The 56,908-nt window shown below is 58.7% G+C and carries 57 protein-coding genes and 2 pseudogenes (1 of these 59 cut by a window edge); 10 read left to right on the top strand and 49 right to left on the bottom strand.

The genetic code is table 11. The features are described 5' to 3' along the window. Positions 1–2,319 carry the 5' portion of a heavy metal translocating P-type ATPase gene (locus ACR0JI_RS16325; protein WP_480495333.1) on the bottom strand. It extends 48 nt beyond the left edge of the window, so 2,319 of the gene's 2,367 nt are visible here — the first part of the coding sequence; it begins with the start codon at positions 2,317–2,319; the stop codon falls past the left edge of the window. Between the two features lie 183 nt (positions 2,320–2,502). Between ACR0JI_RS16325 and ACR0JI_RS16330 the strand changes: the two genes are divergently transcribed. Continuing rightward, positions 2,503–2,769 (top strand): hypothetical protein, encoded by a 267-nt coding sequence (locus ACR0JI_RS16330; protein WP_480495331.1) that lies wholly within the window; start codon positions 2,503–2,505, stop codon positions 2,767–2,769. Between the two features lie 19 nt (positions 2,770–2,788). Here ACR0JI_RS16330 and ACR0JI_RS16335 read toward each other — a convergent pair whose 3' ends face one another. The 5 genes from ACR0JI_RS16335 to ACR0JI_RS16355 all read right to left on the bottom strand — a co-directional run bounded on the left by ACR0JI_RS16335 (position 2,789) and on the right by ACR0JI_RS16355 (position 10,232). After that, positions 2,789–3,430 carry a L,D-transpeptidase gene (locus ACR0JI_RS16335; RefSeq protein ID WP_375231076.1) on the bottom strand — a complete coding sequence of 214 codons (642 nt, stop codon included), beginning with the start codon at positions 3,428–3,430 and terminating at the stop codon, positions 2,789–2,791. Positions 3,431–3,637: 207 nt separating this feature from the next. Next, a complete protein-coding gene (locus ACR0JI_RS16340) occupies positions 3,638–4,153 on the bottom strand; it encodes a disulfide bond formation protein B (protein ID WP_013959880.1) in 516 nt (171 codons plus the stop codon). Between the two features lie 101 nt (positions 4,154–4,254). Further along, on the bottom strand, positions 4,255–4,596 hold the full coding sequence (locus tag ACR0JI_RS16345; protein WP_227364362.1) for a copper-binding protein: 342 nt from the start codon (positions 4,594–4,596) through the stop codon (positions 4,255–4,257). A 33-nt stretch (positions 4,597–4,629) separates the two neighbouring features. Continuing rightward, positions 4,630–7,812 (bottom strand): efflux RND transporter permease subunit, encoded by a 3,183-nt coding sequence (locus tag ACR0JI_RS16350; protein WP_480495328.1) that lies wholly within the window; start codon positions 7,810–7,812, stop codon positions 4,630–4,632. Then, positions 7,809–10,232: an efflux RND transporter periplasmic adaptor subunit gene (locus ACR0JI_RS16355; protein ID WP_480495326.1), complete on the bottom strand. Its 2,424-nt coding sequence runs from the start codon at positions 10,230–10,232 to the stop codon at positions 7,809–7,811. Before ACR0JI_RS16355 ends, ACR0JI_RS16350 begins: the two co-directional genes overlap by 4 nt. Positions 10,233–10,836: 604 nt before the next feature. Between ACR0JI_RS16355 and ACR0JI_RS16360 the strand changes: the two genes are divergently transcribed. From ACR0JI_RS16360 to ACR0JI_RS16370, 3 genes are read left to right on the top strand one after another with little or no spacing between them, the layout of a single operon-like run. Then, entirely contained in the window at positions 10,837–11,619 is a 783-nt protein-coding gene (locus ACR0JI_RS16360) for a DsbA family protein (protein WP_480495324.1), read from the top strand. Between the two features lie 59 nt (positions 11,620–11,678). After that, a complete protein-coding gene (locus ACR0JI_RS16365) occupies positions 11,679–12,134 on the top strand; it encodes a rhodanese-like domain-containing protein (RefSeq protein ID WP_436399564.1) in 456 nt (151 codons plus the stop codon). A 16-nt stretch (positions 12,135–12,150) separates the two neighbouring features. Further along, positions 12,151–14,265 (top strand): protein-disulfide reductase DsbD family protein, encoded by a 2,115-nt coding sequence (locus ACR0JI_RS16370; protein ID WP_480495321.1) that lies wholly within the window; start codon positions 12,151–12,153, stop codon positions 14,263–14,265. A gap of 5 nt (positions 14,266–14,270) precedes the next feature. Here the strand turns inward: ACR0JI_RS16370 and ACR0JI_RS16375 are convergent, their stop codons facing one another. The 5 genes from ACR0JI_RS16375 to ACR0JI_RS16395 all read right to left on the bottom strand — a co-directional run bounded on the left by ACR0JI_RS16375 (position 14,271) and on the right by ACR0JI_RS16395 (position 19,648). After that, positions 14,271–14,924, bottom strand: a complete 654-nt coding sequence (locus ACR0JI_RS16375) for a DUF3047 domain-containing protein (RefSeq protein ID WP_480495318.1) — start codon at positions 14,922–14,924, stop codon at positions 14,271–14,273. An 8-nt stretch (positions 14,925–14,932) separates the two neighbouring features. Next, a complete protein-coding gene (locus ACR0JI_RS16380; protein WP_480495316.1) occupies positions 14,933–15,700 on the bottom strand; it encodes a MauE/DoxX family redox-associated membrane protein in 768 nt (255 codons plus the stop codon). Between the two features lie 16 nt (positions 15,701–15,716). Beyond that, a complete protein-coding gene (locus ACR0JI_RS16385) occupies positions 15,717–16,655 on the bottom strand; it encodes a DUF305 domain-containing protein (protein ID WP_299784441.1) in 939 nt (312 codons plus the stop codon). Between the two features lie 68 nt (positions 16,656–16,723). Beyond that, a complete protein-coding gene (cueR, locus tag ACR0JI_RS16390; RefSeq protein WP_299784439.1) occupies positions 16,724–17,125 on the bottom strand; it encodes a Cu(I)-responsive transcriptional regulator in 402 nt (133 codons plus the stop codon). Positions 17,126–17,137: 12 nt separating this feature from the next. After that, positions 17,138–19,648: a heavy metal translocating P-type ATPase gene (locus tag ACR0JI_RS16395; protein WP_480495314.1), complete on the bottom strand. Its 2,511-nt coding sequence runs from the start codon at positions 19,646–19,648 to the stop codon at positions 17,138–17,140. A 207-nt stretch (positions 19,649–19,855) separates the two neighbouring features. On the opposite strand from ACR0JI_RS16395, the gene ACR0JI_RS16400 reads away from it, so the two are divergent. Together ACR0JI_RS16400 and ACR0JI_RS16405 are read left to right on the top strand one after the other, a co-directional pair. Then, positions 19,856–20,149, top strand: a complete 294-nt coding sequence (locus ACR0JI_RS16400; protein WP_480495312.1) for a DUF2933 domain-containing protein — start codon at positions 19,856–19,858, stop codon at positions 20,147–20,149. 74 nt (positions 20,150–20,223) lie between these two features. Next, positions 20,224–20,403, top strand: a complete 180-nt coding sequence (locus ACR0JI_RS16405; protein WP_480880060.1) for a cation transporter — start codon at positions 20,224–20,226, stop codon at positions 20,401–20,403. On the opposite strand, the gene ACR0JI_RS16410 is transcribed toward ACR0JI_RS16405, so the two are convergent. From ACR0JI_RS16410 to ACR0JI_RS16445, 8 genes are all read right to left on the bottom strand, one after another. Then, a complete protein-coding gene (locus ACR0JI_RS16410; RefSeq protein WP_480495308.1) occupies positions 20,390–21,118 on the bottom strand; it encodes a DsbA family protein in 729 nt (242 codons plus the stop codon). The genes ACR0JI_RS16405 and ACR0JI_RS16410 overlap by 14 nt on opposite strands. A gap of 10 nt (positions 21,119–21,128) precedes the next feature. Beyond that, the gene (locus ACR0JI_RS16415; RefSeq protein ID WP_480495306.1) at positions 21,129–21,605 is read right to left on the bottom strand and encodes a c-type cytochrome; all 477 of its coding nucleotides are present in this window, start codon (positions 21,603–21,605) and stop codon (positions 21,129–21,131) included. Further along, positions 21,602–22,987 carry a multicopper oxidase family protein gene (locus ACR0JI_RS16420; RefSeq protein WP_480495304.1) on the bottom strand — a complete coding sequence of 462 codons (1,386 nt, stop codon included), beginning with the start codon at positions 22,985–22,987 and terminating at the stop codon, positions 21,602–21,604. The genes ACR0JI_RS16415 and ACR0JI_RS16420 overlap by 4 nt, the downstream gene beginning before the upstream one ends. Next, positions 22,984–23,640 (bottom strand): copper resistance D family protein, encoded by a 657-nt coding sequence (locus ACR0JI_RS16425; RefSeq protein WP_480495302.1) that lies wholly within the window; start codon positions 23,638–23,640, stop codon positions 22,984–22,986. Before ACR0JI_RS16425 ends, ACR0JI_RS16420 begins: the two co-directional genes overlap by 4 nt. 213 nt (positions 23,641–23,853) lie before the next feature. Next, positions 23,854–24,198: a copper resistance CopC family protein gene (locus tag ACR0JI_RS16430; protein WP_480495300.1), complete on the bottom strand. Its 345-nt coding sequence runs from the start codon at positions 24,196–24,198 to the stop codon at positions 23,854–23,856. Positions 24,199–24,282: 84 nt separating this feature from the next. After that, positions 24,283–24,795 carry a L,D-transpeptidase gene (locus ACR0JI_RS16435; protein WP_480495456.1) on the bottom strand — a complete coding sequence of 171 codons (513 nt, stop codon included), beginning with the start codon at positions 24,793–24,795 and terminating at the stop codon, positions 24,283–24,285. Between the two features lie 181 nt (positions 24,796–24,976). Next, positions 24,977–26,422 carry an ATP-binding protein gene (locus tag ACR0JI_RS16440; RefSeq protein ID WP_480495298.1) on the bottom strand — a complete coding sequence of 482 codons (1,446 nt, stop codon included), beginning with the start codon at positions 26,420–26,422 and terminating at the stop codon, positions 24,977–24,979. Positions 26,423–26,427: 5 nt separating this feature from the next. Continuing rightward, a complete protein-coding gene (locus ACR0JI_RS16445; RefSeq protein WP_480495296.1) occupies positions 26,428–27,177 on the bottom strand; it encodes a response regulator in 750 nt (249 codons plus the stop codon). 224 nt (positions 27,178–27,401) lie between these two features. Here ACR0JI_RS16445 and ACR0JI_RS16450 point away from each other — a divergent pair, with 224 nt between their 5' ends. Genes ACR0JI_RS16450 through ACR0JI_RS16465 form a run of 4 tightly spaced genes read left to right on the top strand, consistent with a single transcriptional unit; the run spans position 27,402 to position 29,912 of the window. Next, positions 27,402–27,788 (top strand): DUF6010 family protein, encoded by a 387-nt coding sequence (locus ACR0JI_RS16450; RefSeq protein WP_244525680.1) that lies wholly within the window; start codon positions 27,402–27,404, stop codon positions 27,786–27,788. 3 nt (positions 27,789–27,791) lie between these two features. Next, positions 27,792–28,451 carry a TVP38/TMEM64 family protein gene (locus ACR0JI_RS16455; RefSeq protein WP_480495294.1) on the top strand — a complete coding sequence of 220 codons (660 nt, stop codon included), beginning with the start codon at positions 27,792–27,794 and terminating at the stop codon, positions 28,449–28,451. Between the two features lies 1 nt (position 28,452). Beyond that, on the top strand, positions 28,453–29,466 hold the full coding sequence (locus ACR0JI_RS16460) for a cation diffusion facilitator family transporter (RefSeq protein ID WP_480495292.1): 1,014 nt from the start codon (positions 28,453–28,455) through the stop codon (positions 29,464–29,466). Continuing rightward, positions 29,463–29,912 (top strand): DUF411 domain-containing protein, encoded by a 450-nt coding sequence (locus ACR0JI_RS16465; RefSeq protein ID WP_480495290.1) that lies wholly within the window; start codon positions 29,463–29,465, stop codon positions 29,910–29,912. Before ACR0JI_RS16460 ends, ACR0JI_RS16465 begins: the two co-directional genes overlap by 4 nt. Here the strand turns inward: ACR0JI_RS16465 and ACR0JI_RS16470 are convergent. The 30 genes and pseudogenes from ACR0JI_RS16470 to ACR0JI_RS16615 all read right to left on the bottom strand — a co-directional run bounded on the left by ACR0JI_RS16470 (position 29,909) and on the right by ACR0JI_RS16615 (position 56,719). Then, entirely contained in the window at positions 29,909–30,346 is a 438-nt protein-coding gene (locus ACR0JI_RS16470; RefSeq protein WP_480495288.1) for a Crp/Fnr family transcriptional regulator, read from the bottom strand. The two genes, ACR0JI_RS16465 and ACR0JI_RS16470, sit on opposite strands and share 4 nt — an antisense overlap. A 62-nt stretch (positions 30,347–30,408) precedes the next feature. Next, positions 30,409–31,260, bottom strand: a complete 852-nt coding sequence (locus tag ACR0JI_RS16475; RefSeq protein WP_480496652.1) for a TniQ family protein — start codon at positions 31,258–31,260, stop codon at positions 30,409–30,411. Beyond that, on the bottom strand, positions 31,197–32,078 hold the full coding sequence (locus ACR0JI_RS16480) for a TniB family NTP-binding protein (protein WP_037239955.1): 882 nt from the start codon (positions 32,076–32,078) through the stop codon (positions 31,197–31,199). Before ACR0JI_RS16480 ends, ACR0JI_RS16475 begins: the two co-directional genes overlap by 64 nt. Position 32,079: 1 nt before the next feature. Then, positions 32,080–33,714: a Mu transposase C-terminal domain-containing protein gene (locus ACR0JI_RS16485; RefSeq protein ID WP_081896184.1), complete on the bottom strand. Its 1,635-nt coding sequence runs from the start codon at positions 33,712–33,714 to the stop codon at positions 32,080–32,082. A gap of 146 nt (positions 33,715–33,860) precedes the next feature. Beyond that, positions 33,861–34,880 (bottom strand): annotated as a pseudogene (gene tnpC / locus ACR0JI_RS16490) (IS66 family transposase); the annotation flags it as partial. A 60-nt stretch (positions 34,881–34,940) separates the two neighbouring features. Then, positions 34,941–35,291, bottom strand: a complete 351-nt coding sequence (gene tnpB / locus ACR0JI_RS16495; protein ID WP_480495454.1) for an IS66 family insertion sequence element accessory protein TnpB — start codon at positions 35,289–35,291, stop codon at positions 34,941–34,943. Continuing rightward, positions 35,288–35,698 carry an IS66-like element accessory protein TnpA gene (gene tnpA, locus ACR0JI_RS16500; RefSeq protein WP_480495452.1) on the bottom strand — a complete coding sequence of 137 codons (411 nt, stop codon included), beginning with the start codon at positions 35,696–35,698 and terminating at the stop codon, positions 35,288–35,290. Before tnpA ends, tnpB begins: the two co-directional genes overlap by 4 nt. 55 nt (positions 35,699–35,753) lie before the next feature. Continuing rightward, positions 35,754–36,101 (bottom strand): aldehyde dehydrogenase family protein, encoded by a 348-nt coding sequence (locus ACR0JI_RS16505; RefSeq protein WP_480495450.1) that lies wholly within the window; start codon positions 36,099–36,101, stop codon positions 35,754–35,756. 7 nt (positions 36,102–36,108) lie between these two features. Then, positions 36,109–36,321 (bottom strand): annotated as a pseudogene (locus tag ACR0JI_RS16510) (hypothetical protein); the annotation flags it as partial. A gap of 74 nt (positions 36,322–36,395) precedes the next feature. Continuing rightward, complete coding sequence (gene hypE, locus ACR0JI_RS16515; RefSeq protein WP_480495449.1) at positions 36,396–37,412, bottom strand: hydrogenase expression/formation protein HypE; 1,017 nt, start codon at positions 37,410–37,412, stop codon at positions 36,396–36,398. Continuing rightward, entirely contained in the window at positions 37,409–38,551 is a 1,143-nt protein-coding gene (gene hypD, locus ACR0JI_RS16520; RefSeq protein ID WP_480495447.1) for a hydrogenase formation protein HypD, read from the bottom strand. The genes hypE and hypD overlap by 4 nt, the downstream gene beginning before the upstream one ends. Continuing rightward, a complete protein-coding gene (gene hypC, locus ACR0JI_RS16525) occupies positions 38,548–38,838 on the bottom strand; it encodes a HypC/HybG/HupF family hydrogenase formation chaperone (RefSeq protein ID WP_480495445.1) in 291 nt (96 codons plus the stop codon). The genes hypD and hypC overlap by 4 nt, the downstream gene beginning before the upstream one ends. Before the next feature lie 2 nt (positions 38,839–38,840). Then, positions 38,841–40,319 carry a sigma-54-dependent transcriptional regulator gene (locus tag ACR0JI_RS16530; protein WP_480495443.1) on the bottom strand — a complete coding sequence of 493 codons (1,479 nt, stop codon included), beginning with the start codon at positions 40,317–40,319 and terminating at the stop codon, positions 38,841–38,843. A 3-nt stretch (positions 40,320–40,322) separates the two neighbouring features. Then, entirely contained in the window at positions 40,323–41,174 is an 852-nt protein-coding gene (hypB, locus tag ACR0JI_RS16535) for a hydrogenase nickel incorporation protein HypB (RefSeq protein WP_480495442.1), read from the bottom strand. After that, positions 41,174–41,515 (bottom strand): hydrogenase maturation nickel metallochaperone HypA, encoded by a 342-nt coding sequence (gene hypA / locus ACR0JI_RS16540; RefSeq protein WP_480495440.1) that lies wholly within the window; start codon positions 41,513–41,515, stop codon positions 41,174–41,176. The genes hypB and hypA overlap by 1 nt, the downstream gene beginning before the upstream one ends. After that, positions 41,508–42,278, bottom strand: a complete 771-nt coding sequence (locus tag ACR0JI_RS16545) for a hydrogenase expression/formation protein HupK (protein WP_480495438.1) — start codon at positions 42,276–42,278, stop codon at positions 41,508–41,510. Before ACR0JI_RS16545 ends, hypA begins: the two co-directional genes overlap by 8 nt. A gap of 4 nt (positions 42,279–42,282) precedes the next feature. Next, on the bottom strand, positions 42,283–43,101 hold the full coding sequence (gene hybE, locus ACR0JI_RS16550) for a [NiFe]-hydrogenase assembly chaperone HybE (protein ID WP_480495436.1): 819 nt from the start codon (positions 43,099–43,101) through the stop codon (positions 42,283–42,285). Further along, positions 43,098–43,937 carry a hydrogenase expression/formation protein gene (locus tag ACR0JI_RS16555; RefSeq protein ID WP_480495434.1) on the bottom strand — a complete coding sequence of 280 codons (840 nt, stop codon included), beginning with the start codon at positions 43,935–43,937 and terminating at the stop codon, positions 43,098–43,100. The genes hybE and ACR0JI_RS16555 overlap by 4 nt, the downstream gene beginning before the upstream one ends. Before the next feature lie 10 nt (positions 43,938–43,947). After that, the gene (locus tag ACR0JI_RS16560) at positions 43,948–44,337 is read right to left on the bottom strand and encodes a thioredoxin domain-containing protein (RefSeq protein WP_480495432.1); all 390 of its coding nucleotides are present in this window, start codon (positions 44,335–44,337) and stop codon (positions 43,948–43,950) included. Between the two features lie 8 nt (positions 44,338–44,345). Continuing rightward, a complete protein-coding gene (locus tag ACR0JI_RS16565) occupies positions 44,346–44,666 on the bottom strand; it encodes a HypC/HybG/HupF family hydrogenase formation chaperone (RefSeq protein ID WP_480495430.1) in 321 nt (106 codons plus the stop codon). Between the two features lie 3 nt (positions 44,667–44,669). Next, on the bottom strand, positions 44,670–45,278 hold the full coding sequence (locus ACR0JI_RS16570) for a HyaD/HybD family hydrogenase maturation endopeptidase (protein WP_480495428.1): 609 nt from the start codon (positions 45,276–45,278) through the stop codon (positions 44,670–44,672). A 256-nt stretch (positions 45,279–45,534) separates the two neighbouring features. Further along, positions 45,535–46,245: a Ni/Fe-hydrogenase, b-type cytochrome subunit gene (cybH, locus tag ACR0JI_RS16575; RefSeq protein ID WP_480495426.1), complete on the bottom strand. Its 711-nt coding sequence runs from the start codon at positions 46,243–46,245 to the stop codon at positions 45,535–45,537. A gap of 12 nt (positions 46,246–46,257) precedes the next feature. Further along, positions 46,258–46,428: a hypothetical protein gene (locus ACR0JI_RS16580; RefSeq protein ID WP_480495424.1), complete on the bottom strand. Its 171-nt coding sequence runs from the start codon at positions 46,426–46,428 to the stop codon at positions 46,258–46,260. A gap of 11 nt (positions 46,429–46,439) precedes the next feature. Continuing rightward, positions 46,440–48,233 (bottom strand): nickel-dependent hydrogenase large subunit, encoded by a 1,794-nt coding sequence (locus ACR0JI_RS16585; RefSeq protein ID WP_480495422.1) that lies wholly within the window; start codon positions 48,231–48,233, stop codon positions 46,440–46,442. 3 nt (positions 48,234–48,236) lie between these two features. Beyond that, on the bottom strand, positions 48,237–49,319 hold the full coding sequence (locus tag ACR0JI_RS16590) for a hydrogenase small subunit (RefSeq protein WP_480495420.1): 1,083 nt from the start codon (positions 49,317–49,319) through the stop codon (positions 48,237–48,239). 195 nt (positions 49,320–49,514) lie between these two features. After that, positions 49,515–51,788, bottom strand: coding sequence for a carbamoyltransferase HypF (gene hypF / locus ACR0JI_RS16595; protein WP_480495464.1), 2,274 nt, complete (start codon positions 51,786–51,788; stop codon positions 49,515–49,517). After that, positions 51,785–53,215: a nickel-dependent hydrogenase large subunit gene (locus ACR0JI_RS16600; protein WP_480495418.1), complete on the bottom strand. Its 1,431-nt coding sequence runs from the start codon at positions 53,213–53,215 to the stop codon at positions 51,785–51,787. Before ACR0JI_RS16600 ends, hypF begins: the two co-directional genes overlap by 4 nt. After that, positions 53,212–54,204: an NADH-quinone oxidoreductase subunit B family protein gene (locus ACR0JI_RS16605; protein WP_480495416.1), complete on the bottom strand. Its 993-nt coding sequence runs from the start codon at positions 54,202–54,204 to the stop codon at positions 53,212–53,214. The genes ACR0JI_RS16600 and ACR0JI_RS16605 overlap by 4 nt, the downstream gene beginning before the upstream one ends. Then, complete coding sequence (locus ACR0JI_RS16610; RefSeq protein WP_480495413.1) at positions 54,201–55,451, bottom strand: ATP-binding protein; 1,251 nt, start codon at positions 55,449–55,451, stop codon at positions 54,201–54,203. Before ACR0JI_RS16610 ends, ACR0JI_RS16605 begins: the two co-directional genes overlap by 4 nt. A 200-nt stretch (positions 55,452–55,651) precedes the next feature. Next, positions 55,652–56,719: a hypothetical protein gene (locus ACR0JI_RS16615; RefSeq protein WP_480495411.1), complete on the bottom strand. Its 1,068-nt coding sequence runs from the start codon at positions 56,717–56,719 to the stop codon at positions 55,652–55,654. Positions 56,720–56,908 lie beyond the last annotated feature (189 nt).

A 56,908-nucleotide genomic window follows, 5' to 3' on the forward strand; every position in this document is an offset into this window, starting at 1 on the left:
TTCACCGCCGGACGGAGGCGCCTTGGCCTCTTGGCTGTTCAGCAGGCGCAGGGCGTTGGCCACCACCAGCAATGACACTCCTACGTCGGCTGCAATAGCGCCCCACATCGATGCCACTCCAAACGCGGTAGCGACAACGAAAACGCCCTTGGTCGCCAAGGAAATACCGATGTTCTGATGGATAATCGACATTGTCCGGCGCGAATGACCGATCAGCCAAGGCACCTTGCCGAGGTCGTCGGTCATCAGGGCAATATCCGCAGTCTCGATTGCCGCGTCCGAACCAACAGCACCCATCGCGATGGCGTAATGCGCCCGCGCCATGGCGGGGGCGTCGTTCACCCCGTCGCCGATCATGGCCACCATGTCATGCGTTTCGACCAGTTCTTCGATGGCTGTCACTTTGTCTTCGGGCAGAAGCTCGGCGCGGACCTCGTCGATGCCGACCTCGGCTGCAACGGCGCGCGCCGTCCGCTCGTTATCGCCCGTCAGCATGACGATGGTCTTCACGCCTTGCGCGTGGAGCTGTGCCACGATGCCCTTGGCGTCGGGGCGGATACGGTCGCGCAATTCCAGGATGCCGGTCACGCCGGTGTCGTCGCCCACGGCAACAAGGGTGCTGCCAGCCCCTTCGATGCGGTCGCGCAAATCCTTCGGAATGGCGTCGCCGAAACCCTTCTCCTCGGCAAACCGATCCGACCCCAACCAGATCGACCGGCCGTCTGTGCGTCCTTCAAGTCCCCTGCCGGGAACGGTTCGGGTATCTTCCGCGGCGGACACCTTGATGCCGTCGGCTTCTGCCCGCGCGAGAATGGCGCGCGCCAAGGGATGCGAGGAACGTGCCTCGAGCCCCGCGGCGAGGGTCATCAGATCCTGCGCCGATGCTCTACCCAGCGGATGCACCGCCGCCACCTCGGGCTCGCCCATGGTGATCGTGCCGGTCTTGTCCATGGCCAGTGCAGTGGTCTTGCCCGGTGCCTCAACATATGCACCGCCCTTGATCAGCACTCCGGCCCGCGCTGAGGCGGTGAGTGCGGCGACGATGGAGACCGGTGTCGAGATGACCAGAGCACACGGGCAGGCGATCACCAGCAGCACGAGTGCATTGTAGAACCAATAATCCCAGGCCCCACCGAAAATGAGCGGCGGCAGCAGGGCAATTGCAATGGCGAGAGCCATGACGATAGGCGTGTAGATTCGGGCGAACTTCGCCACCCACTGCTCCACCGGCGCGCGGCGGGCATGGGCATCACCGACCATGCGGATGATCTTGGCCAACACGGTATCCGAGGCGGCCTTCGTGGCGCGCACCGTCAATGTGCCTTCGCCGTTGATCGTGCCGGCATAGACTTCGTCGCCTCGTTCCTTTGGGACCAGCGCACTCTCTCCGGTGATTGGCGCCTGATCGACCGCGCCCGCGCCGTCCGTCACCTCACCATCGAGCGGGATACGGTCGCCACCGCGTACTATGAAGCTTGAGCCTACGGCGACTTGAGCCGCCGGAACGTCGGCCTCGCTTCCGTCTTCGCGGATCATGCGCGCCGTCGGTGGTGCAAGATCCAAGAGCGCCGAGACCGCATTCCTCGCACGCCCGACGCTCCAGCTTTCGAGGTAGAGCGAGAGCGAGAAGAAGAACGCGACCGTCGCCGCCTCGAAGAATTCACCAAGCCCGATGGCACCGGCCACGGCGACAACCATGAGCAGGTTCATGTCCGGCGACAGCCGCCGAGCGGACGACCATGCCTTGGGTGCCACGAGCCAGACACCGAACAGGATCGCAACCGCGAACAGCCCTGCCTCGACCAGCGGCATCGGCGCTTCGCCGTGCCCCGCGAAAAGGCCGAACGCCCCACCCATGCCCGTCTCGATGATGTGCCAAAGGAATCCCGCGGCCCAAAAACCGCCACTCAGAAGCGTGAACCATTTCTGTTTGGCAAGATGCGCCGCCTGATCGGCGCTGGCATTGTCCGCGTCCCACGGACGGGCCTTCATCCCTGTGCTGGCAACCAAGTCGACGATCTGGCCGTCCGAAATTTGTTCGGCGCTTTCCAGCACGGTCATCCGCCCGTTGATCACATCAAAAGCCAAATGCTGTGCCCCGCCGAGTTTCGGGCCGACGACTTTGGAAAGGATGGAGACTTCTTCGACGCAGTCGAGGCCGCTCACCTGAAAGCTTCGGCCATGCTCGGGCGGCGTCGAAGGGATTGCGCCCGCAGGTCCCGTGCCGCCACCGCAGCAGGATGCCTCACCAGACCCATGCGTTGAATGGTCATGTGCGTGAGAGACGTCGTGTTGCTCGGTCTCGGAATTTGCCGCCATTTGATCTCTCCAGAATCATATGTTGAAGCGACTCTAATGTCTCCAGTGGCTTTAGGTTCAAGGCCTAACTCCAATATTGTTGTAGATTTCCAAACGGTGCATCTGAGGTCGTTGCAACGTCGCGCAGAGAATGCGATTGGTATCTGTAGAAGTGCAAATTGCGTGAACTGGCAGGGGGTTGTCATGCGAACAGGAACTGGAACACTATTGGTAGGCGCTATTTTGTTGAGCGCGTGTTCAGCCACGACGCCTCCAAACGGGTCATCCAATATTGGCAACGCTCCGGAGGCCGTTGTGGAATTGGCCGGGCCCGGTCAGAATCTGGCTACAGCCCGCCTTCGCCCAGAAGACGGTTGCTACTGGTACGAACACAACGGGCCAGTCGAAACCACACTATTACCTTTGCGCACAGCGAATGGTAACCCGATCTGCCTGGCCAAAGAAGCCTGACTGTTCCTTGCGGAAGAGGTCATTCGGCAGCGTAAAGGTATGCCGTCGAGCCGATCTGAACATTCGGATAGAGATCGTTTATATGCGCCATCACCATACGGACGCAGCCTGAACTGGCCCGACCACCGATAGATCGCGCCTGAGGCGATCCATGTATTCTCAGATAGGTGTCTCGATTGCCAACAAAGAGGTAAAGCGCACGGGATCCAAGCGGATTGCTCGGCCCAGGTTCCTGCCCATCTGCCCATTGAGCGTATTCGGGGTTCCGCTCGATCATGGAGGCCGTTGGCGTCCAATGCGGCCATTCAACCTTGCGCCTTATTGTGTAGGTCCCCGGCTCGTAAAGGTTACCCCTCGCAATCGCCACACCATAGCGCATCGCTGTGCCGCCATCCTCGATGTGATAGAGATAGCGCGCAACCGCATCGACGTGGATGTCCCCGGGTATCAGCCCATCGTTCGCAGCCACCCGCTGCGGGAGAAACCGAGACTGCAGCCCCCATGGGTTTGACGTCGCCGGATCGTACCCTACTGGAGTGACTTGCGCATCCCAGGCGGCCTTCTCGCTATTTGTCGGCCAGCTTTTTGCCAACACGGGGCTTGCCAACGGTGCCGAGAACAATGCAGCGCTCGTTGAAATGAAATGACGTCGTGTCAGCATTAATCGTACTCCGGCTTCTAATTCCAACAGTCTTGTGGCGTTTGTCATCGGGTTTTATCGTGGTGATACAACCTTAAGCAACTATAGGTTCAAGTGTCCATCTCAGTTTTCTGGTCAAGTTTTCTTGAGTAATGGGGCTGATGAAACAGCCGAATTTGGCCATTCACATGTCATATCCCACCGAATTCCCTGAATGCGAGTAACGCGTCACAACGGTTCCTGTTGCGCGATTTTGGGTTGCGTGAATGAATGCTTGTAAGCGGCGTAGGCCCAAACCACTGCAAGCATAAGACTAAGCACGGCGTTCCAACTCGCCATAGACAGGCTGAGGAACTCCCAGGCGACTTCGTCGCACATGACCAAGGCCGATGCTGTGGATGATGCAGAGGGCAGAAGGTCCGCAGCTGACAAGTTTGACATATCAAGACCAGAGCCTGTGCAAGATGTCGGACCTTCCCACCAACCTCGTTCGACGCCGGTATGAAACATCCCGATGCCTGCTGTCACGGACGCAGCGACAGCGCCTGCCATCAGTAGCAGTAAGATGGGCAAACCAACCATGAGGAGCGCGCCAATAGCGATGGCGATCGCGTGAGGGTATCGCTGCCAAATGCACATCGCGCATGGTGCGTAGCCCGCTGCCTGAAACAAGAAGGCAGCCAGCAAAAGAACGGCCGATCCGCCGGCAGCGATCAAACCAAGTTGTTTCGAAGACAGCGGCATTCACTTTCCTTTCGCCTACACGCAGCTCGGCGGTCGAATTCGGTGTACCTCTCCAAGCACGCGCCGCAGTTGCCGATTTCTCGGCAACTGCGCATTCGTGATCAGTTCGGCATTATGGCCCCGATTGCGTACATGCCATCCTCGCCCTTGACGAGCATCAGGGTCACCTCGTCACCATCGGTCACCTCTCCCATCATCTGCGCGTTTTCCAGAACCGTCATATCCATCGTCATTGCAGGCCAGCCGATCTCGGGAATCGGGTCATGGCTCACATTTGCGGTGCCGTCGCCGATGGAATTGATCACGGCCTTCGCGTGAACTGCGCCCTCCATTTGTTCGGCGGACATCGGCATGTTCGAATGATCCATATTGTGGTTCATTTGTGCGATAGCCCCTGTCGCGGACAGGGTCAGAAGTGCGAGACTTGCAGTCAGTATCTTCATGAGAAGCTCCATTCTTGAGGTTTGTGCGTTCGATTATTCGGCAGGCAGTGCTGCATCGACGGGCTGCCGAATTGGGGACGTGATTTCGCGGTTTACGCGTTTCAGTGCGAGCCGTTTCCAAATCACGAATATGGCAGGAATGACAAAAAGCGTCAGCAGGGTCGCTGTCACCATACCGCCGATCATCGGTGCAGCGATGCGTTGCATGATCTCCGAGCCAGTGCCGGTGCCATACATGATCGGTATCAGCGCCGCGAAGATGGTGGCCACGGTCATGACTTTGGGTCTCACCCGAAGAACAGCTCCCTCAAAGACGGCCTCCTCGATATCGTCTTGTGTCAGCTTGCGGCCTTCGGATTGACCGAGTTTGCGTCGCTTTTCCCAGGCGAGATTGAGATAAAGCAGCATGACGATGGCTGTTTCGACGGCCACGCCGGCCAGGGCAATGAAGCCGACGAGGACGGCGATCGAAATGTCGAAGCTGAGATACCACAGAAACCAGACACCGCCTGCCAACGCGACAGGAAGCGCGGCGAGAATGATGCCAACTTCGATCACCCTATTGAACGCCATGAACAACATCAGCGTGATGATCATAAGCGTGGCGGGGGCGACGATCGCCAGCCGGTCCTGCATCCGCTCGATGTACTCATACTGCCCGGACCATGTCAGAGAATATCCGGGCGGCAGGCGCACCTGATCGGCCACGACCCTCTGCGCCTCGGCGACATATCCGCCGAGGTCTCGTCCTGCGATATCGATAAACACGAACCCCGTGCGCCGAGCGTTCTCTGATCGGATCATGCCCGGACCATCTACAATTCGGACATCGGCCAAGGCGGTCAGCGGCACATGAGCCCCCGATGGGGTGACAACGGGCAAGTTTTCGAGGCGTTCGGGGCTGTCGCGCCACGCCTGCGGATAGCGCAGGTTAATCGGAAAGCGCTCCAGCCCTTCAACGGATTCCGATACCTGCATCCCACCGATGGCGGTTTGCACCACATCCTGAACATCCCGCACGCTCATCATGTATCGCGCTGCGGCGTCGCGCTTGACGTCGATTTCTATGAAGCGCCCGCCTACCGGGCGCTCCGCATAGGCGGAGGCAGTGCCCTCGATATCCGACACGGCTCGTTCCACTTCGATCCCGATGTCTGTGATCACGTTCAGATCAGCACCCGAGATCTTGACACCAACCGGCGTTCGTATCCCGGTGGCAAGCATGTCGATCCGGTTCTTGATCGGCTGGATCCAGACATTGGTCACGCCCGGGATCTGCACTGTCCGATCAAGCTCGTCGCGAATTTTTTCCATGGTCATGCCAGGGCGCCACTCAGCTTCTGGTTTGAGTTGGATCGTGGTTTCTACCATTGTGAGTGGTGCAGGATCGGTCGCTGTCTCTGCGCGCCCCACTTTGCCGTGCACAGTTTCAACCTCTGGGATTTTAGCGATCAGGCGATTGGTCTGCTGCAGGACCTCGCGCGCCTTACCGATCGACACGCCTGGGTAGAAGCTTGGCATATAAAGGAAGTCGCCCTCATTCAGCTCGGGCATGAACTCGGACCCGAGCCGTTGGTACGGATACCACATTGAAGCCACGAGGGCACCGGCAAGCAAGGTTGTCGCCCACGGCCAGGCGATGGCTGCGTCCAGAAAAGGACGATACAGGAAGACCACCAATCGGTTCAGTGGGTTTTTGCGCTCGGGCAAAATCCGGCCCCGGACAAAGTAACCCATCAAGACCGGAACCAGTGTGATCGATAGGATCGCGGCGGCGGCCATCGCGTAGGTCTTTGTATAGGCCAGCGGGGCAAAAAGCCTGCCCTCCTGATTTTCCAGCACAAAGACAGGCAGAAAGCTGACCGTGATGATTGCCAAGGAGTAAAAGAGGGCCGGACCGACCTCAGAGGCGCATTCCTGCACGATCCTCCACCTGTTTTCTGCGGTCAGCTTTTCCTTCTCCAGCCGCCTGTGCATCGCCTCGATCATCACGATCGACGCATCGACCATGGCTCCAATGGCAATCGCGATGCCACCAAGCGACATGATGTTCGCATTCACGCCCTGCGCTTTCATCAGAATGAAGGCAGCGAAGATACCGAGGGGCAACGACAGCAGGATCACCAGTGATGAGCGCAGATGCATCAGAAAGGCCGCACAGACGAGGACGACGACAATGAATTCCTGCGTCAGCTTCTTCTTGAGATTATCGATTGCGCGTTCGATCACGCCGGACCGGTCATAGGTCGTGATAATCTCGACACCATCCGGCAGGTTCGGCCGCAACTCTTCGATGCGGGCCTCCACCGCTTTGATGGTCGCAAGGGCATTGCCACCCCATCGCATGATGACCACGCCGCCAACGGCATCGCCCTGCCCGTCAAACTCTCCGACGCCGCGGCGCAATTCCGGTCCTAGGCGAATGTCAGCAACGTCGCCGAGGGTCAGAGCAGCTCCACGCTCGTTGATCATTAGGGGGGCGCTGGATAGATCAGAGAGCTCATCGATGTATCCGGACGAGCGGATCATGAATTCTGCTTCGCCCATCTCGATCACGCTTCCGCCGGTCTCTCGATTGGCCGCCTGTATCGCGTTCCTGAGCTGTGTCAGGGTGATGTCGTAGGCTCGCAATTTGTTCGGATCGACAACGACCTGATACTGTTTGACCATGCCGCCAATCGTTGCGACTTCAGACACACCGTCGACAGCCTGCAGTTCGTATTTCAGAAACCAGTCCTGCAGCGTTCTCAGTTGCGCGAGATCGTGTGTGCCGGTTCTGTCGATCAACGCATATTGGTAGATCCATCCGACCCCGGTGGCATCCGGGCCAAGCTGAGGGGACACTCCGTCCGGCAGGCTCCCGGTGATCTGCCCAAGATATTCGAGGACGCGGGATCTTGCCCAATACAGGTCCGTGCCATCTTCGAAAACGACATAGACAAAACTGTCACCAAAGAAGGAAAAGCCGCGTACATCCTGTGCGCCAGGTACCGCCAGCAACGATGTGGCGAGCGGATAGGTGATCTGGTTTTCGACCACTTGCGGCGCCTGCCCCGGATAAGGGGTGCGGACGATCACCTGCACATCGGACAGGTCCGGTATCGCATCGACCGGTGTCTCGCGGATGGCCCAGATGCCTGCGACACCCATCATGACGGCAAGGACCAGAATAACAAACCTATTGGCCAGCGATGCGCGGATGATCGCCGGGATCACTGGGTAACCCTCCCGTCACGGACAACATCGATCAATGTCATCGAGAAATCCGGGTTGCGCCGCAGGATGAGCGTGACGTCCGTTCCCACTGTGAGTTGGGAAATCTCGAGCTCCTCAGCCAAGGGAAAATCCATCGTCATTCCGGGCATGCCGATATCGGTCATCGGCCCGTGGGTGATGTTCGCCGTCCGTGATTGAGCATCGATGGAGTTGATTTGGCCTGAAACCTGCATGGGCGGTGCCACAGGTTCGGCCGCTGCCAGCACCATGTTCATGCCGTCCGGGCGCGCGAAAGTGAGCACCATCTCCACATCTGTCATCAAAGCGGCAGCGTCGAGTGACGGATCAATATCAAAGGCCATGGTCATGCCAGGCATGCCGATATCGGTCATCGGTCCATGGGTGATCGTGGCCTTTGAGGCGTCTGTATCGACACTATCGATCGTGCCTGAGACCACGATGGGCGGTGCCGCAGCTGCCTTAAGCTCGACATCAGACAAGATCATGTTCAAGCCATCCGGCCGTGCAAATGTGAGGGTCATTTGGACGCCGGTTTTCAGCGATGCCATGTCCAAGCCCGGATCGATGGGGAAATCCATGGTCATGCCTGGCATTCCGATCTCAGCCATGGGTCCGTGGGTGATCGTTGCGGTTCCGGAATTCAGATCCAGGTCGTCGATGGTGCCGGACACCATGATCGGCGCTGCGGCATTTGTTTCAGCCGCTTCCACCTCTTCGGGATCGGTGCCCTCGGCGCGGACCGCGACTACGGAGAAAAGGCCGCCATCACCTGCCGTGAGATCGAATTCGATCGGCGCATCGAGAGGCACGGCCTCAAGATCAACCCCCAACACCGGCAGATCCATCGTCATTGCGGGCCAGCCAAGCTCTGGGATCGGGCCATGCTCCAGCGTTAGCTTGCCATCCGACGTCACCGCGCGTGCAATCCCAGTGCCGGTACCGGCAATTCCATCATCTGGCGCAAGTTCGGTGAGGCTCAGGAGTCCATCTGCGCCACGGGCCACGAGAAACGCGACTACCTCCCCCTCCTTTAGCCGATCCAGGGGAACATCGGCTCTCACCGGGAAGTCGGATGTCATCGCTGGCCAGTCCAGGCTTTCCAGGGTGTCATGCTGCACGGTTGCCACCCGCTTCTCAGGATCGAGAGCAACGAGAACACCGCTGCCCCGCGCCGGGTCAGCATCCGTTGGCGCCATGCGCGTGAAGCCTGCGCTCAAAGCGCTTTCGCTGTCGATCAGGAACTGTGCGGAGGCAACGACCTCTTCACCCGGACCCAGGCCCTGAAGAATTTCTGTCCGCCCGCCTTCTCCGAAACTGTCCCGGAGACCGGCAGTCACCAATCTCGGTCGGAAGGTCCCCTCCCCTGTTTTCAGGATGACGCGCTCAGCCGACCCTGTCCGTATTACGGCCTCAGATGGCACTGTCAGGACTGTACGGCTTTCGTTGGGCGTGAGACTGACACTTCCGAACATTCCAGGGCGGAGCACGCCATCGGAATTGTCAAACCTCAGTCGAACAGGAAGCGTTCGTGTTTGGGGATCGAGTTCGGGATAGATGTAGTCGATGTCGCCTTCAAACACGCGCCCTGGCAAGTGTTCGAACCGAGCGATGGCCCGCATATCGTCAGACAGCCGGGCAATATCACGTTCAAAGACATCTACAATGAGCCAAACCTTCGACAAGTCAGCGACGGAGAAGGCAAGCGTTCCAGGTTGCAGATACATGCCGTCGGCCGCATTCAGGGCGATGACCACGCCGTTCTGTGGTGCTTCGATCTCGATGTTGCGAACCAATTCGCCGCCCGCCTCAATCTCGGCAATCTGGCGGGCGGACATGCCGTGGCTCATCAGCTTGCTGCGCGCCGCATCCAGAATGCGGGGGTCACCAGCCTCGACTGCGCGCACAAGGTCCCCCGTCGCCGTCGCTATGAGCGGGGAGAAAAGCTCAAAGAGTACCTGTTCTTGACTGACCCGATCGCCGATTGCTCGTACTTCGAGCTTCTCGATCCAACCCTCAGCTCGCGTATGCACATGACTGGTCAGATGCTCGTCATACCCCACGAAACCCACAGTCTCGATCTGGGGTCGAACTTCACTCATGCGGGCGACCGCCGTGCGTACGCCGATTGCGTTGATTTCGGCCGCGTTCAGTGTGACCTCGGCAGGGTCACCAGATGGCTCCTGTCCGGCATAGACGGGAATAAGATCCATCCCCATGGGCGACTTTCCGGGTCCTGGTTGACGGAAATTCGGATCCATAGGCGCAACCCAATAGAGAATCTCGGGGCCTTCAGATCCGCCTTGCACCGCTGGGTTCAGGTACAACCGCTCAATGTAAACCCCACCGCCAAGGCCGGCTGCCAAGGCAAGAACTGAAAGTGCCGCGTATCTTCCACGCATAAACATCGTCTCCTGACGGCTGAATTGGATGCAGCGATCGATTGGTCAAACAGCCCGCATATGCGGGCACCGAAATGTCAGGAGTGTCGGGGCGGGCGATCGGGCACTAGGGGCTCACGGGATACATGAGCCCTGGAGAATGCGGCCCGTGTTGGCGCCGTACACGCGGTTTCTTCAGACCGATGATCCAGATGTTGCTGGTAGTCCATGACACAGCAAAGACCGGTGTGGCACCCGTCGCTGTGTCCTGCGTGAGCGTCCGTTTGCCGCTCGCCATTGTTTGCGGGGTGGTGCGCGTGAATGTGGTTGGACACTTCTCCCACAGAAGCGACAGCGGCGATGTGCAGGCCACGCTCCACGCCGCTGATCTCTCCATCAAACGGCATTGCGTGCGTTCCGACGACGGTGATCGTCAGACACACACAGGCAAGACATGCCGATCGCAGGAAAAAGAGCGCGTTCCGAACCATAAGCGCGAAATAGCGCTCTTCAGAAGTTGCGGCAATTGGAGCGGGGCTGAATGATTGTATCATTTTGTAAAGTTGACCTTTTCCAAGTTGTGCCAGTACGACACTTAAGGTGGCATAGTCAGATCAGGCGTCAGATGGATTCCAAGAAACGATCAACACTCTTGACGATCGGTGCGGTCATTGCGGGCTATGCGGCGCTTCGAACCGTGCCCTCTTTGCTGCCGGAAAAACTTGAACTTGAAGCACTCGATCGTCCGAAAGGCTTCCGGAGATTTATCGCCGGTGAGACATCCGGATCGTTTGACGCGTTCGTCGGCTTGGACAGTCCGGACAGTATGGGTGTGGCAGCACGGAAGGCTACGGCTATCGAGCGAGTCTCAGCAGATATTTGCGGCGCTCTCTACGGAGACCTCGACATGAGCAATGCACGTATCCCTTTGGCATCATTTTCTGACTATTATTGTCCTTTTTGCAGAGTACAAACCAAGAGCTTCGCCGATATGACAAGCAAAATGCCAGATCAGGTTGCAATAGCATGGCACGAGCTTCCTCTGCTGGGCGACAGTTCTAATCTGGCAGCAAAGGCGGCCCTGGCCGCCAAGCGGCAAGGTGCCTATGTCGCATTCCAGGAACGTTTGATGACCTCGCCATTTCAAGCCACACCGGAATACTTGGCCCGCCTTGCCGATGATCTAGACGTTGATGGCGCAAGGCTCGTCGCCGACATGGAAAGCCCGGAAGTTGCGCTAGAGCTGGAAAATAGCGCGGCTCTCGCGCAGGTTTTTGCCTTTGTTGGCACACCTGCCCTCGTGATAGGTCGTACAGTTGTCCAAGGTCAGGTCAGCGACAGAATGATACGAAGGATCATTGACCTTGAGCGCGAGGAGGGCTGGGACGTTGCCTGTGTGTCGGCCTGAAATAGGTGTGCTGTCTGCCGTTCTCTCCGCCTTCCTCTTCGGTCGAAATTGGAGACGGAATGGATAGGCGGCGCTTCATCCTGCTTGCTCCTGCGTTGGCCATAGCCCCCTATTCTGTGGTGGCAGCGACGCGCGAAGCCTGGTCAGCCGTCGAAGCTTCGGACGCGTTGGCGCAGGGCGAGATTTCCCTGATTGATATTCGTTCACGCGTTGAGTGGATGGACACAGCTGTGGCGAAAGATGCCTGGCCGATCAGCATGCATGAACCGAGGTTTGAGCAGAGGTTGTTCGCTGCACGCGATCTGTCCGGCGAAAAACCAATCGCCTTGATCTGTGCCACCGGAGGGCGGAGTGGCCGTCTCTTGAGCGCTCTAAATCGAGCGGGATACCCGGGCTTCATCGATGTCTCAGAAGGCATGTTGGGATCACTGAAAGGGCCAGGCTGGATCGCACGCGGTTTGCCTGTGACGGATTTGGAGGCGGCCATGGCCAATTTGCCGGACGTTCTCCGTTGATCGTGGGTCCGCGTCCATGAAGGGAGCGGTTTCTCAATTCTGGGCTGGGTTGCTGTCGATTGTTTTGGGTTGCGTAAGCATCCTCGTCTTCGATGCTGCCCATGCCGCGGAATCCGAGACTTTTTCAAACCCTGCGGTCTCGGCGCGTCTGATCTCGGCCGAAGACGGGATTGCGCCGGATGCCGCCTCCGTCTCACTTGGGTTGGCCTTGGAGTACGGCGAGGGCTGGAAGGGATACTGGCGCACCCCCGGCGAGGTTGGCCTGGCACCGGAGATCAACTGGTCGGGTTCGACCAACCTGAAATCCGCCGAGCTACTCTGGCCCGCGCCGGAACGGTTCGAGGCCTTCGGGATCGAGAACTTCGGCTATTCAGGTCAGGTTGTCTTGCCGATCCGGGCGAGACTTGAGGACGCCGGCCACCCTCTGGAACTGCGTGCCCGCGTGTCCTTGCTGACATGTTCGACTGTCTGTGTGCCCCATGACTTCGAACTTTCACTCGCCCTGCCACAAGGCGTCGGGATCGATACAAACTCGGCTCGCCAGATTGCCACTTATGCCGATCGCGTTCCCGCGGTACCCGAGAACAGCGACATCAGAATATCGGTCACAGCCCTCGATGCGCGCGACTCGGCTCTCATCGTTGTGGCAACGAGCGACACACCGTTCGATGAGGTCGACGTGTTCCCGGAATTCGGACCCCTTGTGACCTTTGGCAAACCAGATATCCGGTTGGATCGCGATAGAACGGAACTCTGGGCACAAATACCGATCAACGCCTGGACCGAAGAGCACGCAGAGCCTTCGGTGACGATCGCAGACACCGCACGTGCAATCACGGCGCCGATCACGCTTACCTCAGATCCCCCTGCCCCACCGTTTTCAAGCGCGAACCCTCGAACGAGTGTGCTGAAGGTCGTGGCGGTGGCCGCCATCGCCTTTCTCGGTGGTCTGATCCTGAATGTCATGCCCTGCGTGTTACCCGTTCTATCGATCAAGCTCACATCTGTTTTGAAGGCAACCGGTCAAACCCGGCAGATGACGCGCAACGGATTCCTGTTTTCAGCTTTTGGGGTACTGACATTTGTCTGGGCGCTTGCGGCTGCCTTAGTGTTTCTTCAATGGATCGGAGTATCCGTCGGCTGGGGTATACAATTCCAAAATCCGGTCTTCGTGACTCTGATGTTCATGGTCATCGCCGTCTTTGCCGCCAATCTCTTCGGTGCATTCGAGATAACCCTGCCCGCGGCCCTTCAAGACCGCCTGGGTGCCAGCAATGCCAGAGCCGGGTATATCTCAGACTTTGGCACCGGACTGCTTGCGGCCATCCTCGCTACGCCGTGTTCCGCCCCGTTCCTCGGCACCGCGATCACCTTTGCGCTCGCGGGCACATCACTGGACGTGATAGTGATATTCACGGCGCTCGGTCTTGGACTGGCCCTCCCCTACCTCGTCATTGCCGCACGTCCCGAGTTGGTCACGCGACTGCCCCGGCCCGGGCGATGGATGCTTCTGGTCAGGATCCTTCTTGGCGGTCTGTTGCTGGCAACAGCCGCATGGCTCTTGTTCGTTCTTGTCGGCGTGGCGGGTGGGCGGGCAGCTGCCTTCATCTCGGCACTCATAGCTGTGTTCATCGTCGCCGCATCAATCCCACAGGCAAACCAATGGGTACGGCGTGCGGTTCTCAGCGCCTGTGTTTTTCTGGCGATTTTCGGGGCAGGTCTCACCTCAACCCCTGACCGCACCACAGCAGGGGTTGATGCGACGTCCCACTGGCAGGATTTCGAACCCCTCGGCATCGCGCGCCGCGTCTCTGAAGGCGAGACGGTGTTCGTCGATGTGACCGCGGATTGGTGTCTGACCTGCAAAGCCAACAAGTCTCTCGTGCTCGAAAGGGATCCAGTGCGTGCGCGGTTGCGCGGCGGTTCCGTGATCGCCATGCAAGCGGATTGGACCCGCCCGGATAACAACATCGCGCGGTTTCTCGAGCGATATGACCGCTACGGCATTCCGTTCAATATCGTCTTCGGGCCAGGGGCGCCTTCCGGCATTGCTCTCCCGGAAATTTTGACGCCACAGGCAGTTCTTGACGCTCTCGACACAGCGTCTGTTCGAAGTGTCGCGTCGGAGTAACGCGTTTAATCGAGCTGAAGATCGGAAATCGACGCAACGATTCTGCCCTTGGTATCATCGCTGTCGGCCGACACGGCCAATCCAATCAGGGCACCCGGCTCGATCCCGAACGCAGTGCGATGATCTGATGCGAGATCGACCTGCTCACGATACTGCCCGATCTCTGAAGGGCGCAGGACTTTGCTGCGCAACCGGGGCGAATAGGGGCTGGGCAATATCGCATTGGTCGGGTGCGCACCGCCCCACACGTAGATCAGGGCGCGTGCGCTGTCCTCTTGAAGAATGCGCCGCGCGCTCTTTCCGCTCAGAGCGTCCACCCTGTCTGGATCGACGAACACGAAGTAGATCGCCAGATTTCTGTCGTCACCACCTTTGATCGTAAGATCGGTCGGTCGGACACCCTCGTGGACCCGCCAGACCCAACGCGCAGATTCAACCGAACGATTGAGGTCCTCAACGGGGCGCCAGAGCAACGAGACCGTACCGTCCGAAACGATGTCCAACTGGCGTCCCCGTTGACCAAAATCGTTCGAGAAAAGGCGCAAGAAGCCCTGCTCTTTCCAGCTGCCGTCAAAAGAAATGACCTCGTTGGCGGTGCCCGCGGCTGGTGCAAACACGGCGCATGTCAGCAAGGTCAGAACTTTGGCGACATGGACCATTGCTCCTCCTATATCCAACCGAGTGCGCGCGCGGGCATCCAGACCCCCATAAAGATCATCATCAGATTTTCGGTCAGCGACACAAATCCCAGTGGCACGTTCGACCCGCCACCAACGCAAGCGCATTTCAATTCTCGCCCGTCGATATAGACCGCCTTGAACACGGAAACCGCCCCGATGGTCCCGATCACGAGGGCGATTGGGGCACTGATCCACACAAGTGCGCCCGCGACCATAAGAACGCCCGCGATGGCTTCACCAAAGGGATAGATGTAGCCGTAACGCACCCAGCGTTGCGCGAGCAGATCGTAGTTCAGGAACATTGTCGAGAAGCCTTCGATATCCTTCAGCTTCTGGACGGCAAGGAAGCACATGGAGATCGCGATAAACCACTCGAAAGCACGAAGGGTAAGTATCGACCTAGAGAACGCCCAGCTGAGGCCCAGGGCCATGAGAAACGCCACCGAGAAGATCGCGATCACCGGCTGATAGGTCGTCTCGTCCGCCTCCTTAACCTCTTTCCCGAAGTGCTCGCGCAATGCGTCATAGCCGCCGATGCGCGTACCGCCGATGAAGGTCTGGGGTGTTGTCGATACGTTGTGTTCCGCCTTGAACGCGTCCGTTTCTTCGCGCGTCGTCAGATGATGATCTTCGACCTCATACCCTTCGCGCTCCAAGAGATCTTTCGATTTCAATCCATAGGGGCAGAGGTGGTCTTCCATGACCATGCGATAAAGAACAGCCTTCCCTGCGGCCTGGTTGGTATCTTTCGGCATCATGTCCTCCATTGGTCTAGCTGTTGCAGGTCCAGTATCCCATGAAGCCAACCGCGAGCGGGGTTTCACCGGTCAATTCGAACAGAAGGGTAGAGCCTTCTCCGTTGTCAGCATCGCTCATCGCGACGGTCATCTGGCCACCATCGGCCATCAGAACACCTCCAGGGGCCACACTGCCGGTCGCTTCGAATTGCACCAGCGACCCGGAGACTTTCGCGATACCCTGCCCGTTTCCATCGGTCGCCAATATGGGGTCGGCGTTGACGGCGCGAACGAACGTGCACATCGGCTCGGTGCCGAGCCCGCTTTCGATCTCCGCGTCCGAAAGAGGAGCAGGACGGATGCCTGCAATGACCGGCGTCGAGATTGCCTGCGTCAGGCTTGCCACGCTTGCAGGTCCATCGGATTTACCCAATGGCCATTCTGGCCCAGCTTCACCATTTGCTTCGATGTCGGCGAGCAGGAAGCGCATCTCCGCAATTTCCCGATCTTGAGCCACGACAATTTCTTCAGCAAGCGCTTTGACGCGCGGGTCAGTGATTTCCGCCCTCTTGCTGGTCATAATTGCAATCGAATGGTGCGGGATCATGGCACTCATCCAACTTTCATCCTGCACGGTTTCTTGGCCGCGGACGAGCCAGAGAGCGCCGGCGAACAGGACTGCCGAGCCTGCGAGAATTGCGACATTGGCAGCGAGGTTTTTGTACATGCCCCACATAAACAGGAGCATCACGACTGCCATCGTCGCACCCATGACAAAGGTCATATAGAACCGTGTCTCGCTCCAGTAGACATGCTCGATGGCATAGGTGTTCAGATACATCAGGCCGAACATAATAGCGGTCGACGTTCCAACCATCGCGAGGAAGCGCCCGTAAGAAGACTTGCCGTGACTGTCCGATTTCGCGGAATCGGCTGTGCGGCTGTCGTGATTTAATATTGCTGAATCTGACATGTGAACTCCTTTCGCTTTTCTCTCAAACAAGATTCCAGCGCTGGAGGGTTCCGAAATAGAACGCGTTTTCAGCGGATGTTCTTCAGGTCACCAGAAAGATCCTTCAAGATCGGGCAATCCGGTCGGTGGTCACCGCGGCAGGCCTCGACGAGATGGGACAAGGTCTCGCGCATTTCCTGAAGCTGCGCGATTTTGTCGTCGATTGCGCTCAGGTGCTCTTCAGCTATGGTCTTCACCTGGGCACTTTCCCGCGTTTCATCCTCGTAAAGGCTCAAGAGATTGCGGCAATCCTCGATCGAGAACCCGAGCGCGCGCGCGCGACCCAGGAATGCAAGCTTGTGCAGATCGGTCTCGCGGAACGCGCGGTATCCGTTGCCGCTGCGCTGCGGCCTGACCAGGCCGATATCCTCGTAGTAGCGGATGGTTTTGGGCGGGATGCCGGACCGCTCTGCAACTTCTCCAATGTTCATGAGACGATCCTCCTATTCTGCGGGTTGGGTCTGTGCACTGATCCGTGGTGCGGTGATGTCTCTGTCTTCACGTAAGGCCGGCGCGATGCGGCGCAGACGCAGGGCGTTTGTCAGAACCGATACCGACGACAGGGCCATCGCGCCCGCCGCGAAGACCGGGGAGAGAAGCAGACCTAAGACCGGATAGAGAACCCCGGCGGCGACCGGGATCAGCGCAACATTATATCCGAAGGCCCAGACGAGGTTCTGGCGAATGTTCGATATGGTGCGCCTGGAGACCTCGACCGCATTCACCACGCCGCGCAGATCGCCTGACATCAAGACCACATCGGCGGATTCGATAGCGACATCGGTTCCGGTGCCGATGGCGATGCCGACATCCGCATGGGCCAGGGCCGGTGCATCATTGATGCCGTCGCCGACGAAAGCAATCTTTCGGTCTCCCGCGCGCAGATCGTCGAGAGCTGCGACCTTGCCATCCGGCAGGACACCCGCGATCACGTGGTCGATTCCGGTTTCGCGCGCGATGGCCTCCGCCGTCTCGCGTTTGTCTCCGGTGATCATCGCAACCTTGAAACCGCGCGCGTGCAGGGCTGCAATGGCTTCCTGGCTGGCGGGTTTCACGGGGTCCGCCACGGCGATCACTGCGGCCAGTTTGCCGTCGATCGCCGCATAAAGCGCTGTCCGGCCCCGCCCTGCCAGCTCGGCTTCCGTTTCGACCAAGGCGGCGATTTCAATCCCTTCGCGGGACATATAACGGTCCGCGCCTACCATCACCTCCTGACCTTCGACGGTCGCGGCGACACCGTAACCCGTGATCGAGCGGAAGCCCGTGGCATTCGAAACGGCGATCCCTTCGGCCCGCGCGCCGCGGACAATGGCTTCGGCGATGGGATGCTCAGACTGGGCCTCAACAGCGGCGATCAGGCTCAGCACTTTGTCTCGGTCCAAACCGTCGGTAGTGACCAGATCGGTCAGCGATGGCTGGCCTTCGGTGACCGTCCCTGTCTTGTCGAGTGCGATGACATCGACTTCGGACAAGGCCTGGAGCGCATCCCCCTTACGAAACAAGACCCCCATCTCTGCGGCGCGCCCGGTGCCCACCATGATCGACGTGGGTGTGGCCAAGCCCATGGCGCAGGGACAGGCGATGATCAGAACCGAGACGCCGGCCACCAGCGCAAAGGTCAAAGCCGGGTCCGGTCCGACAAGCAACCAGACCACCACCGTGAGCGCGGACAGCACCATGACCGCAGGCACGAACCACAGGGTCACGCGGTCAACAAGGCCCTGGATGGGCAGCTTGGCGCCTTGCGCCTCCTCGACCATGCGGATGATCTGTGCGAGCGTGGTATCCGACCCGACCCGTGCGGCCTTGAACGTCAGGCTCCCGGTGCCGTTGACGGTCCCGCCCGTTACGGCCGTACCTGCAGCCTTCTGCACGGGCACAGGCTCTCCGGTAATCATGCTCTCATCCACATTGCTGGATCCCTCGGTAACCTCGCCGTCCACAGGGATCCGCTCACCCGGGCGGACCAGGATCACATCGCCGACGGCGAGTGCATCGACATCGACCTCTACCGTGTCACCACCCCGGACGACGCGCGCGGTGCGGACCTGCAGGCCCAGCAGAGCCTGAATCGCAGCGCCGGTGCGGCCCTTGGCGCGTGCTTCGAGCCATCGGCCAATCAAAATAAGGACGACGATGACCGCAGCGGCCTCGAAATAGACCGCGCGCACACCCTCTGGCAGAAGTCCGGGAAGAAAGGTTGCGACCACCGAATATCCCCAGGCCGCGCCGGTGCCGACGGCGACGAGACTGTTCATGTCTGGCGCGCCCTTGAAAAGCGCGGGAAACCCTTTGGTATAGAATTGGCGTCCCGGCCCGAAGAGGACGAGTGTTGCGAGGACGAACTGGATGATCCAAGACGTTTGGAGACCAATCGTCGTCGTCACCAAGTGATGAAATGCCGGAACAAGATGGGAGCCCATTTCTAGGATGAAGACCGGTAGCGTTAGAATTGCTGCCAAAAGGACGCTGCGGCGCAGTCCGTCGGCTTCTTCTGCCTTGCGTGCGACGCGAGACTGGCTCGCCTGCGATTCTGCAATGTCAGCCGGGTAACCAATCGCCGTTGATGCGGCCATCAAGTCGCCCAAGGACACCGCACCCTCGAGATACTCGACCGTCGCCGTTTCTGCCGCCAGGTTCACGCTGACGGAAAGCACTCCGGGCACGTCCGCCAGTGCCTTGTCCACCCGTCCGACGCAGGATGCGCAGGACATGGACGCAATGTTCAAGGTGACCTTGGATGTCCGCGCGGGATACCCCAAGGAGGCAAGCGTCTGCGTGGCGTCGGTAAGCCGAGACGGATCATCCAGCGAAAGGCGCGCCGTCTCAGACGCGAGGTTGACGGCGACGTCGGAAACCCCGTCGAGCCCCGCCAAGGCCTTTTCAACACGCCCCACGCAGGATGCACAGGTCATGCCTTCGATGCTGAGCGTTGTTTGGCTGGTGTCGGTCATGGCGTGTTACCTCGATTGCGTAATCGAGGCAAATATAGGGCTTCCAGTCACTGGAAGCTCAAGGGGTTTATTGGAGATTTCTTTTTGGGGCCGGCACAGCATCAACCTACGGTCTCTCTAACCCCCTGTTTCCGATTGAAATGTATCGATTTGTAAACTTGTCGCACGAGCGATCGGTGCGCTATCTCCAAGGTAGGAGTTTGTTCGATGAGTATGTCAGATCAAGAAAAGCCGCCGCAGAATTCAAAGATGATGCACGTCGGCATGTGGGTGTGCTGCGCGGTGATGCTGCTTCCGCTGCTTGTCTTCTTTGCCCGCGGCGGCACAGTTTCTGGCCTGCAGGGCAGTTTCGGCGCTCTAATCCCGATCGTCCTTTGCCTCGGCGCACATGGCGTGATGTTCTTTTTCATGGGGAAGTCCTGCCATGGAGATCGCAAGACATCGAACAGCGACGCGTCCGGCGTGGCAAAAATCCCTGTCCAGACATCAATGGACGCTTGACCTTCTACTAACCGGAAGCCCCGTCTCTCATCTGGTGAAAGAAAGGGTGCTCCATGCGACTTCACGTTCCGGGCATGAGCTGCGGTCATTGTACCGCAGCGATTACCGAAGAGATCACGGCCCTGGACACTTCGGCGAGCGTTAGGGCGAACCTAGACTCGCGAACGGTCGATGTGGACACGTCGTGCACGATCAGTGCTGTCGTCGAGGCGATCAAAACTTCCGGATACGCAGCTGAACCTATTTCTTCATAGCCCGCGCCTCTTGGGTGAGACGGATCATCTGATCAGCCTCGATGACCCCCGGAACCAGCGCGTCTCCGATCACAAAGGATGGCGTGCCATTGAAGCCGAGCGCGCGGCTCATCTCCATTGACGCCGCAATATGGGCATCAATCTCAGGCGCCTGCATGTCCCGTCTTAGCTGCGCGATATCCAAACCAATCTCCTGTGCGACCTGGATGACGGACGCTTCCTCGGCCCGGCCTTGCATGCCCATCAACGCCCAGTGAAACTCCTCGTATTTGCCCTGCTCTCGCGCGGCCAATGCGGCGCGCGCGGCAAACACCGAGCCATCACCGAGGATCGGCCACTCTCGATAGACCAGCTTCACGTTGGGGTCTTCGTCCAAGAGCGCTTCGATATGCGGCTTCACCCGACGACAATAGGGACAGTTGTAATCGAAGAACTCCACGACCGTGACGTCGCCGTCTGGATTTCCGAGAACCGGCGCGTTCGGGTCGTTCTCGAGGAGATCGCGGTTTTCGGAGAGGACACTCGCCGCTGCGGCCGCCTGCCGCGCCTGTTCACGCTGTTCAATGATCTGAACCGCCTCGAGGACGATTTCCGGGTTTTCGCGGATGGCCTCCAGAACCAATTCCTTGACCCGGTCTTCGCTGAGCGCGTCAGCATGAGACGCGAGTGGGGTAACCAGAGTGACAACCAGTGCCATTGCCGTTGCGATCTTCATGAGAGTTCTCCTAGTTCACCGCCACGCCCTTAGTGCGCGCGGCCTGCATGTCCTGTATTTCCTCGGGCCAGGTCGACTTGATGTACCCGAGAATGTTCCAGATTTCCTGGTCGGTGAGTTGATCACCGAAGCCGGGCATGCCGCTGTCGAACTCCATGCCTTGCGCCGCCATCATCTCGCGGCCTCCTAGTCTCGTGTAGTTAAACAGAACCTGGTCTTCGTGATGCCAGGTATGACCGGTTTCGTCATGGGGAGGTGCCGGCAGCCGACCGTCCTCGCCTGGACTCCGCCAGTTGTCCTGACCTTCCAGATTGACCCCATGGCACGCGGCACAGGTCTCGGCATAAAGCGTCTTGCCGGCGACGAGATCGACGCTTTCCGGCATTACCCCGCTTTGGACATCACCGGCAGACCCGGTCCAGACATAAGCCGCCGCTCCGAGCGCCGCCAGGACACCAATCCCCAGGATGGCAGTCATAGCTCTCATGCCACATTGACCCATGCCATCATGCCCGACGCCGCGTGCGACAGCATATGGCAATGCAGCAGCCATTTTCCGGGGTTGTCTGCCACGAAGGCAATGTCGCGCACTTCGCCCCGGTCGAGCAGCGTGGTGTCGCGCAGCGCGCCGAGACCGCCATCGGCTGCGATCTCGTAAAAATGCATGCCATGAAGATGCATGGCATGCGGAAACGATGTGTCATTGGTGATCTTCATCCGAACGGTTTCGCCACGCGACATTTCCGCCAGTGCTGGACCATCCATGCCACCCACCGCGCCATTAAAGGCCCAGAAGTTTCCTGCCTCCATCATGTCGCGCATCGAAGACATCCGACCGCCCATCATGGCACCGCGCATGCCGCCCATGGCCCCGCCCTCCATCAGCAATGCGATGTCCGTTGCCGAAGCCAGATCGGGCATGGCATGGGCATTCGGCGGCAGGGGTAGAGGCGTTTCGCGCCGCGCGCGTGTGCCGTCGCCAGTCACTTCGAAGGCCACCTGAGAAAAGCTTTCATCACGGCTCAATTGCACGATATGGCCCGCGCTGCCGACCTCTGCGGTCACGTCGACGATCAGGTCCACCCGTTGTGCCGACGACAGCAGGAATGAACCTTCCACGGGTTGCGGCACGGCCAGCGGCATCCCGTCCATGGCCACAATCCAGCCTTCGAGCCCCTCCAGCGCGAGTTGGAAAATCCGGGCGTTCGATGCATTGATAAGACGCAGGCGTAGACGCTCATGCCGTTTCACATTCTTCGCGAGATTGTAGACGCCGTTCGTTGTGATGTAGTTCCCAACACGCCCGGCATGGCTGAGGTCATGCATCGCCCCGAAGGTATCCGCAATCTGAGCTGTTTCCGGATCGATGCGCCAATCGTCAAGGATCAGGACCTCTTCCCGATCGATATCGATCAGCTCCGGCTCTTCGACGATCAGCGCACCCTGAAGACCACGTGCGACCTGCTCGAACGAGCGGTTGTGCGCGTGATACCAGTATGTGCCCGCGTCGGGGACAACGAAATCGTAGTCAAAGCTGTCCCCGGGGCGAATGGCGTCCTGCGTCAGACCGGCCACCCCGTCCATCGCATTGTCGATGCGAATCCCGTGCCAATGGGTCGAGGTCGGATCGGGTAAGTCATTGACAATACGCCTCTGTACCCGCGCGCCTTGCAAAACCCGAATTTCCGGGCCCGGCGCGATACCATCGAACCCCCAAACCTGTGTTTTTCCGTAGTCATCAGGTAAAAGCTGTATATCTGCGACCCGGGCTGTCACCGCGCGCATGTCTGTCTGCGCGAACAGTGAATTCGGCATGCACGCCAAACCGGCAGCACTCATGCGAAGAAAATCGCGTTTTGAAAGTTTCATGATGGCACCGTTAGGATTGAGGTGAAGACAGCCGTGGCAAGCAAGATGACACTGATACAAACCCATTCGAGAGAAATCGATCTTGCAAGTTGCGGCCCAGCTTTGGGATCACCGCTCTGCAAAGCGGGCACAATCCGTGTTTTGTTGATGGCGGCAAGGGCCAGAAGCAGCGTCACGACGGCAATCTTTGCCAGAAGTGTCAAACCATAGGCAGTGCCGAGAAGCGCGGATAACGAACCCACCAGTCGCCAGGTCATTACCACGCCAGCGAGTAGTAGGAGTGGGACCGCAACAGATGCGACCTGTCCAAAGCGATGTCCAAGCACGGCAGCAACTCGCAATGTGTCCGCAGACCCCGAAAGCTTGTGGAGCGGAAGAAGGACGCCGATCCAGAATGCGGCAACGATCAGATGACCGAACAAGACGCTCTGAAACCAAAGGCGATCTTCGCTGGCGACATGACCGATCTCGCAAAAACTCCAGATTGCCAAGAAACTGCCCAGGAGCGCGACCCATAGCCACCGCCCCCCCAAGACCACACCGGTCAGGAGTGCCCCCAGGCCCAGTAGCCGCAACAGCAGGGCGTCTCCGGGCGGCGTTTCCCAGAGCAACGCCAGGATCGCCAGATCAGTCATGCCTGAAGCATCATCCATGAGCACTGCGCCCCGCACGGCAAAGCCGAGGAATGACATTGCAGCCGCCAAAAGAGCAAAGAAGACGGCCCAGGCCCGTAGAAAACGGTCGAGCCCAGCCAACTGCTCGGAAAAGACTTGGCGACAGAGTATCAGCCCGGCACTCGTGAGGACGCCGAGATAGAGCAAAAACTTTGTGGCAACCGCAGCCTGTCCCCAGATATCCGGCACCGCTCACTTCACTTCAAACGAGAAGACACCGTTCATCGGGTGCCCATCAACACCAAGCCCGCGCCATTCGATGTGATACATCCCCGGCCCCATCGGCGTGAGAGGCAGCGAGAATTCTTTGACAAAACCGGATTGGGTGCCGAGGTCCAGAGCCTCGGTGTGCGTCTCAGCATGGGTCATTTCGACTTTCGTCAAACGCATCCCATCGTTGAAGCGCAGTCCAATCATTTCTGGCACGACCTCAAGAACGGCACCATTTGCAGGCGTCATGCTTTCCTTTTCAGAATGGGCGAGGGCAGTCGAACCGATAAAAGTCAAAACCATGACAAAAAAGAAATTGTACTTCACTGGAATACCCCTTCGTTAAGCATTACGATCGGTTGTGCCCGTTGCGAGCTACCCTCGCGATTGACATGATCCTGCCGCGACATGTCAAATCAACCTGACTTTCGTGCCAACGGGCACTCGGTCATACAATTCTTCAACCTGTTCGTTGTAGAGACCAATACAGCCGTTTGAGGACCGTCGTCCGATCTTGCGCGTGTCCGCCGTGCCATGAATTCGGTAATATTGCCACGACAGGTAGAGCGCACGCGTACCGAGGGGGTTTTCAGGATCGCCGCCCGGGATTCTTGCCGGCCATTCGGGATTGCGCTCGCGCATGGACGGGGTTGGCGCCCAACTTGGATTTTTCCGCTTCTCAACAACCTCAGTGTACCCACGTCTCGTCAATTCTTCTGTCATGGGAACGGAGGTTGGATAGAGGCGCATTTCGCCATCGGCTGTCCAATGCTGCAGCACTTTCGAGTTGGTGTCAGAGATGATCAAGCCGACACCGAGCGCGTCGAAATGGTCCTGCCAAGCGTGCGTTCGAAAGGACGACACATTGCGGCGCACCGGGTCTGTCGTCTGGGCCCTGACAAGAGAAGGGGCGAAGAGCACCATGGTGCCAAGTCCGCGCGCAAAGCTGCGCCGGGTGAGAGAAGATCGGTTTCTTGACTGCATGGGCCTGCCTCGTTTCCATGTCGAACGCTTTGTTTTCTATCGAAGATCAGTGAGCGACGGAACGCAGGAAGGCCCGGTATTTTGTAAGGTTATGTATCAACCCGCTGGTTGGACGGCGGCGCTACACTTTCTTGGTCCGAGCCGAAAATCGGGTTTCGGCGCGCGCTTCGGGATGCTCTGACGGAGATGTCGTTGCAGCTTGATGCGCAGTCACGGGCAAAACAATGCGTGCACAGAGCCCACCCTCCGCGCGGTTCGACAGGGTGATCGTGCCGCCGTGTTGCAAAACGATGCTGCGGGCGATTGAAAGGCCCAGCCCATGGCCTCCGGTTTCGCGGGAGCGCGATCCCTCAAGGCGCAGGAAGGGCTGGAAGACATCGCGCAACCGGTCATCGGGGATCCCCGGCCCATCGTCCTCGACCAAAATCTCGATGCTCTCGTCAGAGACGCCCCAAGTCAGGGTCGGGTTGCGCCCGTAGCGCCCCGCGTTGTCGATGAGATTGCGCAAAGCACGGCGCAGCGCCTTGGGCTTGATCTGCACCATTGCCTCGGGTCCCGGGCGCACGTCCAACGCACCGTTGGTAGCGTCCCGAATGTCGGTCAGGAACGCGCCAATCTCGGTCCGTTGCAGGGCCTCGTCCTGTCCCACACCGCGCGCATAGGCCAGCGTGGCTTCCACCATATCCTGCATCTCGTCGAGAGAGGCCGTGATGCCGGTCTTGGTCTCCGCATCCTCCACCATCTCGGCATGAACCCTGAGCGCGGTGAGTGGCGATCTCAAGTCATGGGCCAGGGCGGCCAGCATTTGCGTCCTGTCCGTGACGAAGCGAGCCAGGCGCGTTTGCATGTCATTGAAGGCCGTCGTCAGGTTCCGCACTTCATTTGGGCCGACCGGCGTGAGGGGTCCTTGCCCGCCACCGCGCCCGAACTCCTCGGCTGCCGCGGCGAGATCATTCAGTGGCCGCGTCAGGCGCGTCAGCAGAAACCAGAAGATCGCAAGCAGCAACACGGCGGCCGTCAACACGAAAGAGAGGGTGGAGGCCCAAGACCATTGTATGGGCGGCCGCTCGAACCGGGTGGCGACGTTCAGCCATTTGCCCCCGGCAATGGCGATCGAGACCTCCATCTCGAGGGCCGCCAGGGTGCCCTGCATCATCTCGGCGTGCATTTCCGCCATTTCCGGAGAGAGGTTCGGCAGCGGCAACAGCCCCTGTTCAATCTCATGCACTTCGACCCGGATATCGCGGGTGTAGCCATCGTTCAAAAGCGCACGCACGCGCGCTTCTATCGCTCCGTTCTCATCATGGTGGGTGTGCGTTACGGCAGGCGTGTCGCCGAGATCGAAGCGTACAAGGGGCGAGTTTGCCGCCGCCACAATATCCTCATGCAACGTCGGCGGTGCCTCCTCGATCAGACGGGCGACGTTTGCCGCGCGTCCGGCTGCCTCGCTGCCGATGGCCGCTTGCACGGCAAGCGACCGTTCATCGACGAAAAGCCACAAACCCACGACCTGCGCCACGAACAGAACCACCACCACCAAAAGGGCGATCTGTGAGCGGAACCCCATTCGCATCAGGCCTCGACCTCCACATCACAGTTCAGGCAATATCCACCATTGCGCACGGTCGATATGATCCGGGGGCGAAGCACATCGGGTTCGATTTTCCGGCGCAGGCGCGAAACCTGATTGTCGATCGTTCGGTCAAATGGTCCGGCAACACGGCCGGCGCTCAATTCCAGGAGCTCATCCCGGCCGATCACCGCCCGAGGACGCTCAAGTAAGACCGTCAGCAGCTTTGCTTCGGCCGTGGTCAATGTATTGACCGTGCCATCGGGGCAAATGACATGGCTGGCGTCGTGATCGAATGTGATCCCGGCAAATACGGCCCGCTTGCCCGCAAATGTTCCGCCATGGGGTGCATATCCGTCCCCCGCACGGCGCAGGATCGCATTGATCCGGGCCAGAAGCTCGCGCGGATTGAAGGGCTTGGCCAAGTAGTCATCTGCACCGGTGTCGAGCCCCTTGATCCGAGCGTCATCGTCGCCGAGCGCCGTCAGCATGAGAATCGGCGTTTTCTGTTGCTCCCGTCGTAGCCGTGCGCAGGCCGCGAGCCCGTCCTCTCCCGGCATCATGATATCGAGCACGATCAGATCGAATTTGTCCTCGCTCAATCGTGCATCCATCTCGCCCGCACTTTTGGCTCCCGTCGCGCGCAGCCCGTTTTTCTCAAGGTAGCGCGTCACGGAGTGCCGGATCTCGGCATGATCATCGACAACCAGAATATGCGCCGATGCCGCCATCAGCGATCGGGTCCCACACATCGGCACGTCTGGCCGATCGGCCCTCTGTTCACTAGATTGAGTTCCATAACACCCAGAATAGATTGTTCTTTCGGGAAAGACCCGCACCTCGTTTGTCGCAATATGTATCAATAGACCTGACATGTCTTGACCCTCCAGCTGCTGGAAGCCCCATCTGACGCGGCATGACAGGCGCAAGACCAGACATATCGGGACAACATCCCGCCCAGTCAGCGCACCGGACCATGGCGGCGCCCGCTTGGATCGGGTTCGCGCTTTTTGTGGTCACAATGCCTGCCCACCTTCTCCTGGAACAGGCAGACTCGCTTGCCTTGGCAGCGGTCACACTGGCCCTGATCGGCGGGGCCTATATCGGGTTCGGTGCCGCCGATGGCCGTCGCTCCGTGTTCTGGTCTGAGCTGGCGGTTGCTCTCGTCTTTGGGGCGGCGGCCGTAGCGGGTCTCCTTTGGCATTGGGCAGCCTTGCCTCTGGGTCTCGCGCTCCATGCGCTGTGGGATCTTGCCCATCACAATGCGGTCCGCCTTGCCCGGGTCCCACACTGGTACATCCCGTTTTGCGTCGTCTTTGACCTGATGGCCGCAGCCTTTCTTGTGCTGCTTTATACGAGGTAGGCCATGGCGCGTGTCGCTGTTCTTGTCTTTCTGGGGCTCTTGCTTCTCGTCCTGGCGCGTCCGGACCTTGCGGGGCTCGATGCCGATCTGCCGGAGCGCGACGACCTGCGCCTTTGGATCGAGGCGGCTGGTCTTCTTGGTCCGCTTCTGGTCGTGGCGCTGATGACGCTGGCGATCGTGGCCAGTCCCCTGCCCTCGGCGCCGATCGCGCTGGCTGCCGGGGCCGCCTATGGTCACACCTACGGAACACTGCTCGTCGTGCTCGGCGCAGAGATCGGCGCGCTTGCCGCGTTTCTGCTCGCGCGCGGGCTGGGGCGCTCTTTCGTGGAACGCCATGTCGGCGAGACGATCGGGCGTGGACTTCTGGGGTCACAGAATACACTGACGTTTCTGGTGTTCGGAAGCCGACTGCTGCCGTTCCTGTCCTTCGACATGGTCAGCTACGCTGCAGGATTGAGCGTCTTGCACCTTTGGCGGTTTGCCCTGGCGACCCTCGCGGGGATCATTCCGGCCAGCTTCTTGCTGGCCCATCTCGGCAGCGAAGCCATGAATGGGGACGTGCAAACCGCCACCTGGACGGCGCTGGCGCTTGGCGCATTTACCGCCGCGTCCGTCCTCTTGGCGGTATGGCGTGACCGCCGCACGCCGAAAAAGGAGATCTGACATGGCCACTCATTCACATGCGGGACATATGCCGTCGTCGGGAAAAGCTCTGGTCATATCCGCCTGGCTGACCGGCATCTACTTCGTGATCGAACTGGCCGTCGGGCTCTGGACCGGCTCGATCGCGGTGCTGTCAGATGCGTTTCACACGTTGTCCGCCGTCGGGGGCGTGCTCGTCGCCATCATTGCGCAGCGGATCGCGCGCCGCCCGGCGGATATGGCGCGCAGTTACGGGTGGTATCGCGCAGAGATCATTGGCGCGCTCGTGAATGGCGGCTTTCTTCTCGGCATGGCGCTTCTGGTGATCTGGATGGGGGCGATGCGGCTCGGAAATCCGATCCATCTGCCCACGAGACCGATGCTCTGGGTGGCCTTCGGTGGCTTGGTCACCGAGGTGATCTCGCTCGGCCTGATGTGGAAATCCAGCCAGGATGATCTGAATGCCCGCGGGGCCCTCTGGCACATCATCCAGACCTTCGTCGGCAGCCTGTTGATCATCGTGACCGCGCTCGTCATCGAGTTCACCGGCTTTCTGGCGATCGATCCGATCCTTGGTATGGCCTTCGGGGTCGTGCTCCTCTGGGCCTCGATCGGAGTTATCCGCGAGGCGGTGCATATTCTGTTGGAAGGGACCCCGGAAGATACTGATCTCTCGGCCGTGACCGCTGATCTGCGCGCGCAGGACGGCGTTCTCGATGTCCACCATGTCCACGCCTGGACCCTGACCAGCGGCAAGCATGCCTTCTCGGCCCATCTGCGCCATGCAGAACCTGCCGATGCCGCGCGCATCCTTGAGACCGCCTATACGCACCTGACCAAGCATCACCGGTTTCACATGGTGACCCTGCAGCTTGAAACGGACTGCCTCGACGAGCGCCACGCGGACGATTTGGACGTCACGCAATCGATGGGGCCGCAGGCAGAGCTTCATGAACCACCCGCGCACCGCGATCACCTCGACAGTGACGCTCCGGATGCTAATCTCGAACGCAATTCAAAAGGAAACGACACATGAAACGACGTAGCTTTCTGCTGACCGGCGCTGCCGCCACAATCGCGCTTCCGGCCATGGCTGATGCCGAACCAATCCTCAAGGTTGTCAAAACTCCGACCTGCGGATGCTGCACGGCCTGGGTCGATCATGTCCGGCAAGCCGGATTTCTGGTCGAGGCCCAGGATGTCGATCAGGACGCCCTCTATGCGCTGAAAGACAGGCTCCGGATCGCGCCGGAACTGGCCGGTTGCCACACCGCCGTGGTGGGCGATTATTTCATTGAGGGCCATGTGCCGGCTGAGGACATCGCCCGGCTTCTTTCAGAGCAACCGGCGGCGCGCGGGCTGAGTGTACCGGGTATGCCGATGAGTTCCCCCGGCATGGGCGGTCCCGGTGCCGGCGATACGTTTGATACGCTGCTTGTCAGGCCCGATGGCGCGACATCGGTCTTTGCCAGTCATAGCTAGGCCAATCGGTAGGTCCCACGGGACGGGTTTGTAACCCGGCCCGCTTCGACAAGCGCCCGCAGCGCACGGTAGGTCGCCTCATGCGTCAGCTGGAGGCGCGCGGCAAAGTCGACGACGGTGCCATCCAGAAGACCCGCAACGATCCCCGCCATCACCCGATCCTCGGCGCGTCGGATGCCGACAATTTCCATGATCTGCCGGTGCGCCTGAACCTGTTGGGCCGCCTGGCGTCCATAGGCCCGCGCAAAATCCGGGTTCGCGAAGGCGGCGAGAACCGCGGACTTGTCGATCCGGACCAACTCACCTGCATCCATCACGATGGCATCGCAATGATAGCGCTCCGAAAAGACCGAGGCTTCGGCAAAGCTGGTCCCGGATGTCGCCCGGTGAATGATGAGCCGCTCGCCATTCGGACCAACCCGTTCGAGATGCACACGCCCGGTGTCGCGTTACCCTTAAATCTGAGACACGACGCGTTCGGGGATATTTTTTGCCCTTAATTGTGAGATTCGACAGCCACCGGGCCTATGCGTCTCACGCGCCGTTGCGCAATGAGATCAACCGCAGCAAGCAGACGTGGCTCCGTCTCGAAGGCGCGCAAGAGAGCAACCCTTGCATAGTCGTCGATGCGGGAGTTCGAGATGGCCGCTTTGACCAGCGGACGAGATCGGGCTGCATCAATGGCGGCAAGGCAAAAAAGCCTCACTTCCTGTCGATGGCTCTGAAGAGCGGACAACGGTTCCCGGCGGAAGGCCTTTAATGACATGGCAAAGGTGACCGCGCGCATTGCGCGCCGAAGTTGCTTGGAGCTGCGTAATCGCGCGGCGTATTCAAGCCGCGCGGCGCCGTTGCGCGCACGATTTATCAGCTTTTCGGGCATCTGTTCGCCACTGGGCTTGCCGAGCGTCGGCACAAGTCTCGTCCCGCAAACCTGGCAGTCGAATGCCCAGGCTCGCCTCCAATGCTTGAGCGAAAGGCCCCGCCGAGAGCATTCCTGACAAGATTGGAACGGGACGCGGGCCGTCAGCAGGGTCTCTAATGGCGTCATTATTGGAAAGGTCAAAGACTGCACGATATCGGGATCGGTTCGTGCGGCGTCGGAAATTTTATATGCCGCTGCCGCGTCGATGTTGAAGTCCAAGGACGTGCCATGAGTTGTATCGATTTCGATATGGGCCAGTAGTTCCGCGTCATCACAGTAGTTGGCCGCAGCCAGCCGAGACAACCAACCTGACAACAACTCATCTGGCAGAGGTGCGACAGTCTTGGGCAGCGGGCGCGGTTTCAAACCCCGGACTTCTCGAGCCGGCGATGGGCGTTCGCATGGCGCGACCAAACCGGGGTCCATTTTGCGATTGCGTCATCGGTGATGCATTCCTCACCTGTGACAATGGCGTCGATGGCAAGATCCTTGATCAGGGCGAAGATGCGCGAGGTCACCCCACCGGTCAGTGCAAGTATCTGCTTGAGCGACTTGACCTTCAGATTGGATTTCTTCTCGAGGGGCATTGCCGCAATGAGTGTTTGGATCATGTCCGAGAACTCGGCATCGTCGCGCCAGTTCGGCAGGTGATGTTCATCCAACCGCCTGGCAAGCTGGATATCACCACGGATGGCATCGACGGCCTCGCTGACCCCCAGGCAGACCAGTGACACTTCGAGTTCATTGCTGAGATACCGAAGAACATTGAGAAAGCGGCGCTGTTCGCGGTGGGTCCCGGCCAAGAGGTTGTGGACCTCGTCGATCATGATCATCCGCAGGCCAAGGTCGCGCAAAAGCGCAACAACACGGACTTCGAGGGAGGCCACATTTTGAGCGCGCGCGCTCAGTGCCGTGGCCGGTGCCCCGACGGACGCCAGGATGTGCAGATAGAACCGCCGTTCGTCGGGTGCCGGCGGTGCTTGTAACAGCAAGAGCGGCGTTCGCGTAATTCCCGATGCTGGGTCATATTCCGGTGCATATCTGCGCGACAGGTTGCGGGCGATCATCGTCTTGCCGATCCCGGACGCGCCATGCACAAGAAGCCCGGGCATACGGGTTTGCCTCGGCGCTTCGATCATACCCTGCAAACGGTCCAACACCTGTTCGGCCCGCGGAAAGCCGATCCAGATGTCTGATTGAATGAGGGCGATCCGACCGTCTTCCTCTGTTGTCCTTGCCCTCAATTCACCATCTCTCCACCTTGAACAATGGGCGTGATGTATCACCCGTATCGATCGCGCGCAGCCCTTCGGTTTTCGCGACAGCCGAGTTGGTGCCCTTCAATGCCCCTTTTCTTTCACGGGACCGGCGCTCAGCCTTGGTTAGTCCCCGGCTTTCAGCTTCGATCTGGCGTTGCTGTCGGATCAACTCACCGAGGACCAGTTCATTCGACCCGGACTTTCCGAGGGCGCGTGCCTTCTTCATGGCCTCGCGATATTCAAATAGAGACACAGGCGGCATTTCCAGATTTCTGTACCGGGCCTCGGCGTATCGGCCACCATCCAGTTCGACCCAGATCACCGAAAGATCGCGAGGGTCGTAGCGAACGACCACCTTCCCATCGCCGCGCCCAATGTGGCCTGCAAGAGCATCCGACCAGTACCGTATCTGGAACAGATGGATGCCGTCACGCCTGACCTTACGCAGTTCGCTCGGCAAGAAGCTCACCCGAAAAGCTTCCATCTCGAAGGGGATGTCGCCCATCATTTCCGCTGAGAGTGCCTCCCATTTGGCGACGGGCGTACAGCCAAGACTTGAATGAATGCTGTTGTTGTAGCGGCAGATTTCCAGAGCAAACCAGCGATCGAAGTCGCTTAAGGTCATCGTGGCCATGCCCTCGGCGTCATAGTCGCCCTTGGCCACGACCGAGGACTGCGTTGTTCCAGGCAACAGGTGCACGGCCCCCATCATCGTGCCGATCAATCGTTCGATGTGCCCTCCGAAATGAGGACTGCCTGGCGGCCGATAGACCAGATCGATCCCCCATTCCGCACATGCCGACCGAAAGGCATGCGACCGGAAATCGCGCCCGTTATCGACGTGGATGCTATGCGGTTTACCCTGCGCGGGCCAAGGAACATTGCACACCAATTCCGCCAGAAGTTCCGCTTTGGGGGCTACAGCCTGTGTCAGGCAAAGCGCCACTGACAGACGCGAAGGTGCCTCGAGAGAGGTGTAATATCCGGTCACCATCCGCGTTGCGACGTCGATCGCCAGCGTGACCCAAGGCCGCCCAATTGGTTGGCGTTCAAAACTGTCGACGAGAATGATGTCCGCAGGCGTATGGTCGATTTGCACGACCTCCAGTGGCCGGTTTGCCTTGTTGTCGCCTACGACCGGCGCAAATTTCTGGCGGGCCGCCTTTGCGCCTTCGCGTGCCTTGGCAATTGCGCGGGCGTCCATTGCATCCAGCCTGCGCTGAACCGTCCGACGCGTCGGCGGTTGCAAGCCCTGCTGCCAGCACGCGCTGCGGATTTCTGTCACGACGCGCGACAGGCTTGGACGTTCCCGCCGTAAGAAATAACGGCGAAGATGTTCTTCGATCACCGCTTCCACCTTGCCGGATATCAAGGTTGTACCAGTCGGGCGGCCCCGTTTCCGAGAAGCCAGCGCGCTGGTGCGCCCACCCTCTTCGGCCAGACGCTTTATCCAGCGCCAGACAGTCGCCCTGCTGACACCAAGCTCCCAAACGGCGTCATTGATGCCACTTTCCAGACTGCCAGTTCCTTTGAGATATGCCTGAACAAGCGGACGCAGTACAGCAGCCCTGCGCGCCTCTTCAGCACCAAGGGCAACTGACTCTTCGTCATCATTTTCCATCGACATTTGCCGCAAAAACCTGTGAACCCTGTCTCAGGTTTAAGGGCAAAAATATCGGAATTAAAGACAAAATCTCATATTTAAGGGCAAAGGGTGGCCGTTGATTTCGTTGGATTTCTCATCTCACAATTAAGGGCTACGCGACAGCTGGTCACGGGCCCCGGATCGCGGTCCGCGCGATAGAGATCGTTGTATCCGCCATAGGCGTCGGCCTGCAGCACGCCTTGCCATCCGGCGAGATGCTGATTGGGATTGGTTGCCGCGCGATCGCGGGAGAAGCGGAAGAACGCGGCCGGTGGGGCGCCGCCATTCCAGGGACGGTCATCGCGCACATAGGTCCAGAGGCGGGCCTTTTTCGCGCCGCCCCGGGCGAGCAGCGGCACCGTGGTATCGTCGCCATGCAGGCGATGAGCCGCACGCACATGGCTCTCGATCAGGGCATGGATAGGTTGCAGCGCTACGGTGGCATGGCCGATGAGATCGGCCAGGGTGGACAGGCTCAGCTCGACGCCTTCACGGGCAAACCGTTCGGCCTGCCGGTTCAACGGTTGGTGCTGACCATACTTTTCAAAGACGATCATGGCGATCAGGCTGGGCCCGGCCCACCCGCGTGGGATCGCATGGAACGGGGCCGGCGGCTGGCTGATCTTTTCACAGGCGCGACAGGTGAACTTCTCGCGCACGGTCTGGATCACCTTCCACTGCCGCGGGATCACCTCCAGGGTCTCGGTGACATCTTCGCCCATCTTCACGATACGGTCCGAGCCACAGCAGGTGCAGGCGGCAGGCGCCTCGACGACAACCCGCTCGCGCGGCAGGTGATCGGGGAACGGCTTGCGCATAGGCGGGCGGCGCGTGAAGGCGCACACCGTCGTGGTTTTGGTGGCCGTCTTTTCAGCGGCCAGGGCATCTTCGGTGGCCGCCGTTTCCAACTCCGCAAGCTGCAATTCCAGCTGATCGATCAGGCGGGCACGCCGTTCCGACGAGATGCCGTATTTATCGCGGCGCAATTTGGCGATCTCGAGCTTGAGCTCCTGGATCATCGCTTCCGAACAGGAAACCACCGCACGGGCCTGTGCCAGCTCGCTTTCCGCAGCCTCCGCACGGGCCGTTTCAGCGGCCAACGCGGCACGCAATCTCGCGATTTCGGAAGCGGTGTTCGACATGGCCGGTATCTACCACCCGGCCTCGCGAGACACCAACAAAATCAGGCCTGTTGGCGCAATTTATCCAGCCTTTGCAGGGCGTTGCGTCCAACGCGGATTGCGCCAGTCAATGCCCTCCAGAAGATAGCCGAGCTGCGCCGCCGAGATCTGAACCGCCTCGCCGGACCCGCTCACCGGCCAGATGAACTTGCCCGCCTCCAGGCGCTTCAGATAAAGCGACATGCCAACGCCATCATGCCAAAGGATCTTGACCAGATCGCCCTTGCGGCCCCGGAAGCAGAAGATCTCCCCGGCATGCGGATCGCGCCCCAACCCTTCCTGAACTTGCAGCGCCAGCGTGTTCATGCCTCGCCGCATATCGGTCACGCCGCCAGCGATCCAGACCTTCACTCCTGCCGGAAACGCGATCATTGCCTGTCCACAACCGACAAAAGCCGGGCAAGTGCGTCCGGATCCACGCTGGCCGAAACAATGAGCCGACGACCATTGGGCAGCGCAATCTCGACCTGGGCGTGCCGGGCAAACTCAACCGGATCAACTGGCCTCGGCTGAGAGACCGGGACGTCGCTCGTCACAGTGACCGGCGCAAAGGGGCGCGAATGCGAAGCGCCGAGTTCGCCATTCCGATACTGTCGCCGCCAGATCGTCAGCAGCGAGCGGCAAATGCCATGACGCCGCGCAGTGGCAGCCCCTTGCCGGTGGCCGATAAGACTTTCCTCAACAATCCGCAGCTTGTCATCATCTGACCAATACCTGCGGCGATCACCATCGGCAGCAGAAAGAACTTCGATTTGAGGGCGGTTGATAAAGTCGGACATAAGGTCGGACTTACAATCGGATCGATCCCAAAATCAGACGGCCGCCCCCGGAGGCTTACTTCACGCCAACCATGCCCACTTCGATGTCATGAGCGAAGTTTCTGGCGGCGTCGCCATCGCGGGTGAAAACTGCCACACCGTTGGCGTAGTCATGGAAATGGATCAGATCGACAGCCTCGGCGTAGTCTTTCCGGCGGACGACTGACAGTACCGGTCCGAAGATCTCCTCGCGCCAAACCGTCATATCCGGCGTGACATTGTCGATCAGGGTCGGGCCGACGAAGTAGCCGTTCTCGTAGCCTTGCGGCGGCGTGAAGTTGCGGCCATCAACGACGACTTTACAGGGAGACGTGACAAGCGCGGCAACTGGTGGCCTGACGCACCTCTTCAGGTTGGCCGGCATTGCCAAGTTATCTTATCGAGGGCGCGAATGGGCGGATCATTGCCAAATATGCACTCATCTCGCGAGCATATTCATCCCACAGACTGAAGGCGTCCGCCCGTGCGTGGCGGTATGAAGAGACGGTGAGACGATAGCGGCGTGGACGGAAGAGGGTGTTGATCTGGTCATGGGCGGCGAGGAACCTAAGCGCATGCCGTTGGGACTTGAAGCGTCCCATGATCCACCTCCAAATATGGTGAATCACCAAACAAGCTCATTGGGAATCCTATCGATTCAGATTTTCAGAACTCACACCTAGCAGATCCTTGGTAGCTGGTCGCCAACCAACATATCAACAATACGCGCACCGCCAAAAAGCGTACGCATCGTGACGCGCCCTGCTTGGCCGGCATGGACTCTACCAATGATCGTCGCCCCCGCCCCTTCGGGCATAGCGCGCATTGCATCCAGTGCTGCCTGGGCCTCGTTTTCGGGAACAAAAACAATCAGTGTGCCTTCATTTGCCAAGTAGAGAGGGTCAAGGCCAAGGATCTCGCAAACGCCCTTGACCTCGGTGCGCAGGGGCAGCGCTTCTTCGTCGATTTCAATAGCAAGACCGCTGTCCTGCGCCATTTCATTCAGGCAAGAAGCAACCCCACCGCGGGTAGCATCACGGGCAGCACGTAAATTTGGGGCAGCGGCTATGACAGCCTGCATCAGGTGCCCAAGCCCCTGACAGTCGGATTGGATATCGGCAGAAAGCGCCATATCACCCCGCGCGGCAAGGATGGCTGCACCGTGGTCCCCCAGAACACCGTTCACAATGGCAACATCACCTGCGCGGATATTGCCGGCCTTGAGATCAAGACCGGGCGCTATCACGCCGACCCCCGATGTGGTGATAAACACTGTGTCCGCCATGCCGCGCCCGACCACCTTGGTATCACCCGTGACGATACGGACACCGGCTGCGTCTGCCTCGGCCTTCATTGACGCGACGATGCGGCGAAGCAGGGCAACTGGCGTGCCTTCTTCGATAATGAAAGCCGCCGATAGCCACAGCGGGCAGGCGCCGCCAACTGCCAGATCGTTGACCGTTCCACAAACGGCTATTTTGCCGATATCACCGCCGGGAAATTCCACCGGATCGACCACAAAGCCATCGGTCGTAAAAGCCAGTTGAGCACCGGGTTCGCGCAAAGCATCCGACATCAGGCGGGCCTGATCCTCCATCGTGTCGGGGGCGAAGACCGAGGTAAAGACGCTGTCGATGAGATCGCGCATTGCTTTGCCGCCACCACCATGGGCAAGCGTGACAATTTCGTCCTTCATTCTGCAGGCTCCGCTGCACGCGCACCACCGTATTGGTAATAGGCCGCACAGGCTCCTTCCGAGCTGACCATCAGCGCGCCAAGGGGCATTTCCGGTGTGCAGCCCTTGCCAAATTGCGGGCAGGCAACCGGTTTGATCCTGCCGGTCATAACATCGCCGCAGGCACAGCCTTCGGGTTCCGAAACAACGCGCCGCTTACCGCCATATCCGATGCCGAATTTGGCCTCGGCGTCAAAGGCCGCATAGGTGTCGCGGATTCGAAGGCCCGATTGGTCGATCTCGCCGAGCCCCCGCCATTCAAATGTCGGGCGCTCTTCGTAGACGTCAGCGACAGCGGCAATCGACGCGGGATTGCCTGCGTCAGGCACGATACGAGAATATTGGTTTTCAACTTCGGCGCGGCCGTCGCGGATTTGTTCCAACACCATCAGAACCGATTGCAGCAGATCAAGCGGCTCGAACCCAGCCACGACAATCGGTTTGCCATAGTCGCGCGCAATGAACTGATAGGGCTCGATGCCGATCACCATCGAAACATGCCCGGGCCCGACAAATCCATCGAGAATCATGTAAGGGTCATCAAGCAATGCCTTGATCGGTGGTGGCACCGTGATGTGATTGCAAAAAACCGAGAAATTGGTCAGGTCTTCGCGGGCGGCCTGCTGGATCGAAAATGCGGTCGAAGGCGTGGTCGTCTCAAACCCCAGCCCGAAGAAGACAACCTCACGCTCTGGATTTCGCCGCGCCAGTTCCAGTGCATCCAAAGGCGAATAGACCATGCGAATATCGGCGCCATCCGCTTTGGCCTGCAAAAGCGACTTGCGTGTGCCAGGCACCCTCATGGCATCTCCGAAGGTCGTAAATATCACCTCAGGGCGCTCGGCCAGTTCAACACATTCATCGACGCGGCTCATCGGCAGCACGCAGACCGGGCAACCCGGACCGTGGATGAACTCGATCCCCGGCGGTGTGAGCTTGTCCAACCCGTAACGGAAAATCGCATGGGTATGGCCACCACAGATTTCCATGATGTGAACAGGCTTTTCAGCCGTCGCACCGATCTCGTCGCACACGCGCGCGATTTGCGACAGAATGGCCTTCGCTGCCTTGGGGTCGCGGAATTCATCTGCGTATTTCATGCCGCACCTCCTAGCGCCTCTGCCGTGGCTTGCATTGCTTCGAGCTCTTCCTGCGCCTCTCCTAACAAACGCAAGGCTTCGAGCGTTTTGGCAGCCTCCTCTTCGTCGATCTCGCTCATGGCAAAGCCAACATGGATCAGTGCCCATTTGCCAACCACACCTGGCAGGTCATTGCCTGCGATCGGGGCGACGTTGACTTCGCGTCGGACACCGGAAATCTCGGCTATCGCCATCTGCCGGTCGGCATCGGTCACTTCGACGATCTGTCCGGGAATGCCCAAACACATAGCTATTCCTCCTCTGAGGTATTGGATTTGAGAGGTTCTTCGATGCCGTAGCGTTCGATCTTTGCCCGCAGCCCAACACGCGAAAGGCCAAGTTCATTGGCAGCACGGCTTTTGTTCCATTTCAGACGCGTTAAGGTCTCACGCAGAATTCGGGCTTCGATCACATCAACCCTGTCTTTCAGGGTGCCCTGCCCGACCAGCACGCGGTTTAGGTCAGGTGTCGTTTCACAATCGCTAGCCTCGGCTTGCAGAATATGACGGGAAATAAGCTCGGACCCCAGAACGACATCCTGCGCAAAGACAAGCATACGCGTCAGTTCGTTTTGCAATTCCTTAAGGTTGCCGGGCCAACTGTAGCGGCGGAAAAACGTCAGCACATCATCAGCAAGGCCATGTACAATCTTCCCGTGGGACTGCGCAATCTTGATCAGAAGATCATCAGCCAGAATACCAATATCCTCAGAGCGTTCACGCAAGGGCGGGACCGAAAACTGGGCCGTTGATAGCGCATAATACAGGTCAGCGCGGAATCTGCCGGCGTCCACTTCGGCCAAAAGATCCTTGTCCGTTCCCGAAATGATGCGGACATCCATCCGCTGATTTTCATACGAGCCGACCTGACAGAACTGCCCGTCCCGAATGACCCGCATCAGCGCCAGCTGCAGCCGAGGCGAAAGTTCCGAGACGCCGTCAAGAAAGATTGTACCGCGCTCGGCCTTGCGTAAAAGCCCCAGTTGATTGGACTGCACACCTTGAACCGCCCCGCGCTTGACGCCGAACAGCTCGTGCTCGATCACCGCGTCATCAACACCAGCGCAATTCAGAGTATGGAAGGATTTGTCCGACCGCAGCGAACTATAATGCATGGCACGGGCGATCTCTTGCTTGCCGGTCGCGCATTCACCGGTGATCAGAACCGGAATGTCGAAACTGGCAAACTGTCGCGCCTGAGAAATCGCGGGGTTCAGTGGCGAATTGGTCGAGCGCAGAACATTCTCAAAACCCAGACCTTCGCGCAGAACCTTGCGTTGGCCTGCAAGCTTTGTTTCGACGTTGCGCGATAGATACCGCATCTCCAACGTCATTTGTTCATGTTCGCGGTTCAGACGGAATAGATCCGTGGCGTTCTTCGCCACCATCAACAACTGGTCTGGATGCCAAGGCTTGGTCACAAAATGATAGATGCCAGCATCATTGATTGCGTTCACCATGTCGTTCGTTTCGGTGTAGCCGGTGATGATAATGCGGACGGTTTCCGGCCATTCGGCACGAGCCTCGGTCAAAAACTCCACCCCGCTCTTGCCCGGCATCCTTTGATCGCAAAACACCGCCTGAACATAGTTATCGCGCATCAAGGCCGTGGCTTCTTCGGCATTGTTCGCTGTCAGACATTCAAACTCATCCTCAAGCGCCATGCGCATCGATTCAAGTGAATGTTTCTCGTCATCTACCAGCAAGATCGTGGGAAGCGGCTGCGCCATGGTCTACTCCGCCGCAGGCCGAGCCGACTTGCGGGCAAGATGGCGACGCAGCCAGTCGGTCCAGGCGTGCATGCCCTCGCCAGTGCGGGCCGAGATGCGGATGATCTCGATCTGAGGGTTCACACGGCGCAGATTAGCCTCGTAGAGGTCCAGATCAACATCGCAATGCGGCGCAAGATCGATCTTGTTGAGCAGCGCAAGGCGCGAGGCGGTGAACATGTCGGGGTATTTCAGAGGTTTGTCCTCTCCTTCCGTGACCGAAAGGATGGCAACCTTGCAGTCTTCTCCAAGGTCGAAACCCGCCGGACAAACCAGATTTCCGACGTTCTCTATGAACAGCATGGCACCGGCAGGCAGATTCAGATGCTCCATCGCGTGGCCGACCATATGTCCGTCCAGATGGCAGCCTTTGCCGGTATTGACCTGCACCGCCTTCGCGCCAGTTGCACGGATACGTTCTGCATCATTGGCGGTCTGCTGATCGCCTTCGATGACACCCAGCGGCTGATCGGCAAGCGCCTCAATCGTTTTGCAAAGCAGTGTCGTCTTTCCCGATCCCGGCGAGGACACAAGGTTGATCGCAAAAGTTCCCTGCCCGTCCAGAATGGCACGGTTTGCTGCTGCGTAGCGGTCATTCTTGGCCATGATATCGGTTTCGATCTCGATCAGGCGCTCTTGGGTCATGCCGGGCACCTCGGTGCCAGCCGGACCATGGCCAAAGTGCAAGTCGCTATGGTCGTGATGATGGTGGTGATGGTGACCATGCGCGTGATCGTGGCTGTGGTGATGGCCATGCCCGTGGCTGTGGCCTTCGATCGTGGCACCATCACCGCTACATCCGCATACGTTACACATCAGGCAACCTCCAAGTCCTTGATCCGCAATTCATCGCCGCCAACCGGCACCAGCTTGCCGCCACCACATTCCGGGCAGGGGTCAAGCCGTTCATTGATTTCCACATCTTTCATACAATCGAAGCAGGTAGCGCGCCCGGGTAAATCAAGCATTACCAGTGAAGCTCCCTCTGCCGCAGAGCCACGCATGACCACATCAAACGCAAACGCCAGCGCAGGTTTTTCCACCCCTGCAAACCGACCGATTTCGACCCGGACGGCCTTGATCCGGGCTATGTTATGCGCCTTTGTTTGATCTTCAATCACTTGGCGCATTCCTTCACAAAGCGACATCTCATGCATGCTGCACCCGACGGAGTTCAAGCGGGACACATGGGTCCAGCACATCGACGAGTAAAGCCGCGTTGTCGCGATTTCTCAACGCCCCAAGCGTCCGTTCAAGCAACCCATCCGCGCGCAGCATATCATCAGTGGGTGTCTGGCGCTCGAAATCAGTAATCTGACCGTCAACTACGCCCGCCCGCATCTTGTAGGTGCCTCGCGCAGCTGGAACCGAGATCCACCCGTCCGCCCGCGCGGGCATGGGAATCTCAGCACCGCCAATCTCGCAGAACCGGGCTAGGACCCGCCAAAGCGGCCCACGGCCGAAACGCTTTTCCGCCTGTCTCATGACAGGCAAATGGGCCTGCCGAGCGGCGACCGAGTTTTCGGGAAAGTCGGGGGTAACTGCAGCATCAAACGGGGCAAACCTTGCGCTTATTTCGTTCAGTAGCGGCCGTGTTGCCAAAAGATTGTCAAGGACGGCATCGGCTGCAACGCCTGCCACCTGCGCAGGTTCAAGGCTAAGTTTTGCAGGAAGTAATACGCCAAGACGCAATTGATGTTCTTTGATGATGTCGCAATGTAACACCTGCGCATCAGTGGTGTCCGTCGGCAGACCGCAGGCCATGCGCACAGCGAGGGACTGCGCCGTCTTGCACAGATTAAAAATGCGCGGCAGCAATTCGACCGCATGGTCGACAGACTTGCCAATCAGCAATTGTGCTACGGGTAATTCCGGCGGCTTGACCACCTCAATTCCCATGACTGCAATCGCCTGATGCATTCTATCAACCCTCGCTTTCCGCAGCATCGGCAAGACCTGCGGTCAGAACCTGCCGACGAGAAGGAGCGTCCCGCAAGATTGGAACCGCTTGTTCGGCTTCCTCTGCTTCTTGTTCAGCAGCTTCGATCGCAGCCAACTCTTCTGTGCGCGCTGCGCGAATATCAGCGGCACGATCCGTCTCGGCGCGATTTTCTTCATCGAACAACGCGACCATGACGGCCTTGGCAACATCGACTGCCTGTTGCTGCGTTTTGAATTCACCCATGGGTGAGAACAGCGAACAGGCTTTGTAGCCACCTACCATCTCACGCACATTGTGGATGAATTCGTATTCGCCTGATGCAAAGGTCAGATATTCCTTGGCACCGGGGTTCAGGTCGCTCCAGTCTTCTCCTTCGGCTGGCAATTGGATCAGATTCATGAACCACGGCGAAATCAAAACCCCCAAGGGGCGTCCTTCGTGGATCTGGAAACCCACCGCCTGCACGTGCAAAACTTTGTTCACGATGGGGACGTCGCGCATCTTTCCGTGCCAGACTTCGGTGAAGTCAGTTTCGAGCAACTTTGTACGCGCTTCGATGATTGCTGCCTCTTGTGCTGCATCAGAACCGGGGTCTTCACTGACCAGAAACTGTTCTTTGGGAGCATCACAGTTGGGGCATTTCCAATCCGCGGGCAGCGCAATGAACGGTGTGCCGGGCATGACCTGCCGCGTGTCATCGCCTTCGGCCGGGTCGTATGGCGTCCAGCAAATCTTACATTCCATAATCGCCTGTGGGCTGATCTTGTCATTCGCGCCAAGGAAAGAACCTTCGAAGGTCATTGGATCGCCTCCATGACTTCGATGATCCGCTCACCACTATCAATCAGGTCTTCTTTGGCCGCAACGACCACTTCGGGCACATCTGTCACCTCGAAGGTATCAAGGATCAGCGTGTCCATGGAATTGAAGAATTGTACCCGCCAGACGTTGGCCTGACCGGTGGCATTGACCCGGCAGTTGCCATATCCGCGAGACAGGAAATCAACCGACCCGCGCCCCAGTGCCTTGTCGAGCCAGACGAGATCTTCTTCGGTGTGGGGCAGCAAAGTCAGGTTGACGACATGGGCCTCATCGCCTTGGGAGTAGTTGGCGGATTTGTCCACCAGTTCGACCACCAACGGCGGCGCATTGACCACGCCGGGAGACACTTCTGTCAGAACGCCGAGAGCCGGGGATTTTGACACGAAGGCGCGGTCGCATGCCATTTGTGGGACTGGTCCAACCTCGATCATGTCGACATCGGCACCGCTCAGACACCAGACACCGGCAAAAACGCTTTCCTGCGCGGCAATCGCCGGTAGTCCTTGCATTTTTATTGCGACCTCCCCTTCGCCCATTGTCTCAGCAATCAGGTCTCGGTTTGGCTTGTCCAACTCCCGCAGGTCAAACTGAACGTTCGGGGCTCCTTGAGCCACGATTGTTGCCGCTGCTGCGATTTCGGCCAGCAACCCAAGCGCAGGGGCAAGGTGAGCTGAGACTTCGACATAGGGGATGTGCGCCGAATAGGCGCGCATATCCTGCGGCATTTTCATATATTCAAGTTCTTTGCCGTCCTCAGGGTCTGGCTGCGATCCGGGGCCAAAACCGACGGGAGGAAGTTGAAAATTGTTGACCATTTGGGCCTCCTTATTCGGTTGGCGCAGCAACAGGAGCCGCCAGAATTTGATTGATACGCACGACGTATTCATCCCAATCACGCACTTTGGGAAGGCCACCGATCATCTCCCCCTCGCGGTAGAAAATAATTGATGGTGTCTTGAGAATTTTTGCGGCCTCGCGCACCTGATACTCGACACTATCGGCAACAACAGCACAGTCAAAACGGCCCTGAAAGACCATTTTCAACTCCGGTAGGATAACTGCCACATCCGCGCTTTCCAGGTTGCGCTTAAAATCACCGGGCACAAAAATGCAATGGATCCCGGGACGGCTGGTGAATTCATGCACGTCATGTTCATTGGCCAGTTCTGGCCAGCCCATTTCCTGCGTCAAGCGGTCGATGAGTGGATGGCTCATGAGACTTCCTATCCTGTAGCTTTGCCCTGATCCAAAGCCGCTTGCAGGTGCGGTGGCAGGGTTGGTGTCGAATGTTCAAGATCTGCGAAGGCATCGCCAAGATCGCCGCCTTCCATAAGGGAGCGAAGCCCATCGAGTGCGGCGGCAATCTTGCCCGCCTCATCCGCTGTGATCAGTTCGCGGGCGGTGCCAAGAAAGGTCAGCACCCAGTCGCCCGGCACGGCGGTGTCGACAAGCGACATATCGATCAGGTGTTCATCGCGCCCGTCAGTGGCCTGTGCCGCGATGCCGGTCACGCTGAGGATCTGCATAGGAATGCCGACGCACATAGATCAGACATCCTCGGGGAAGAAACGGTCGTCGCCCGTCCGGCATGCCTCGGCTTCAGAGGGGCGGCCGGCTTCATAGGCGCCCCGCAGGATCGCCGGATCGGCCAAAAGGCTGTCATTGCCGCGCCCGGGTGTCGCTGCGACCCCCCACTTGGCCAGACGCTCAAGCGCGATTGAAATGGCAGGGTCGATCTGTGCCGCGGTCACTGCCCGCAAGCCGCCACCATAGTCTTCCAGCTCTTCTGGCTGGCAGCCAATAAGCATTAGGTTTTCGGGGCAATAGTCCATCAATTTGGCGGTCTCGATCACCTCTTGAAAACCGGTTTGATGCAGGCTCATCTTCTTGGCCCCAAGGAACGATGGAACTTCGTCCCCTTCGACAATCTTCATTGTGCCGGGGCGCAGCCCGTAATCCACGGCATCAAACACGATGAGGTAATCAGCAGCCTCAAGGAATGGCAAAAGATAAAGCCCCTGCGTCCCACCATCGAGAAGTGTCACGCCGTCTGGAAAGCTCCACTTGTCCGCCATCCGCTCGACGCAGCGCACGCCGAATCCCTCGTCGGCCCAAAGGACATTACCAATGCCAAGTATCAGGACTGATTTATCCAATTTTCTCTCCCCTGATGGTCCGTGATCGCCCTTCGGGCGGGTCGGACGACCCTCGCGGATCAGAATACAGCGCGGAATACCGGGGCATACAAATTCTTAAAATTTGTTAAGCCCCTGTTTAGATGTGATATTTCTGGAAATCGCGGCGCATCAGCGCAATGTTTCTTTTCACTTTGTCGCGACAATGGACGCTCACCTTACAGCAAAAGGGCGGGGTGATCCCCGCCCTTTCAGATTCGCCCAAGTTGGAAAGCTACTAATCGGGCCGATCGTCTTTGAATGTCCGGTGTCCCGAGATCATCGTCGACACAATCGACTGGCGGCTCATGATGTCCTCGCGGATCGCCACATAGATGTGAATCATCATGAAAATAATCAGCCAGTACATGCCAAGATGATGATAGGTGTGCACATAGTGGGAGTTATTCCCCATCGCCGGGATCACCCAACCAAAGAGCGTGTCGTAAAAGCTTCCCTGTCCCGCGCCTTCGGAATACAGCGCCATTCCCGTCACGATCATAAAGGTTACGCCTACAGTGAAGAAACAGAACATGGCCAGTTGGGCCAGCGGGTTGTGGCCCACATATTTCTTCGGTTCCTTTTCGAGAAAGGCATACCATTTGATCTCGAAAAAGACCTCTTTCCAGTACGCCTTGCTCCAGAACGGAACATAGAAAAGCTGTTTGGAATGATCGTTTCCAACGATGGCCCAGTAGATGCGCCCGATAAAGAACACGGTCAGGATCATCCCGGCCGCAAAATGAGCAAACCGGATATAGCCAAAGACGAACTGGTGGGTTGCCTCCGCAATCTGCATGGATGGTGGCGGTGAGCCGATGAAATATCCGGTGATACACAAAACAATGATCGCCAGAGCATTGACCCAGTGCCATATGCGGACCGGCGTTTGATAGACGTAAACACTGGTTTGGCGGGTGGCTCCATGAAGCTCGGTGGATTCAGTCATACCTGCGCCTCCTCATTCACGGCTGCGAAGACGCGTCAGGACCAGGCCACCCACAACCGCCAACACGATGATGCCAAGGATATGGTCGGGCTGGGTCAGCGAATGCCCTGCAGCCTCACCATGGCCCGTATGGGCCATGGCAGATGTTGTCATTGCGGCGTATGCGAACAGGATTTTCTTCATTTCGTCTCTCCTTAACGGACTTTGACTTCGACCAATTCTTCGCCTTCGGGCGACATGACGTGCGTGGAACACGCCAGGCATGGGTCGAATGAGTGGATGGTGCGCAGGATTTCGACCGGCTCTTCGGGCCGTTCCACCGGCGTGTTCATCAAGCTGGCTTCAAACGCACCGATATTGCCTTGGGTATCCCTTGGGGATCCGTTCCACGTGGTTGGAACAACGCATTGGTAGTTCTCAATGCGGCCATCCTTGATACGGATCCAGTGCCCAAGCGCTCCACGAGGGGCCTCTGTTGCACCAACGCCAATCGCCTCTTTTGGCCATGTACTGGGATCCCACTTTTCGACATTCGCGGTGGTGCTGTCACCGTTCTTGATGTTCTGCACCAGTTTGTCAAAGAAGTGACGTTGCAGACGTCCGCAATATTCGGATTCCAGCGCCCGGGCAGCCGTCCGGCCAAGGGTCGAGAAGACGGCTTCAAGCGGCAGGTTCATGTCGCTCAGGAAGCGGTCGACCTGATCCTTGATGTCTTCGTGGCCTTTGGCATAGCCCACGACATAGCGGGCCAGCGGACCAACCTCCATCGCGTGACCGCGCCAGCGCGGCGCCTTGATCCAGCTGTATTTGCCAGCCTCGTCAAGCTCCTGAATGTTGGTCTTGGTGCCTTTGGCGTTTGGCCCAAGTTCGTATTTCGGCTCGGTAATGCCATCCCAAGGATGCAGGCCCTTGCCTGGCTCGCCATAGGTGTACCAGCTGTGATCCACGAATTCCTGAATCTGCTCGGGGTCGCGCTGATCCACGTCATGAACCTGGCTGAGGTCGCCATTGATGATCGCACCGCGCGGCAGATGCAAGTTGTCAGCGCTGAAATCGTTGGCATTCTCGGGGATGTCGCCATAGGCAAGACAGGCCTGCGAGGACAGCCCGCCACCATGCAGCCAGTTACGGTAGAACCCGCCAATTGCCTTCACGTCCGGCAGATAGACGTTCACGTTGAACTCATGGCACTTGTCGATGATCGAGCTGACCATGTTCAGGCGTTCCATGTTGATCGCCCCAACACTGCCGACACCATCGACGTTGATCGGGCAGGGTACACCACCCACCAGCCAGTTGGGATGCGGGTTCTTGCCGCCAAAGATCGTATGAACCTTCACGATCTCTTTCTGTAGGTCGAGCGCCTCAAGATAGTGGGTTGTCGCCATCAGGTCCGCTTCGGGCGGCAGCAGATAGGCGGGGTTGTCCCAATAGCCGTTCTTGAACAGCCCAAGCTGGCCACTTTCGACAAATTTTTTCAGCCGGTTCTGAACATCCCGGAAATAGCCGGGGCTGGACAGCGGATGCGACGGAGAAACGGCTTGTTGCAGTTCCGACGTCGCCTTGGGGTCCGCCTTCAAAGCATTGATCGGGTTGACCCAGTCCAACGCATGCAAGTGATAGAAATGCACGACGTGGTCATGGATTTCGAGGTTCAGCTGCATGATGTTGCGGATCGAGTTGGCATTGTCGGGAATCGTGATGCCAAGCGCATCTTCCACCGCGCGAACCGATGTCAGCGCGTGCGTGCCGGTACAAACGCCGCAGATTCGTTCTGTGAACGCCCACGCATCGCGCGGGTCACGGCCCTTCAGGATCACTTCGAGCCCACGCCACATGGTTCCGGTACTGACCGCATTGCGGATGACGTTGTTTTCATCAACGTTCACCTCGCACCGCATGTGGCCTTCGATACGGGTCACCGGATCGACAACAATACGCTGCCCGGAATTGTCCAGTTGATAGCCGTTTGGTGTCTGAATAACCATGACTTATGCGTCCTCTTTCTGGTTCTTCCGCTGCGCGGCTTTCAATGCGCTGATCGCCGCATGGGCTGCGACACCTGCCCCGACGACGCCGGCGGCCCCAAGGCCTACCTTATCGGCATTCGCCTCGACCCCGAACTGGGTCAGATCGGTCACACGGTCATAGAAAGACCCCTGATCCCAGAACCCATCTTCGGAGCAACCGATACAGCCATGGCCGGACTGAATCGGGAAGGATACACCTTCGTTCCAACGTACTGTGGAGCAAGCGTTGTAGGTGGTCGGACCCTTGCAGCCCATCTTGTAGAGGCAATAGCCTTTGCGTGCATTTTCGTCGTCCCACTGCTCGACGAACTGGCCTGCGTCGAAATGGGGACGGCGATAACATTTGTCGTGAATGCGCTGCGAATAGAACATCGCCGGGCGCCCCTGGCGATCCAGTTCGGGCATCCGGTCGAAAGTTAGCATATAGGTGATTACACCAGTCATAACTTCGGCAATCGGTGGGCAGCCGGGCACTTTGATGATCGGCTTGTCGGTAATGACCTTGTGAACCGGGGTCGCACGGGTCGGGTTCGGCTTGGCTGCCTGGACACATCCGTAAGAGGCGCACGCACCCCAGCTGATGACAGCCTTTGCGTGTTCCGCGGCGTGTTTGAGTTGATCCACAAACGGTTTGCCGCCAACGATGCAATACATCCCGTCTTCGTTCAGCGGCGGGTTGCCCTCGACCGCAAGGATATAGTTGCCTTTGTACTTCTCGATCGTCTCTTCAAGCGCAGCCTCTGCTTGATGACCCGCCGCCGCCATCAGTGTGTCGTCATAGTCGAGAGAGATCATCGACAACACAACATCTTTGGCCAAGGGGTGGGCCGAGCGGATAAAGCTTTCCGAACAGCAGGTGCACTCCAGGCCATGCACCCAGATCACCGGCGTACGCGGCTTGGTTTCCATTGCATGGGCAATCTTGGGCACAAAACTGGGCGACAGACCAAGCGCGGCCGCCGTCAGCGAGCAATATTTCATGAAACTGCGCCGGGTGATCCCCTGACGGCGCATCACGTCATAGAAGGTTTCGATCTCGCTCAAAGCTGGTCCTCCCTCAGAAAAGCGGAATCGCATCCGGGGGTGGATGCACTCTATATTAAGGAAAAGCATGGAAGATCGGCATGCAAAGGAATGCAGGGATTTGAGAGAAATGATTTTTTTTATTTAAATCAAGTCATTGATGCGAACCGTCAAAAGAAGGGCGGTATGTTTCTAACCGGATCGCACAAAGGGTGGTTAGCGTGCTCTCACCCATCGCGCCGCCGCGATCACCGCCTGCCCAAGCGCCAGGCCGCCATCATTCGCCGGAGTTTTGCTGTGGAACATGTCCGGGATGTCTTCATTCATCTCAAGTAACATCAAGGCCAGAAGCCGGTTTTGCAGACAACCGCCAGAATAGGCGATCCCCTCAGCCTGACCTGTGTGAACCAAATGCCGCGCCGGGAGCGAAATGACACGGGCCAACCAGATGTGAAAACCATAGGCCAGGTCTTCGGGCGCGTCACCCGCCTGCATCCCGCGCCGCAAGCCATGGAACATGCGATCCATAGTGAGTTCGCCTTTCAGCGCAGCGGGTAATTCGTTTGCCCAATCGAAACTGAAACGACGTTTTCCGACGGCTCGTCTCGCCAAAGCCTCGAGCCGCATCGCGGCCTCACCTTCAAAGCTCTGCCCGTCGGGGCAAATCCCGAGGCAAGCCGCAACCGCATCGAACAGCCGCCCTGCGGAAGACGACATTGGCACATTTACCCCCCGTTCGACTGCCTTCCGCGCTATGGCCAGTGGCTGGTTCGAAAACAGCTCATCCGCCCAATCGAACAGGCTTGTCTGATCCAAGCGGGACAGGGCATTGCGCCAAGGATCCCGTGCCGCCATATCTGCGCCAATCAAGGGCGCTGGTCGCAGCCACGATTGCCGTTCGAACCCACAATAATCGCCCAGCAGCACTTCACCGCCCCAGAGCGTGCCGTCATCGCCAAGCCCGGTCCCATCAAGGATAATCCCGGCGATCTTACCCCCATCCAGAGGCCAGCCATTCTCCGCCAAACAGGATGCCAGATGCGCGTGATGGTGCTGCACCTCTTCCAGCTGTAGCCCTTCGATTTCGGCCCGCGCCTGCCCAAAGATTGTAGCGCGATAATTTGGATGCATATCTACAGCGACAATCTGCGGCGTATGATCAAACAAATTGGCATAGTCTCGATCAGCCTGTTCAAATGCTTCCAAAGTCAATAAATCATCCAGATCGCCAAGATGATGCCCCAACAAGGCCGAGCCGCCTTTGGTGAGGCAAAGCGCCCCCTTCATCTGCCCCCCATAGGCCACGACCTGCGGTGCGGCCTCAAACCCCGGCGGTAGTGGCAAGGTGCCAGGCACCCGCCCCCGCGCGCGGCGCAGCACCATCGGCGGGTCAGCGCGTTCGACACTGTCATCCAGGCGGCGGGCGATGTCACGATCATGCATGACGAACCCGTCGACAAATTGCGACAGCTTCTCTCGCGCTTCGGGATTGCCGATAACCTGCGGTTCACCGCTCAGATTGCCACTTGTCATAATCAGCGGCCCGTTGAATCCGTCCAGCAGCAAGTGGTGCAGCGGCGTGTTTGGCAGCATCCAGCCCAGGCAATTTTGGCCAGGCGCGACCGCTTCGGGCAAAATGTCGTGCAGCTTTTCCAACAAAACGATCGGCGCGGCAGGATCCGCCAACAACGCATCCTCTTGCGCACTGATCCGGCAATGCGCCGCAATCATGTTACGCGTTCCCATCAGGGCAAAGGGTTTGGCCGGTCGACGCTTGCGCCGCCTCAACAGCGCCAGGCTGTCCGAATTCGTGGCATCGCAAACAATGTGAAATCCGCCCAGACCTTTGACAGCCAGAATGTTGCCCTCTTTTAGCATTGTCACCGCTTTCGCGATGGGGGCCACAGACACTTCGGTTTGCCCTACCTCTAGCCAAGCGCGTGGGCCGCAGTCCGCGCAGGCAACCGGCTGGGCATGAAACCGACGATCTGCGGGATCGGCATATTCCGCCGCACAAGCGGAACAAAGAGAAAAGGCAGTCATGGTCGTTTTGGCACGGTCATAGGGCATCGCTGTGATAATCGTGAAGCGCGGCCCGCAATTGGTGCAATTGGCAAAGACATACCCGTGCCTTCGATCCTTGGGGTCACGCAACTCGCGCAAGCAATCGAGGCAGGTTGCGGCATCGGGCGTGATACCTGTCTGGCTACCCGCCCCTTGCGAGGGTGCGATGACAAAGGGCTGCTCCAGCGTTGGAGCCTGGGTGTCTTCGACTGAAATATCGGTAATCACGGACAGAGGCGGCGCCTCCGACCTGATACGGTCCGCCAACCGTTCGACCCCCTCACCCGCCGCAAGGATCAACACGCCCTCCGGGTCGTTCAGCACATGCCCCAACAAGCCCATCTGCTTGGCTAGCGTCCAGACAAAGGGACGAAATCCCACCCCTTGAACTTGTCCCCGGACCCGGATTCGCAGGCAGGGCGTCAATGGACCGTGCACACCATACAGGGATCAAAACTGCGCACGATGTGCTGCACAGACAGCGGCGTATCCTCGTCCGCCCCGACCTCAGCACCGACCAAGGCGGCTTCGACCGGACCGGGTGCGCCGGTGGCATCCCGCGGGCTAAAGTTCCAAGTCGTGGGCGCAATGATCTGGTAGCCTGCGATCTTGCCGTTTTCGACCTGTATCCAATGCCCCAACGCGCCTCGTGCGGCTTCGACCAATCCGACACCCTCGCCGTTTTGCGGCATCGCCACATGCGCCATGAAAACCGCTTCGGGTGAAATCGAAGCCAAAAGGCTCTCCAGCAGAATCTGGGTTTGGGCGATTTCAAGAAGGCGACCGATGACACGGGCCCGCACTCCGCCTTCGTCGGCCAGGGCACGGGCCAATGGATGCCCGGCGACCACTTGGCGCGCCAAAGCGCCCACTTCAACTGTCTGTCCCGCAAGCCGAGGCGCCTTGCACCAGCTATAGGCGGGCTCTGACATCGCTTCGTCAGGAACGGTCATGCCATTGGCGGGGTGAGCTGTCTCTCCATGCATCCATGCGTGGCTGACATCTTCTGTGATCGCGTTCAGATCGACCTCGTGCAGGGCGGCATTGTTCCAAAGGCCACGCGGCATCAGCGGACCGTCAGCAACGGGATAGGCCCCAAACGACAGGTAGCGCCCCTGCCCCTGCCCCATCGCATCCAGCGACAAATCTTTTGCAACACGCAGGAAAAGCCCTGCATCACCGGTAGCCCATGCATCAAGATCGCTGGTGCTCTGCAATCCTGAGAATACTTCAACTGGAGCACCGAACAAAGTGTCCTCCAGGTATCGGCGGAACGACTTCAGGCTGGCCTGTATCCGGATTAGATCGCGTGCTGAAGGAGACCGCGTTACACCGCCCGGCTGGATCGCCAGAGTGTGCGGCCACTTCCCGCCAAGCAGCCCTACTATGTGCAACAATTGCGCCCGCGCCTCGACGCCATCGCGCAGGGAGGAACCCGACTGCGCGGTAAATTTCCCGACCACCGCGCCGTGCCACGCGCGGCCCTGATAAAAGGGGCGTGCGAAATCCGGCATGAAAAACAGGTTGAAGTGGGTCACATGGTCGGCAAGGTTTTCGACGGCGTGTAGTAATGCGGCGACTTTGGCCCCCTCTGGTGTCGGAGAGACACCGGCGGCATCCGCCAGAGCCAGCGCCGCCGCTGCTGATTGGCTGATCGAACAGATGCCACAAATGCGCGGGGTGATCGTCAGCGCATCGCGCGGGTCTTTGCCCAGCATCATCCGCTCAAACCCTCGAAACATCGGAGAATTGGCGTTGGCGGCAGCGACCTTGCCATCAGCAACGTCCAGTCTCAATTCAAGGTCACCCTCGACCCGGTTGAACGGCCCGACCAGCATCGTCCGGTCACTCATTTCTTTGGCTTTCTCAGGCTGGGCGGCACCACGATCCGGTCAGAGGTGGCATTGGCCCCGATGCGGTTCGGTGTCGCGGCCTTGGACAGGCTGGCCAGCGCCATGAACCATGCCTTTGGCATATCCGTTGGCAGCCCCACCGGGATACCCGCGAATTTTGGGGTCTCGGTAAAACCGTGACCGGGTTCCTCAAATTCCGGGGCCGTGCAGTTGATACATGGATAGCCTGCGCGCGTGCAACTGCCCTCGCCATTCCAGGTGCGGATGTTGCAATCGCCAACAGCCTGTGTGCCCACGCAACCGAGATGTTCCATCATACAGCCAATTTCCGACAATTCCGTCGCGCTGGCCTTGTATTCGTAAAATTCGTTTTTGGGGCAGCCATGGTGCACCAGATTATCCGCATAAAATCGTGGGCGGGCAAAACCGTCCAGCGAAGCAACGCTCATCGCGCCACTCGCCAAAAGCATAAGCGTCTCGGTTACCCAATCAGGATGCGTCGGACATCCCGCAACATTGATGACCGGAAGGCCGGACCGCGCCCGGAACGCTTCGTCCAAGGCGCCGCCTTTCTCGGCACCATCATATTGCACGCCAACGGCATCGGCCGGATTTTCCCCCGCCGAGGTCACACCGCCATATGTCGCACAAGTCCCGACCGCCACGACATGCTGCGCCAACGGCGCAAGAGACGTGACCCAATCCAGCATCGAACGCCCGGTGCCGGACAGCATCTGAAAACGGCCCGATCCGTTTGGCCCACGCAAGATCGACCCTTCGACACAGAGGATATCCAGCGCGACATGACCCGCCTCGACCGCTTCCAGAATTGCACGAACCTCAGCGCCCGTCTCAGCGCTCAGAGTTGGGTGCCAAAGCAACTTGATGCCCACACCTTCCAGCAAGTCCAGGACATTGGGCGCCTCCGCGCATAGCAGCGACATCGTACAACCGCCGCAGCCAGCGGATTGAAGCCAAAGCAAATTCATGCCCCAAACCTTGCAGGCAAAACCAACTCAAAACAAGCGCCGCCTTTTTTTGAGGGCAAGTATCGCAGTGAACCGCCGTGCTCTTCGACAATCTTGTAAGAGATCGACAACCCCAAGCCAGTCCCTCGGCCTACCTCCTTTGTCGTAAAAAACGGGTCGAAAATTTTTTCGACCTTATCGGCCTCAATCCCGAGCCCATTGTCCGAGATGCGCAGTACGATATCATTCGGCCTGACTTCGAATACTACATGGATTTCCGGGTTTTCTATAGTCTCGACCGCATCCGCCGCATTCTGCATCAGGTTCAACAGGACTTGCCGGATATGACCGACACGGCCCATAGCAAATGCTTCATCTGCGCCGTGATATTGGACCACGAAGGATTGCTTGTTTCCGCGTTCGATCCAGACAAGCGCGTTCTTGGTCAAGTCCACAATATCAAACCGCTCGAACTCCCCTGATCCGTCCGCGGACAAGCGACGCAAATCATCAACCAGATCGCGAACACGTTTGGCGCCCTCGCGCGATCCATCAAGTGCAGTGCGCAAGTTTGTGATTTGGCGGTCCAGTTTCAACTCGGCCCGCAAAACGATGAGCTCCTCACGGCTCGCGCCGCGTGCCACGCTTTCAAAGTAGCGTTCAAATGCCTCGATGTACTTTTCCATGGCATGGCTGTTGGCATAGACAAAGCTGATAGGATTGTTCAGTTCATGCGCCACGCCAGCCAGCAAACGCCCCAAGGATGCCAGCTTTTCGTTCCGCACCAGCTGGACTTGTGCCATCTTCAATTCTTCGTGGCTGGATTCAAGGTCAGCAAAAGCCCGCCTGAGTTCTCCTAGTGGGCGCGCCGTCAGGACGGCTCCGATCACTTTCCGCCGTCGATCCATTTGAGGAGAAATCCGAAGTTCAACCGGCTCGGCACCTTGAGGCCCAATGATCTCTGCATCCAGTGTCACTGTGTTGCGGGAGCTGATGACGTAGGAAAGATGGGTGCCGAGCTCTGATGAATCCGTTGCGCGAAAGACATCTTTGGCGGTCCAGGTCTTGATCAACGCCAGCGGGGCATTAACGGCTGCGCAAACGGCCTCTCCTGCCTCGATTACTTTTCCCGACCGATCAATAACGATCAGATAGTCACTGATGGAAGAGAGCACAGATGACAAGAAACGACGCAGCGCATTCAGTTCGTTATTCTGCGTTTCAAGCCGTTCCTGATAATCCACCAGTTCGGCATAGGTTTTGTCCACGGCGACAAGGACATCCTGCCATGCTTCCCTTGGTAAATTTTGTGTCTCGTAGGTCAAATGTTTCCCGATCACGGTCTCAAAAGTTAAATTGCGCACAATGAATTATTACTTTTTCACACACCGTCGCGGATCCTGCTCAACTGGAATTTAGCGCTCCTATAGACATTTAGCGCCTAAAAAACTGACAACGTCAACGGTATCTATCCGTAGATCCGCCACATCCGATACCGTCCCTGCCCGGTCACTTCGCGGATCAAACCGCTTGCCTCCATCCACGCCAGATTGCGCTGAACGGCGGCGCGGCTTGCTCCGGTCATCGCCTCAGCCATTGGGGCGGAAACCACGGGCCACTGAGAGAAAGTTCTTCGCAAGGCAACCGGCGTGCGGCCAGACAATTGCGCCATGACGCTTTCTGCCCGACCCGTCCACGCTTCAATATCGTCCAGTGTTCGCATCGCCGTCAGAATTGCGCTGCTCATCCCATCCAACCAGCGGGCCAAGCGTTCGGCTGGCGAGCCCGAGACACGCAGCCCCCCTGCCCCGCCCATAGCAACCGGTGCGAATATGGCACCCTTTTCATCGCCGGCAGCGATCCTGGAGGCGGTGACGGCGGCTTCGATCTGCTCGCAGTGTTGTCCGAGGCCCGCTAGGCTCCAGAGATGAAAGCCCATGCAAGCCCGCGTGATTGGGTGTAGATCGTCTGCTGCTGCAATTACGTCCTGCCATCCGCCCGCCCTATCCTCTAAACGCTCGGCACTGTCCTCAATGTTTTCGGGATCGCGGCGATCCAGGAAGGCAGCCAAGTCAACCATCGGTCCGGGACCGCCCGTCAGGCGCCGAACAGCCCACCCAACTCTTGCCAAGGCATTCGGATCATCCTGTACACCTGACAATCGCATCGATATCCAGAGCGCCAGACGATCAGAACTCACCCGATCCCCTGCGAACCAACTGAGATCCGCCGCCTCGAGCAACGCGAGCCGATGCCGCCAACCTTCCGGGCCACGCAGTAGTCGGTCATCCAGAGCACCCAGGCGTCCAGCCACCTTTGCTAGCCGCGCAGCATGAGCCCCCTCTGCTTTCGCCCAATCGTCGATGACCGCAATATCAGGCGGTTCCGCCCGTGGCCCAGGAGGCAGATCATCCGGGTCTTCTTCGAGCGGCCCGGGCAGAAACCAGAGGTCTTCTTCGTGAGCCTCCTCATCCCCCTCGGTAGTGATGAGAGGGTCATCAAAATCATCATTGAAAGTAAATGCTTGCGGCTTCATGTGTGCAAAATACTTATATTATGCACATTACCCAAGCGATTTTGTGACCATTCCCCACGCTCTGTAAATAGTATGCGCGCGCGACTGCCGGTGAAACCTCTCAGATCGCGCTCAGCGCAAGGAAACCAAGGGTTTTTGGACGAGCGCGACGAGAGAGCACCTACTTGCATTCGTTTACAAACGGTCGTT

The sequence above is a fragment of the Ruegeria sp. N10 genome (genome assembly GCF_056531545.1).

Coding starts and splice junctions, on each gene's coding strand:
- ACR0JI_RS16330 (WP_480495331.1), top strand. CDS start 2,503: ATGCGAACAGGAACTGGAACACTATTGGTAGGCGCTATTTTGTTGAGC.
- ACR0JI_RS16335 (WP_375231076.1), bottom strand. CDS start 3,430: ATGCTGACACGACGTCATTTCATTTCAACGAGCGCTGCATTGTTCTCG.
- ACR0JI_RS16340 (WP_013959880.1), bottom strand. CDS start 4,153: ATGCCGCTGTCTTCGAAACAACTTGGTTTGATCGCTGCCGGCGGATCG.
- ACR0JI_RS16345 (WP_227364362.1), bottom strand. CDS start 4,596: ATGAAGATACTGACTGCAAGTCTCGCACTTCTGACCCTGTCCGCGACA.
- ACR0JI_RS16355 (WP_480495326.1), bottom strand. CDS start 10,232: ATGCGTGGAAGATACGCGGCACTTTCAGTTCTTGCCTTGGCAGCCGGC.
- ACR0JI_RS16360 (WP_480495324.1), top strand. CDS start 10,837: ATGGATTCCAAGAAACGATCAACACTCTTGACGATCGGTGCGGTCATT.
- ACR0JI_RS16365 (WP_436399564.1), top strand. CDS start 11,679: ATGGATAGGCGGCGCTTCATCCTGCTTGCTCCTGCGTTGGCCATAGCC.
- ACR0JI_RS16370 (WP_480495321.1), top strand. CDS start 12,151: ATGAAGGGAGCGGTTTCTCAATTCTGGGCTGGGTTGCTGTCGATTGTT.
- ACR0JI_RS16375 (WP_480495318.1), bottom strand. CDS start 14,924: ATGGTCCATGTCGCCAAAGTTCTGACCTTGCTGACATGCGCCGTGTTT.
- ACR0JI_RS16380 (WP_480495316.1), bottom strand. CDS start 15,700: ATGCCGAAAGATACCAACCAGGCCGCAGGGAAGGCTGTTCTTTATCGC.
- ACR0JI_RS16385 (WP_299784441.1), bottom strand. CDS start 16,655: ATGTCAGATTCAGCAATATTAAATCACGACAGCCGCACAGCCGATTCC.
- cueR (WP_299784439.1), bottom strand. CDS start 17,125: ATGAACATTGGAGAAGTTGCAGAGCGGTCCGGCATCCCGCCCAAAACC.
- ACR0JI_RS16395 (WP_480495314.1), bottom strand. CDS start 19,648: ATGACCGACACCAGCCAAACAACGCTCAGCATCGAAGGCATGACCTGT.
- ACR0JI_RS16400 (WP_480495312.1), top strand. CDS start 19,856: ATGAGTATGTCAGATCAAGAAAAGCCGCCGCAGAATTCAAAGATGATG.
- ACR0JI_RS16405 (WP_480880060.1), top strand. CDS start 20,224: ATGAGCTGCGGTCATTGTACCGCAGCGATTACCGAAGAGATCACGGCC.
- ACR0JI_RS16410 (WP_480495308.1), bottom strand. CDS start 21,118: ATGAAGATCGCAACGGCAATGGCACTGGTTGTCACTCTGGTTACCCCA.
- ACR0JI_RS16415 (WP_480495306.1), bottom strand. CDS start 21,605: ATGAGAGCTATGACTGCCATCCTGGGGATTGGTGTCCTGGCGGCGCTC.
- ACR0JI_RS16420 (WP_480495304.1), bottom strand. CDS start 22,987: ATGAAACTTTCAAAACGCGATTTTCTTCGCATGAGTGCTGCCGGTTTG.
- ACR0JI_RS16425 (WP_480495302.1), bottom strand. CDS start 23,640: ATGGATGATGCTTCAGGCATGACTGATCTGGCGATCCTGGCGTTGCTC.
- ACR0JI_RS16435 (WP_480495456.1), bottom strand. CDS start 24,795: ATGGTGCTCTTCGCCCCTTCTCTTGTCAGGGCCCAGACGACAGACCCG.
- ACR0JI_RS16440 (WP_480495298.1), bottom strand. CDS start 26,422: ATGGGGTTCCGCTCACAGATCGCCCTTTTGGTGGTGGTGGTTCTGTTC.
- ACR0JI_RS16445 (WP_480495296.1), bottom strand. CDS start 27,177: ATGTGTGGGACCCGATCGCTGATGGCGGCATCGGCGCATATTCTGGTT.
- ACR0JI_RS16450 (WP_244525680.1), top strand. CDS start 27,402: ATGGCGGCGCCCGCTTGGATCGGGTTCGCGCTTTTTGTGGTCACAATG.
- ACR0JI_RS16455 (WP_480495294.1), top strand. CDS start 27,792: ATGGCGCGTGTCGCTGTTCTTGTCTTTCTGGGGCTCTTGCTTCTCGTC.
- ACR0JI_RS16460 (WP_480495292.1), top strand. CDS start 28,453: ATGGCCACTCATTCACATGCGGGACATATGCCGTCGTCGGGAAAAGCT.
- ACR0JI_RS16465 (WP_480495290.1), top strand. CDS start 29,463: ATGAAACGACGTAGCTTTCTGCTGACCGGCGCTGCCGCCACAATCGCG.
- ACR0JI_RS16475 (WP_480496652.1), bottom strand. CDS start 31,260: ATGGACCCCGGTTTGGTCGCGCCATGCGAACGCCCATCGCCGGCTCGA.
- ACR0JI_RS16485 (WP_081896184.1), bottom strand. CDS start 33,714: ATGGAAAATGATGACGAAGAGTCAGTTGCCCTTGGTGCTGAAGAGGCG.
- tnpB (WP_480495454.1), bottom strand. CDS start 35,291: ATGATCGCGTTTCCGGCAGGAGTGAAGGTCTGGATCGCTGGCGGCGTG.
- tnpA (WP_480495452.1), bottom strand. CDS start 35,698: ATGTCCGACTTTATCAACCGCCCTCAAATCGAAGTTCTTTCTGCTGCC.
- ACR0JI_RS16505 (WP_480495450.1), bottom strand. CDS start 36,101: ATGCCGGCCAACCTGAAGAGGTGCGTCAGGCCACCAGTTGCCGCGCTT.
- hypE (WP_480495449.1), bottom strand. CDS start 37,412: ATGAAGGACGAAATTGTCACGCTTGCCCATGGTGGTGGCGGCAAAGCA.
- hypD (WP_480495447.1), bottom strand. CDS start 38,551: ATGAAATACGCAGATGAATTCCGCGACCCCAAGGCAGCGAAGGCCATT.
- hypC (WP_480495445.1), bottom strand. CDS start 38,838: ATGTGTTTGGGCATTCCCGGACAGATCGTCGAAGTGACCGATGCCGAC.
- ACR0JI_RS16530 (WP_480495443.1), bottom strand. CDS start 40,319: ATGGCGCAGCCGCTTCCCACGATCTTGCTGGTAGATGACGAGAAACAT.
- hypB (WP_480495442.1), bottom strand. CDS start 41,174: ATGTGTAACGTATGCGGATGTAGCGGTGATGGTGCCACGATCGAAGGC.
- hypA (WP_480495440.1), bottom strand. CDS start 41,515: ATGCATGAGATGTCGCTTTGTGAAGGAATGCGCCAAGTGATTGAAGAT.
- ACR0JI_RS16545 (WP_480495438.1), bottom strand. CDS start 42,278: ATGCATCAGGCGATTGCAGTCATGGGAATTGAGGTGGTCAAGCCGCCG.
- hybE (WP_480495436.1), bottom strand. CDS start 43,101: ATGACCTTCGAAGGTTCTTTCCTTGGCGCGAATGACAAGATCAGCCCA.
- ACR0JI_RS16555 (WP_480495434.1), bottom strand. CDS start 43,937: ATGGTCAACAATTTTCAACTTCCTCCCGTCGGTTTTGGCCCCGGATCG.
- ACR0JI_RS16560 (WP_480495432.1), bottom strand. CDS start 44,337: ATGAGCCATCCACTCATCGACCGCTTGACGCAGGAAATGGGCTGGCCA.
- ACR0JI_RS16565 (WP_480495430.1), bottom strand. CDS start 44,666: ATGTGCGTCGGCATTCCTATGCAGATCCTCAGCGTGACCGGCATCGCG.
- cybH (WP_480495426.1), bottom strand. CDS start 46,245: ATGACTGAATCCACCGAGCTTCATGGAGCCACCCGCCAAACCAGTGTT.
- ACR0JI_RS16580 (WP_480495424.1), bottom strand. CDS start 46,428: ATGAAGAAAATCCTGTTCGCATACGCCGCAATGACAACATCTGCCATG.
- ACR0JI_RS16585 (WP_480495422.1), bottom strand. CDS start 48,233: ATGGTTATTCAGACACCAAACGGCTATCAACTGGACAATTCCGGGCAG.
- ACR0JI_RS16600 (WP_480495418.1), bottom strand. CDS start 53,215: ATGAGTGACCGGACGATGCTGGTCGGGCCGTTCAACCGGGTCGAGGGT.
- ACR0JI_RS16605 (WP_480495416.1), bottom strand. CDS start 54,204: ATGAATTTGCTTTGGCTTCAATCCGCTGGCTGCGGCGGTTGTACGATG.
- ACR0JI_RS16615 (WP_480495411.1), bottom strand. CDS start 56,719: ATGAAGCCGCAAGCATTTACTTTCAATGATGATTTTGATGACCCTCTC.